Annotated in this window: 52 protein-coding genes (1 of these 52 only partly in view); 20 read left to right on the top strand and 32 right to left on the bottom strand. The window is 65.1% G+C overall.

Features of this window, described 5'->3' with window-relative positions; translation table 11 throughout:
• The 5 genes in view from NE850_RS17570 to NE850_RS17550 are tightly spaced (at most 16 nt apart) and all read left to right on the top strand, a layout consistent with a single transcriptional unit that may run on beyond the window.
• On the top strand, window positions 1-491 hold the 3' portion of the coding sequence (locus NE850_RS17570) for a branched-chain amino acid ABC transporter permease (protein WP_007182226.1). Its footprint begins 382 nt before the window's first position; 491 of the gene's 873 nt are visible here — the last part of the coding sequence; its start codon lies beyond the left edge, outside the window; the stop codon is at window positions 489-491.
• Window positions 492-502: 11 nt separating this feature from the next.
• Window positions 503-1,471: a branched-chain amino acid ABC transporter permease gene (locus tag NE850_RS17565; protein ID WP_310699004.1), complete on the top strand. Its 969-nt coding sequence runs from the start codon at window positions 503-505 to the stop codon at window positions 1,469-1,471.
• On the top strand, window positions 1,468-2,250 hold the full coding sequence (locus NE850_RS17560) for an ABC transporter ATP-binding protein (protein WP_007182228.1): 783 nt from the start codon (window positions 1,468-1,470) through the stop codon (window positions 2,248-2,250). Before NE850_RS17565 ends, NE850_RS17560 begins: the two co-directional genes overlap by 4 nt.
• The gene (locus tag NE850_RS17555; protein WP_007182229.1) at window positions 2,243-2,947 is read left to right on the top strand and encodes an ABC transporter ATP-binding protein; all 705 of its coding nucleotides are present in this window, start codon (window positions 2,243-2,245) and stop codon (window positions 2,945-2,947) included. Before NE850_RS17560 ends, NE850_RS17555 begins: the two co-directional genes overlap by 8 nt.
• A gap of 16 nt (window positions 2,948-2,963) precedes the next feature.
• Window positions 2,964-4,580: an AMP-binding protein gene (locus tag NE850_RS17550; protein ID WP_007182230.1), complete on the top strand. Its 1,617-nt coding sequence runs from the start codon at window positions 2,964-2,966 to the stop codon at window positions 4,578-4,580.
• Window positions 4,581-4,650: 70 nt separating this feature from the next.
• Here the strand turns inward: NE850_RS17550 and NE850_RS17545 are convergent, their stop codons facing one another.
• The 7 genes from NE850_RS17545 to NE850_RS17515 are packed head-to-tail and all read right to left on the bottom strand — an operon-like array spanning window position 4,651 to window position 12,422.
• Window positions 4,651-5,523, bottom strand: a complete 873-nt coding sequence (locus NE850_RS17545) for a CoA ester lyase (RefSeq protein WP_007182231.1) — start codon at window positions 5,521-5,523, stop codon at window positions 4,651-4,653.
• The gene (locus NE850_RS17540; protein ID WP_007182232.1) at window positions 5,520-5,972 is read right to left on the bottom strand and encodes a MaoC family dehydratase; all 453 of its coding nucleotides are present in this window, start codon (window positions 5,970-5,972) and stop codon (window positions 5,520-5,522) included. The genes NE850_RS17545 and NE850_RS17540 overlap by 4 nt, the downstream gene beginning before the upstream one ends.
• 14 nt (window positions 5,973-5,986) lie before the next feature.
• Window positions 5,987-8,032 (bottom strand): biotin carboxylase N-terminal domain-containing protein, encoded by a 2,046-nt coding sequence (locus tag NE850_RS17535; protein WP_310699002.1) that lies wholly within the window; start codon window positions 8,030-8,032, stop codon window positions 5,987-5,989.
• 8 nt (window positions 8,033-8,040) lie between these two features.
• Entirely contained in the window at window positions 8,041-9,639 is a 1,599-nt protein-coding gene (locus NE850_RS17530) for an acyl-CoA carboxylase subunit beta (RefSeq protein ID WP_007182234.1), read from the bottom strand.
• Window positions 9,636-10,112: a Zn-ribbon domain-containing OB-fold protein gene (locus NE850_RS17525; RefSeq protein ID WP_007182235.1), complete on the bottom strand. Its 477-nt coding sequence runs from the start codon at window positions 10,110-10,112 to the stop codon at window positions 9,636-9,638. Before NE850_RS17525 ends, NE850_RS17530 begins: the two co-directional genes overlap by 4 nt.
• Before the next feature lie 13 nt (window positions 10,113-10,125).
• Window positions 10,126-11,328 (bottom strand): thiolase family protein, encoded by a 1,203-nt coding sequence (locus NE850_RS17520; RefSeq protein WP_007182236.1) that lies wholly within the window; start codon window positions 11,326-11,328, stop codon window positions 10,126-10,128.
• Window positions 11,325-12,422 carry a thiolase family protein gene (locus NE850_RS17515; protein WP_007182237.1) on the bottom strand — a complete coding sequence of 366 codons (1,098 nt, stop codon included), beginning with the start codon at window positions 12,420-12,422 and terminating at the stop codon, window positions 11,325-11,327. The genes NE850_RS17520 and NE850_RS17515 overlap by 4 nt, the downstream gene beginning before the upstream one ends.
• A gap of 376 nt (window positions 12,423-12,798) precedes the next feature.
• On the opposite strand from NE850_RS17515, the gene NE850_RS17510 reads away from it, so the two are divergent.
• Window positions 12,799-13,623: an enoyl-CoA hydratase/isomerase family protein gene (locus NE850_RS17510; protein WP_165185695.1), complete on the top strand. Its 825-nt coding sequence runs from the start codon at window positions 12,799-12,801 to the stop codon at window positions 13,621-13,623.
• Between the two features lie 51 nt (window positions 13,624-13,674).
• On the top strand, window positions 13,675-14,556 hold the full coding sequence (locus tag NE850_RS17505) for an alpha/beta hydrolase (protein WP_310698999.1): 882 nt from the start codon (window positions 13,675-13,677) through the stop codon (window positions 14,554-14,556).
• A 40-nt stretch (window positions 14,557-14,596) separates the two neighbouring features.
• Here the strand turns inward: NE850_RS17505 and NE850_RS17500 are convergent, their stop codons facing one another.
• Both NE850_RS17500 and NE850_RS17495 read right to left on the bottom strand, forming a co-directional pair.
• Entirely contained in the window at window positions 14,597-15,280 is a 684-nt protein-coding gene (locus NE850_RS17500) for a TetR/AcrR family transcriptional regulator (protein ID WP_165185692.1), read from the bottom strand.
• Window positions 15,277-16,452 carry a long-chain specific acyl-CoA dehydrogenase gene (locus NE850_RS17495; RefSeq protein WP_007182241.1) on the bottom strand — a complete coding sequence of 392 codons (1,176 nt, stop codon included), beginning with the start codon at window positions 16,450-16,452 and terminating at the stop codon, window positions 15,277-15,279. The genes NE850_RS17500 and NE850_RS17495 overlap by 4 nt, the downstream gene beginning before the upstream one ends.
• A gap of 261 nt (window positions 16,453-16,713) precedes the next feature.
• Between NE850_RS17495 and NE850_RS17490 the strand changes: the two genes are divergently transcribed.
• Window positions 16,714-18,666, top strand: a complete 1,953-nt coding sequence (locus NE850_RS17490; protein WP_310698997.1) for an AMP-binding protein — start codon at window positions 16,714-16,716, stop codon at window positions 18,664-18,666.
• Between the two features lie 78 nt (window positions 18,667-18,744).
• Here NE850_RS17490 and NE850_RS17485 read toward each other — a convergent pair whose 3' ends face one another.
• Window positions 18,745-20,076, bottom strand: coding sequence for a chloride channel protein (locus NE850_RS17485; RefSeq protein WP_310698996.1), 1,332 nt, complete (start codon window positions 20,074-20,076; stop codon window positions 18,745-18,747).
• Window positions 20,077-20,347: 271 nt separating this feature from the next.
• Window positions 20,348-20,722, bottom strand: coding sequence for an MAPEG family protein (locus NE850_RS17480; RefSeq protein ID WP_310698995.1), 375 nt, complete (start codon window positions 20,720-20,722; stop codon window positions 20,348-20,350).
• A gap of 408 nt (window positions 20,723-21,130) precedes the next feature.
• Between NE850_RS17480 and NE850_RS17475 the strand changes: the two genes are divergently transcribed.
• The 8 genes from NE850_RS17475 to NE850_RS17440 all read left to right on the top strand — a co-directional run bounded on the left by NE850_RS17475 (window position 21,131) and on the right by NE850_RS17440 (window position 33,624).
• Entirely contained in the window at window positions 21,131-22,351 is a 1,221-nt protein-coding gene (locus NE850_RS17475; protein WP_007182245.1) for an MFS transporter, read from the top strand.
• A gap of 359 nt (window positions 22,352-22,710) precedes the next feature.
• Entirely contained in the window at window positions 22,711-23,586 is an 876-nt protein-coding gene (locus tag NE850_RS17470) for a TetR/AcrR family transcriptional regulator (RefSeq protein ID WP_165185687.1), read from the top strand.
• 462 nt (window positions 23,587-24,048) lie between these two features.
• Window positions 24,049-26,547, top strand: a complete 2,499-nt coding sequence (locus NE850_RS17465) for an acyl-CoA dehydrogenase (RefSeq protein ID WP_165185684.1) — start codon at window positions 24,049-24,051, stop codon at window positions 26,545-26,547.
• 159 nt (window positions 26,548-26,706) lie between these two features.
• A complete protein-coding gene (locus tag NE850_RS17460; protein WP_007182249.1) occupies window positions 26,707-28,122 on the top strand; it encodes a 3-oxoacyl-ACP reductase in 1,416 nt (471 codons plus the stop codon).
• A 2-nt stretch (window positions 28,123-28,124) separates the two neighbouring features.
• Complete coding sequence (locus NE850_RS17455; protein ID WP_310698993.1) at window positions 28,125-29,060, top strand: MaoC/PaaZ C-terminal domain-containing protein; 936 nt, start codon at window positions 28,125-28,127, stop codon at window positions 29,058-29,060.
• A gap of 151 nt (window positions 29,061-29,211) precedes the next feature.
• Window positions 29,212-30,513 carry an acetyl-CoA C-acetyltransferase gene (locus NE850_RS17450; protein WP_007182251.1) on the top strand — a complete coding sequence of 434 codons (1,302 nt, stop codon included), beginning with the start codon at window positions 29,212-29,214 and terminating at the stop codon, window positions 30,511-30,513.
• 212 nt (window positions 30,514-30,725) lie between these two features.
• On the top strand, window positions 30,726-32,552 hold the full coding sequence (locus tag NE850_RS17445) for an AMP-binding protein (RefSeq protein ID WP_007182252.1): 1,827 nt from the start codon (window positions 30,726-30,728) through the stop codon (window positions 32,550-32,552).
• Between the two features lie 37 nt (window positions 32,553-32,589).
• Window positions 32,590-33,624 (top strand): DUF1571 domain-containing protein, encoded by a 1,035-nt coding sequence (locus NE850_RS17440; protein WP_007182253.1) that lies wholly within the window; start codon window positions 32,590-32,592, stop codon window positions 33,622-33,624.
• Here NE850_RS17440 and NE850_RS17435 read toward each other — a convergent pair.
• From NE850_RS17435 to NE850_RS17410, 6 genes are all read right to left on the bottom strand, one after another.
• Window positions 33,621-34,037 (bottom strand): hypothetical protein, encoded by a 417-nt coding sequence (locus NE850_RS17435; protein ID WP_310698991.1) that lies wholly within the window; start codon window positions 34,035-34,037, stop codon window positions 33,621-33,623. The genes NE850_RS17440 and NE850_RS17435 overlap by 4 nt on opposite strands.
• A 40-nt stretch (window positions 34,038-34,077) precedes the next feature.
• On the bottom strand, window positions 34,078-35,655 hold the full coding sequence (locus tag NE850_RS17430; RefSeq protein ID WP_007182255.1) for an FAD-binding oxidoreductase: 1,578 nt from the start codon (window positions 35,653-35,655) through the stop codon (window positions 34,078-34,080).
• A 39-nt stretch (window positions 35,656-35,694) separates the two neighbouring features.
• Window positions 35,695-36,186, bottom strand: coding sequence for a hypothetical protein (locus NE850_RS17425; protein WP_007182256.1), 492 nt, complete (start codon window positions 36,184-36,186; stop codon window positions 35,695-35,697).
• 250 nt (window positions 36,187-36,436) lie between these two features.
• Window positions 36,437-37,288 (bottom strand): anti-sigma factor, encoded by an 852-nt coding sequence (locus NE850_RS17420; protein ID WP_007182257.1) that lies wholly within the window; start codon window positions 37,286-37,288, stop codon window positions 36,437-36,439.
• Entirely contained in the window at window positions 37,288-37,818 is a 531-nt protein-coding gene (locus NE850_RS17415; RefSeq protein WP_007182258.1) for a sigma-70 family RNA polymerase sigma factor, read from the bottom strand. Before NE850_RS17415 ends, NE850_RS17420 begins: the two co-directional genes overlap by 1 nt.
• 14 nt (window positions 37,819-37,832) lie before the next feature.
• On the bottom strand, window positions 37,833-37,970 hold the full coding sequence (locus NE850_RS17410) for a hypothetical protein (protein WP_007182259.1): 138 nt from the start codon (window positions 37,968-37,970) through the stop codon (window positions 37,833-37,835).
• A 352-nt stretch (window positions 37,971-38,322) separates the two neighbouring features.
• Here NE850_RS17410 and hfq point away from each other — a divergent pair, with 352 nt between their 5' ends.
• A complete protein-coding gene (gene hfq, locus NE850_RS17405) occupies window positions 38,323-38,835 on the top strand; it encodes an RNA chaperone Hfq (RefSeq protein WP_165185674.1) in 513 nt (170 codons plus the stop codon).
• 20 nt (window positions 38,836-38,855) lie between these two features.
• On the opposite strand, the gene NE850_RS17400 is transcribed toward hfq, so the two are convergent.
• A complete protein-coding gene (locus NE850_RS17400) occupies window positions 38,856-39,083 on the bottom strand; it encodes a hypothetical protein (RefSeq protein ID WP_007182261.1) in 228 nt (75 codons plus the stop codon).
• Between the two features lie 328 nt (window positions 39,084-39,411).
• On the opposite strand from NE850_RS17400, the gene NE850_RS17395 reads away from it, so the two are divergent.
• Complete coding sequence (locus tag NE850_RS17395) at window positions 39,412-39,600, top strand: hypothetical protein (protein ID WP_007182262.1); 189 nt, start codon at window positions 39,412-39,414, stop codon at window positions 39,598-39,600.
• Between the two features lie 266 nt (window positions 39,601-39,866).
• Here the strand turns inward: NE850_RS17395 and NE850_RS17390 are convergent, their stop codons facing one another.
• From NE850_RS17390 to NE850_RS17325, 14 genes are all read right to left on the bottom strand, one after another.
• Complete coding sequence (locus NE850_RS17390; protein ID WP_007182263.1) at window positions 39,867-40,595, bottom strand: DUF2968 domain-containing protein; 729 nt, start codon at window positions 40,593-40,595, stop codon at window positions 39,867-39,869.
• Between the two features lie 47 nt (window positions 40,596-40,642).
• Entirely contained in the window at window positions 40,643-42,034 is a 1,392-nt protein-coding gene (locus tag NE850_RS17385; protein ID WP_007182264.1) for a sigma 54-interacting transcriptional regulator, read from the bottom strand.
• Between the two features lie 10 nt (window positions 42,035-42,044).
• On the bottom strand, window positions 42,045-43,838 hold the full coding sequence (locus NE850_RS17380) for a TadG family pilus assembly protein (protein WP_310698989.1): 1,794 nt from the start codon (window positions 43,836-43,838) through the stop codon (window positions 42,045-42,047).
• Between the two features lies 1 nt (window position 43,839).
• Window positions 43,840-44,241 (bottom strand): DUF3613 domain-containing protein, encoded by a 402-nt coding sequence (locus NE850_RS17375; RefSeq protein ID WP_007182266.1) that lies wholly within the window; start codon window positions 44,239-44,241, stop codon window positions 43,840-43,842.
• Between the two features lie 49 nt (window positions 44,242-44,290).
• Window positions 44,291-45,151 (bottom strand): pilus assembly protein, encoded by an 861-nt coding sequence (locus tag NE850_RS17370; protein WP_310698987.1) that lies wholly within the window; start codon window positions 45,149-45,151, stop codon window positions 44,291-44,293.
• Between the two features lie 9 nt (window positions 45,152-45,160).
• A complete protein-coding gene (locus tag NE850_RS17365) occupies window positions 45,161-46,171 on the bottom strand; it encodes a type II secretion system F family protein (protein WP_310698986.1) in 1,011 nt (336 codons plus the stop codon).
• Between the two features lies 1 nt (window position 46,172).
• The gene (locus NE850_RS17360) at window positions 46,173-47,243 is read right to left on the bottom strand and encodes a type II secretion system F family protein (protein ID WP_007182269.1); all 1,071 of its coding nucleotides are present in this window, start codon (window positions 47,241-47,243) and stop codon (window positions 46,173-46,175) included.
• Entirely contained in the window at window positions 47,236-48,645 is a 1,410-nt protein-coding gene (locus NE850_RS17355; RefSeq protein WP_310698985.1) for a CpaF family protein, read from the bottom strand. The genes NE850_RS17360 and NE850_RS17355 overlap by 8 nt, the downstream gene beginning before the upstream one ends.
• A 3-nt stretch (window positions 48,646-48,648) precedes the next feature.
• Window positions 48,649-49,890 (bottom strand): hypothetical protein, encoded by a 1,242-nt coding sequence (locus NE850_RS17350; RefSeq protein WP_007182271.1) that lies wholly within the window; start codon window positions 49,888-49,890, stop codon window positions 48,649-48,651.
• A 132-nt stretch (window positions 49,891-50,022) separates the two neighbouring features.
• Window positions 50,023-51,438 (bottom strand): type II and III secretion system protein family protein, encoded by a 1,416-nt coding sequence (locus tag NE850_RS17345; protein ID WP_310698983.1) that lies wholly within the window; start codon window positions 51,436-51,438, stop codon window positions 50,023-50,025.
• A gap of 42 nt (window positions 51,439-51,480) precedes the next feature.
• Entirely contained in the window at window positions 51,481-52,431 is a 951-nt protein-coding gene (gene cpaB, locus NE850_RS17340; RefSeq protein WP_007182274.1) for a Flp pilus assembly protein CpaB, read from the bottom strand.
• A 91-nt stretch (window positions 52,432-52,522) separates the two neighbouring features.
• Window positions 52,523-53,020: a TadE/TadG family type IV pilus assembly protein gene (locus tag NE850_RS17335; RefSeq protein ID WP_007182275.1), complete on the bottom strand. Its 498-nt coding sequence runs from the start codon at window positions 53,018-53,020 to the stop codon at window positions 52,523-52,525.
• Entirely contained in the window at window positions 53,017-53,517 is a 501-nt protein-coding gene (locus tag NE850_RS17330) for a prepilin peptidase (protein ID WP_310698982.1), read from the bottom strand. Before NE850_RS17330 ends, NE850_RS17335 begins: the two co-directional genes overlap by 4 nt.
• Window positions 53,518-53,662: 145 nt before the next feature.
• A complete protein-coding gene (locus NE850_RS17325; protein ID WP_165185649.1) occupies window positions 53,663-53,836 on the bottom strand; it encodes a Flp family type IVb pilin in 174 nt (57 codons plus the stop codon).
• Between the two features lie 656 nt (window positions 53,837-54,492).
• Here NE850_RS17325 and NE850_RS17320 point away from each other — a divergent pair.
• Window positions 54,493-55,965, top strand: coding sequence for a collagen-like triple helix repeat-containing protein (locus NE850_RS17320; protein ID WP_310698981.1), 1,473 nt, complete (start codon window positions 54,493-54,495; stop codon window positions 55,963-55,965).
• Between the two features lie 192 nt (window positions 55,966-56,157).
• Window positions 56,158-57,543, top strand: coding sequence for a collagen-like triple helix repeat-containing protein (locus tag NE850_RS17315; protein ID WP_007182279.1), 1,386 nt, complete (start codon window positions 56,158-56,160; stop codon window positions 57,541-57,543).
• The last annotated feature ends 128 nt before the right edge of the window (window positions 57,544-57,671 follow it).

Genomic DNA, 57,671 nt, shown 5'->3' with positions numbered 1-57,671 from the left:
TGTTCAGGCTGTTCGGCGTGAACGTATCGCCCGACAGTGCGCTGACCATTCTGGTGTCGGTCGCGATGATCATCGTCTTTACGCTCATTCTGCGTCACACGCGAGCCGGCATCGCATTGCGCGCGGCAAGCCAGGACCAGGCGGTCGCGAAGCTGATGGGCATCTCGGTGAGCCGCTCGTTCGCACTCGCCTGGGCGATGGGCAGCGTCGCGGGTCTGGTGGCGGGCATCCTGGTCGCGCCAATCCTGTTCCTCGACGTCAACCTGATGGCGCCGCTGCTCATCAAAGGCTTTGCGGGCGCGGTGCTCGGCGGCCTGTCGAGCCTGCCGGGCGTGTTTGTCGGCGGCCTGTTGCTGGGCGTGGTCGAAAATCTGCTGGGCGCGTATGTGTCGGGAACCTTCAACGAGGCGCTGTCGTTCATCCTGATCATCGTTGTCCTGATCGTCGCGCCGGCCGGTATTTTCGGCCGCGTCAAATCGACCAAGGTCTGAGCATGCCGACGATGAACCACACCACCACGACCGCGCTGCCGGCGCGCGCGAAAAGCAGCCGCGACCAGTGGTTTCTCGGCGGCTTCGTCGTGCTGTATGCGCTGATCGCGCTCTTCAGCGGCGGCTATTTCGTCTACCTGCTGAACCTGATCGGCATCTTCGCGCTGGTCGCAATCGGCCTGACGATCCTCACCGGCTTCTCCGGCCAGACCAGTCTCGGTCATGCGGGATTCTTCGCGATCGGCGCGTACGCGTCGGCCATTTTCGCGCAGCGCTGGGGCGTGCCGTTCTGGCTCGCCATTCCGCTCGCCGGCGCGTTCGCGACCGTGATCGGCGCGCTGATCGCATTGCCGGCGCTGCGGCTCAAAGACCTGTACCTGGCGATCGCCACCCTCGGTTTCGGCATCGTCACGCAGAAGGTAATTTTCGAGTGGCGCACGGTCACGGGCGGCGGCGGCGGCATGCAGGTGCCGATGCCCTCGCTGTTCGGCCTGTCGGTCGCGGACGGCAGCCGCATGGCATGGGTGATCGCCGCGACACTCGCAGCCGGCACGTGGGCCGCTTTCCGGCTCGCGTCGAGCCGCACCGGCCGCGCCCTCTCGATGCTGCGCGAAAGCGAAACGGCGGCCGCGTGCATCGGCATTCGCGTGGCGCGCTACAAGGTCGTCGCGTTCGCCTTGAGCGCGTTCTACACGGCGGTGGCGGGCGGCCTGTATGCAAACGTGGTGCGCTACGTGAATCCCGAAAGCTTCGACGTCAACATGTCGATCATGTTTCTCGCCATGATCGTGATCGGCGGGATGGGCAGCGTGCGCGGCGCCCTGCTCGGCGCGGCGTTCTACGTCGCGGTGCCCGAAGCGTTTCGCGGTTTCAAGGATGCGCCGGGCCTGATCTTCGGCATCTCGCTGATGCTGGTCGTGATCCTGCTGCCCGGCGGGCTCACCAGTCTGCTGCGCGCCCGGCGCAAGGCGGCATCATGAATCGGTCCGCCACTCTGTCGATCGAATCGATCAGCGTCAGTTTCGGCGGCGTGCACGCGCTGCAGGACGTCTCGCTGACGCTGGAACCCGGCAGCATCGTCGGTCTGATCGGTCCGAACGGCGCCGGCAAGAGCACGCTGCTCAACTGCATCTCGGGCATCTCACGGCCGGGCGCGGGCACCATCCGGCTCGGTGAAACGAACCTGACAGGCCGCCGTCCCGATCAGATCGCGGGCCTAGGACTCGGCCGCGTGTTCCAGCATCCGCAACTGATTCCGGAACTCAGCGTGCTCGACAACCTGATGGTCGCAAACCATCGCACGCTCCGCTATTCGGTGCTCGCCGAAATGATCGGCCTGCCGAGCGTGCGGCGCGCGGAAGCCGAGGCACGCCACGCTGCCATGCAGGTCGCCGCGCGCGTGGGCCTGAGCCCAAGCCTCGGCATGGTGACCGGCAGCCTGCCCTACGGCCATCGCAAGCTGCTCGAACTGGCGCGCGTGATCCTGATGGGCGCGCGCCATCTGCTGCTCGACGAGCCGATCGCCGGACTCAACGACGCCGAGATCGATCATCTCGGACACGTCGTGCTCGATCTGCAGCGCGAACAGGGACTGTCGGTGCTGCTGGTCGAACACAACATGGGGCTCGTGCGCCGGCTGTGCAATCACGTCGTGGTACTCGACGCCGGCCGCGTCATCGCCGAAGGCACGGCGGACGGCGTGCTGAGCGACCCGCGCGTGCTGCTGGCCTATCTCGGCGAGGTGCCGGCCGATGCTTGAAATCAACGACCTGTGTGTCAGTTACGGTGCGATCCGCGCGCTGCAGAACGTGTCGCTGAAAGTGGGCGCAGGGCAGCTCGTGGGGATTCTCGGCGCGAACGGCGCCGGCAAGACGAGCCTGCTGCGCACCATCAGCGGCCTCGTGCGTGCGGGCAGCGGCACGATCCGTTTCGACGGCGGCGACATCGGCCGGACGAAACCCGAACACATCGTGCGACTCGGCATTGCGCACGTGCCGGAAGGCCGCGGCATGTTTCCCGACCTCACGGTGCGCGAAAACCTGCTGGCCGGTGCACACACGCGCCGCTCGCGCAGCGAGATTGCCCACGACTATGCGCGAATGCTCGAGATGTTCCCGTCGCTCGCGCGGCGCGAGAAACAGGACAGCTCGACCCTCAGCGGCGGTGAACAGCAGATGCTCGCGCTCGCGCGCGCGTTGATGTCGCGCCCCAGGCTATTGCTCGCCGACGAAGTCAGTCTCGGCCTCGCACCCGTCATCACGAAACAGGTTTTCGCGCATTTGCAGACGCTGCGCGAGCTTGGCATGACCATTCTCGTGGTCGAGCAGAACGCGCATCTGGTCCTGAAGCTGGCCGACCAGGTGTATGTGCTCAAGCACGGGCGGGTCGAAATGCAGGGCACCGCGCAAGCGATGTCGACCCATCCTGAACTAACCAAAGCCTATCTGGGCGAGTAGAAGGAGCGAGACGGCAATGCAGGATTACGAGCTGGAAGACCGAACGATGGGCCGCATCCTGGCGGACAAGGCGCAGCGCATTCCAGACAGGACTTTCCTGATCTGGCAGGACCGCCGGTACACCTATGCGGAACTGGAGACGATCACCAACCGCTACGCCAACGGCTTTATCGCGCACGGCATCGGCTACGGCGACCACGTTGCGGTGATGCTGCCCAATTGCCCGGAGTTTTTCTGGGTAGTGTGGGGCTTGAGCAAGATCGGCGCGGTGGCGGTGCCGATCAATACCGCCGCGAAAGGCGAGCTGATGCGCTATTTCCTCGATAAATCGGACTCGGTGTGTTTCGTCGTCGATGAGGAATGGAGCGAGCGGGTCGCCGCAATCAGAAGCGAGGTGCCGCAGATCAGGCAGTATTTCATCCACGGCGGCAACGGTGTGCCGAGCCTTCCGGACAACGCGGAAAGCACCGTCCGTGCACTGTCCGAGCTCGAATCGGACGACGCGAGCCAGCCGCCGCTCGACCGTGTCACTTACGATGACACGCAGCTCATCATGTTCACGTCCGGCACGACCGGACCGTCAAAAGGCGTGCAATGCCCGCATTCGCAAGGTCACGCGGTGGGTCGCGCGCTGACGCTCGACTTCGGCTATCGGGAAGACGACGTGCTGTACACGTGCCTGCCGCTCTTTCACGGCAACGCCGCGTATTACTCGTGTTACGCGGCGCTCTGGGCCGATGCGGCAATCGCGCTCGCGCCACGTTTTTCGGCAACGCGCTTCTGGGACGACATCCGCCGAACCGGCGCCACGCAGTTCAATACGCTCGGCGCGATGACCAACATCATCTGGAAGCTGCCGCCCGGTCCGCATGAGCGCGAAACGAAGCTACGCCTGTGCATGGCAGTGCCGGTGCCCAAAGAGATCTACTCCGAGTTTCAGGAACGCTTCGGCGTAGTGCTGACATCCGTGTTCGCAATGACAGAAAACTTTGCGATGACGCGCTTCACGCCCTCGGACCCGGCGGAAAAAGCCGGCTCGGCCGGCAAACCGCGCGGCGAATGCGAACTGCGCATCGTCGCCGACGACGGCACCGACCTGCTCGCCGGCGAGGTCGGCGAAATCTACATGCTGCCGCTCAAACCCGGCAGCATGATGAAGGGCTACTACAAGATGCCGAAGGAAACGGCGCGCGAATTCGACAATGGCTGGTTCAAAACGGGCGATCGCGGCTATCTGGACGAAGACGGCTACCTGTTTTTCATGGACCGCAAGAAGGAAGCGATTCGCCGGCGCGGCGAGAATATTTCCGCGTATGAGGTGGAGTTGATTCTGTGCCGCCATCCGGCGATTCATGAAGTGGCCGCGATTCCAGTCGCCTCCGAACTGAGCGAAGACGACGTGATGGTGTATGTCGTGCTGAAGCCGGGCGAGTCGATGACGCATGCGGACGTCGTGCATTTCAGCGCCGAGCACATGAGCTATTTCATGGTGCCACGCTTTGTCGAGTTCATCGACAGGCTGCCGAAGACCGCCAGCGAAAAGCTCGAAAAATACAAACTGAAACTCGATGCCGACGCGCGCCGCGCGCAGCTTTGGGATCGCGAGCGCGAGGGAATCGAAGTGCGCCGCTAATCGACGGACTACCGCACGCCGCCCGCTCCCGGCCGGCGACGTGCGGCAACCGATCTTTCTCTCCCGATGGCTAGCGCGAAAGAATGCGCTTCGCGAGCCTCAAATGCGGCGCATCGAGCATCTTGCCGTCGAGCACGGCGAGCCCGCCCCGCTGCTGGTCCAACGCCGCGATCACCTGTTGCGCCCACATCCGTTCTTGCGCGGTCGGCGCGAACGTACGATTGATGACGGCAACCTGATCCGGATGTATCGCCGCCTTTGCGCCGAAACCGTCGGCGCGTGCCGCGGCACTTTCGGCGAGCAGCGCGTCCTGCGCATGCAGGTCGGTAAAGACTGCGTCGATCGCAAGGCACTCTGCCGCAGCCGCGGCAAACAGCGTCAGATTGCGCGCAAGCTGGAACGGCGCCCGATAGGCCGCATGAGCGTCGCTGCGGGTCTCGCGATTATTCGCCACGCCGAGATCGGCCGCGAGATCTTCGCCGCCCCACATCACCGCGTGCAGTCTCGATACGGGCGCGCGGAATTCCGATAAAGCGAGTACCGAAGCCGCCGACTCGGTCACGATCGCGACGATCCGCAATACGCCGGCGGCAAGCCCGTTCGCACGTTCAAACTGTTCCAGCGCTGCGCCGAGCTGCTCGATATCGCGCACGCCGCACGCTTTCGGCAGCACGACGCCCGCAATCGCGGCGCCCGGCAGCGCGGCAATGTCGTCGTCGAAAAACGCTGTCGACAAAGCATTGACGCGAATCCAGCAGCGCCCGGCCGGTGCGCCCGCCGCAGCGAGCGCGGCTGCCGTGGTCTGCCGCGCCGCCGCTTTTGCCGCGGGCGCCACCGCATCTTCCCAGTCGAAGATCAGCGCGTGCGCGTCGCCTTGCAGCGCACGTTCGATCTTGCGCGCGCTGTCGCCGGGCACGAACAGCCACGATTGCGCCGCGCTCACGCCGGGGACCGATGCATGAACGCCGCGCGCGTGCAGCGCGCGACTTCGACGTTGTTCTGATTGAACGCCGCGTGCCTGAACTCGACAATGCCGGCGCCGGGCCGCGAAGCGCTCGCGCGCAACGACAGCACTTCGGTTCTAACGTGCAGCGTATCGCCTTGAAAAACCGGCGCGGGAAAGCTCACGTCGGTCATGCCGAGATTGGCGATGGTCGTGCGCAGTGTGGTCTCGCACACGGAGATCCCGATCATTAGTCCTAGCGTGAAGAGGCTGTTCACGAGTGGCTTGCCGAACTCCGTCGACGCCGCGAAATGCGCGTCGACGTGCAGCGGCTGCGGGTTCATCGTCATGTTGGAGAACTGCATGTTGTCCCACTCGGTGACGGTGCGCGTGAGCGCATGATCGAACCGCATCCCGACCGTGAATTCCTCGAAGTAAAGTCCGCGCATATCCGTATCGCCCTTTATTTGTCGATGGATTCGGCTGCTGGCGCCGGTATGTCCGCCGGTGTCGCCAATTGCTCCAGTTGCACGAGCACATGGCCGCGCGGCACGATTTCGTTGAGCGCGCAACGGACCACGGCGATCGTGCCGTCGCGCGGCGCGACCAGCGGAAAGATCAGCTTCATGGCTTCCATCACGACCAGCACGTCGCCGGCGGCCACCTGATCGCCTGGCGCGACATGAATCTCCGTCACGGCGCCCGGCATTTCCGATGCCACTTCGCTACCCTGCACGCCCGCTTGCGCAGCCACGCGCGCCAGCGCTTCCACTTCGCTCACGACCTGCACGCGCCAGCGCGTGCCGACGTGATTGACGAACAGATGCGCGCCGTCGGCGGTGAGCGTGTAGCGGCGCGGCACACCATGCCGCGGCAGCAGCAGCAACTGGTCGTCGGCAAGTGCGCGCACCTGGAGATCGAGCACGGCCTCGTCGCCGGCTTTCACGAGCCAGAGTTCGCCATCGCGTTCGACACTGACCGGCTGTTCGTCGCCGTCCAGTGCGACCCGCATGCGCGCGGCCGCCCGCCGCCCCGCCGCCGCCATGAAGCGGTGCCCGCTTTGCCTCTGCCAGTAATCGGCACCCGGCGCCGCGCGTGCCGCGAGCCGATGCAGCACGGCGGCGCACACCGCGTAGCGGAAGTCCGCGGGATCGTCGTGCCAGCCGCCGGGGAATGCTTCCGCGAGAAAGCCGGTGGTCAACCGCGCCGCGCGGAACAGCGAGTGATCCGCGATCGCGCACAGCAAGCTCTGATTGGTGCCGATGCCGGCGGCCTCGAACGCGCCGAGACCGGCACGCAAACGCTCGACCGCCTGCGCACGGGTCGCGCCGTAACCGATCACCTTCGCGATCATCGAGTCATAGTGCGGCGCGATTTCCGAGCCACTTTCAATGCCGCTGTCGACGCGCACACCAGCCAGCGCAGGCTCGCTATAACGCGCGACCGTGCCGAACTCCGGCCGATGCCCATGCGCCGGGTCTTCGCAATTGATACGCGCCTCGATTGCCCAGCCTGTGACAGCGACCGCGTCCTGCTGCATCGGCAGCGGTTCGCCGGCGGCAATACGAATCTGCAGTTCGACCAGATCGAGACCCGTGACCATTTCGGTCACCGGATGCTCGACCTGCAGGCGCGTGTTCATTTCCAGGAAGTACGGCGTATCGGCGTCCTCGGCGAGCACGAACTCGACCGTGCCGAGCGAGTCGTAGCCGATCGCGTTGCCGAGCTTCGTCGCGGCGTCGAGCAGTTTTTCGCGCACGGCCGGCGCGAGATGCGGCGCCGGCGCTTCTTCGAACACCTTCTGATAGTTGCGCTGGATCGAGCATTCGCGCTCGAACAGATGGACGAGGTTGCCGTGACGGTCGCCCGCAAGCTGCACTTCCAGATGGCGCGGCCGCAGGATCAGCTTTTCGATCAGCACGCGGTCGTCGCCGAATGCGCGCAACGCTTCCTGCTTCGCCATGCTCAATTGCGCGGCGAAATCGTCGAGGTCGTCGACACGCCGCATGCCCTTGCCGCCGCCACCGGCGCTCGCCTTGATCAGAAGCGGCGCGCCGATTGCGCGCGCCTGTTCGAGCAGATGCTCGAGCTTCTGGTTATCGCCGTGGTAACCCGGCACGCACGGCACGCCCGCGTCGACAGCGATACGCTTCGATTCGATCTTCGAGCCCATCCGCTCGATCACGTCACCGCGTGGACCGATCCACGCAATGCCGTGCTCGGCGCAGCGGCTCACAAGCTGCGTGCTCTCCGACAAAAACCCGTAGCCCGGGTGGATCGCGCTCGCACCGGTTTCGAGTGCCGCACGGATGATCGCGTCGGCGTCGAGATAACTGCGCGTTGCGTCCGCCGGGCCGATCCGCACCGCGACATCGGCCTCGCGAACATGACGCGCGCCGCGGTCCGCGTCGGAATAGAGAGCGATGACGCGAATGCCCAGCAGGCGGCTGGTGCGTGCGATCCGGCAGGCGATTTCGCCACGGTTCGCTATAAGAATGGATTCGAACATGTTTGCCTTTACATCCGGAAGACGGGTGAAGGGCCGGTCGCCGGCGCTTCGGCCGCCGCGAGTGCGAGGCACAGACCGATCACTTCGCGCGTTTCCGACGGCTCGATCAGCCCGTCGTCCCACAGGCGCGCAGTGGCGTAATACGGATCGCTTTGCGTGGTGAACTGCTCGCGCGTGACGCGATCGATTTCGGCGATCTCGGCTTCGTCGGCGGCGGCTTTCAGACTGCTGCGCCGCAGGTCGGTCAGCACGGTCGCCGCGACGTCCGCGCTCATGGTCGCGATTCGCGAGTTCGGCCATGCGAACAGGAAGCGCGGATCGAAGCCGCGACCGCACATACCGTAGTTGCCCGCGCCGAACGAGCCGCCGATGATCACCGTGAGGCGCGGCACGCGTGCGGTCGCCATTGCGTAGACGAGCTTCGCGCTATGCCGTGCGATGCCGCCACGCTCGGCCTCGGTACCGACCATGAAGCCGGTGATGTTCTGCAGAAACAGCAGCGGAATATTGCGCTGGTTGCACAGTTCGATGAAATGCGCGCCCTTCGTGGCCGACTCTGAAAACAGCACGCCATTGTTGGCGAGAATTCCAACCGGATAACCGCACCAGTAAGCAGTGCCGCACACGAGCGTGCTGCCGAACTCAGGCTTGAATTCCTGGAACTCGGAATCGTCGACGAGCCGGGCGATCACTTCGCGCACGTCATACGATTCCTTCAGCCCCGGCGGCAGGATGCCGCGCAACTCGCCAATGTCGTAGCGCGGCGGCACGACGTCGCGCACTGCGCCAGAAAGCGGCCGCGGCCGGTTCAGATTGGCGATGATGTCGCGCACGCGCTGGAGTGCCTGCGCTTCGTTTTCCGCCAGATAGTCGGAGACGCCCGACACGCGCGTGTGCATCTCGGCGCCGCCGAGCGTTTCGCCGTCGACGATTTCGTTGATCGCCGCCTTGACGATCTGCGGGCCGCCCAGATGAATGCGTGCCTGGCCGCGTACCATCACGACTTCGTCGGCGAGCGCCGGTATGTATGCGCCGCCCGCCGTGCAGCCGCCGAACACCGCGGCGATCTGCGGAATGCCCGCGGCCGACATCTGGCATTGCCGGTAGAACGTATTGCCGAAGTGGTCCTTGTCGGGGAACACACGATCCTGTTCCGGCAGATACGCACCACCGCAATCGACCAGATAAATGACCGGCAAACGATGATGCCCGGCGATGTCCTGCGCGCGCACATGTTTCTTGACGGTCTCGGCGAAGAACGAGCCGCCCTTCACGGTGGCGTCGTTGGCGATCAGCATGCAGGGCGTGCCCGCGATCAGGCCGACACCGGTAATCACGCCGGCCGACGGCACCGCGTTGCCGTACATGCCCCAGGCCGCGAGCGGCGACAGTTCGAGAAACGGCGATAGCGGGTCGAGCAGCAGGTCGATCCGTTCACGCGCGAGCATCTTGTTGCGCGCATGATGCCGTTCGACCAGCCGCTCGCCGCCACCCGCAAGCACATGCGCGTGGCGCTCGCGCAGTTCGGCGAGCAGCGCGTCGTAGTGCGCTTCGTTGTTCCTGAACGCGTCGGACTGGCGATCGATGCGGGAGAGGATGGTACTCACGCGGCGGCCAGCACGTAGTGGAAATCGGTAATGCGGCCTTGCGGCGCATCGATGAACTCGACACGCACGCGCGTGCCGGGCTGCAGTTTCGCCGCCGCCGCGGGTACGTCCGAGAGATCCATGCCGCGCACGAAGTTGACCATCGCGGTGCTGACGCCGTCGAGCCGTACATAGGCGATCGCATAGGGCGGCGTCGGCAGGTTGTCGAATGCGGCGCTGACGATAGTCGCCGCTTCGATCGTGCCTTCCATGCCGGCATCCACATAGCCGTCGCATTTTTCAAAGCTGCGCTCGCAGTACGCGCGCGGTGGCAGATACGTCATGTCCGACGCACTGCAGCGCGTCGCGACAATGCGTTTCTCCTTCAACGCGTCGAAGAAATGCGCGCCCACGTCTCCTACCGGATAGTTGTAGCGCACATGCCATTCACCCGGAAAAGTGCGCGGTTCGGGTGTTGCTGGACTCTTGCTCATGAATGATCTCCTGTCAGGCCGCCGGGGCACGGCGCGGCTCGTCGCTCAGCATCGTGACCGTGAAAAATTGCGTCGACCCGCCAATCGCGGTGGCGAGCGCGTTGTGAACGTTCTTGACCTGCATCGCGGCGGAGCGGCCCATGACCTGACGCGCCGCTTCCGCCGCACGCACGAGGCCGGTCACGCCGATCGGATTCGTGCACAGCGTGCCGCCGGACGGATTCACGGCGATTGCGCCATCCATGTCGAATGCGCCTTCGTCGCTCAGTTGCTGCGCCGTGCCGGGTTTGCAAAAGCCGAGCGATTCGAGCTGCGGAAACTGGAACGAACTGAACGGGTCGTAGATTTCGACCGTTTGCAACTCGCGCAGCGGATCTGTTATGCCTGCCTGGCGGAAACATTCGCGTGCCGCCTGGCGCAACTCCGCGAAATCAGCGAAATCGGTATCGGCGTGTGGACCCATGCGATCGCCCATGAATATCGTGTTCGACACACCCGCGGTGCCGGTGATGAACGCCGGGCGCGTGCAGCGTTCGCGCGCGAGCGTCTCGGACGTAATCACGACCGCCGCCGCACCCGCCGAACGCGGACAGATATCGAACAGCTTGTACGGCCACGAAATGCGCGGCGACGCGAGCACCGCGTCGATATCGATCGCGCCCTTCAGATGCGCGGACGGATTGTTCAACGCATTGCGGCGGGCGCGCACCACGACATTCGCATATTGCCGCTCGGTCGTGCCGTACTTGTGCATGTAGCGCTGCGTGGCGAGCGCTGTCATCGTCACCGTGTTCAGCGCGAAGTCCTGCTCGTAGAACGCGTCCCAGATCAGGTTCAACACGAACTGCGCGTCCGGCGTTTCGGTGATGCGGTCGGCGCCGACCACCAGCACGGTGCCGTACTGCCCGGACGCGACGTGCGCGTGTGCCGCCTGCAACGCGGAGCCGCCGGTCGCGCCACCGGTGTGCACGCGCATGAACGGCTTGCCGCGCGCCCAGATGTAATCCGCAGCCCATTTGTCGGCGTCCGCGACACCCATGAACGTGGTCGGCGCCATTGAAAACACCACCGCGTCGATTTCCTCGGGCTGCAGATTGGCGTCGACAAGCGCGAGCGCGACGGCCTCCTGCGCGAGTTCGGCGTAAGTCTGATTGTCCGAGCGCGACCGGAATTCCGTCTGGCCAACGCCGATAACCGCTACGTTGTGCGCCTTCATGCCGCTATTCCTTCCATGACGACGAAGCCATGAGTCTGTTGTGCAAAGCCGGATACGCCGTGAGCCAGCGCGCGCCGCGCGCCGTCGACCTGATGGCCGCCCGCCTGGCCGGCAACCTGCAGCGCTGCTTCGGCGGCATTCAGCAAGCCGGTGCAGAAGAACGGGTTTTGCGCCCATGCGCCGCCCGAGGGGCTGACGCTCACACGCGCCGAGGCGCCGAGCGCCTGGCTGAAGGCCACGTCGGCCCATGCGTTTTGCGCTTCGAGTTCGACCACTTCGAGTTCGTCGACGCTCTCTAGGCCCGCGCGCGACAGCGCGTCATCGAGGCCGCGCTGGAAAATATCGAGGCCGGCCAAGCGCTCGGCATCCAGCTGATAACGGTCGACGCCCCACGCCATGCCGGCAATGCGCGCGAGCGGCCGGTGTTGCGGATGCGCGCGCAGCCATTCGCCGGACGCGAGCACCATGGCGACCGCGCCGTCCGTGACCGGCGCGCGATGCCCGGCGCGCAGCGGATAAGCGAGACAGGGTGAGCCCGCGATGTCGTCAAGCCGCGGCAGCGTACGCGCCACGGCGCGGCTGTTGCGGGCCGCCGAGCGCATGCGTTCGAGTACGCGTTCGGCGGCCGTTGCGGCGGAAATGGCGTACCGCGTGGCCACCGCGCCGGCGAACAGGCCATCGGCAATCGCGAAGTTCAAGCCGACCGGCCGCAGAAAAAAGGGCTCGCCGCGCATTCGCGCGATGTCTTCGAGCGGCACGACCGAGCTCTGGTTCGAACTGACCACGAGGCCGAGCTGCAAGTGTCCCGCCGCCGCGCGCATCGCGCCGAGGTGCAGGCCGGCGAGGCCCGAATCGGTGACGCGCATTTCGTCTTTCAGATAACCGCCCGACGGCGCGGCGAGCAGCATGCTGCTGATACCGCGTGCGTCGATTTCGTCGCTGGCGGCAAGCGTCAGATGATCGATCTCGCGGCGTTCGACCCCCGCATTGTCGAGCGCGGCGCGCGCGGTGCGGTAGGCCATTTCTTCCAGCCGCAGATCGCCGATCGCGTCCGCCGCTGGATGAATCGCCACTCCCATCACATAGACATCCATGTTGGACCTTTATTTTCCGTTTCGCGGATGAAGCCAGCGCGACAGGCTGTTCTCCGACCTACGCGCCACGCCGGCCTCCCCGGCTCCCGCCACGCATGGCGAAGGCCACGGACAATGGTGCGTGCTGTCTCCAGGACCCATCATAACGACCTTAATCTTCCTGGTCAATCTTCTAACCCAACGGTTAGTTTTCAACTTTATGCTGCTGGATCGCCCCTATTCCCGACCGCTCCATCACGCCGCATGATCAAAACTAACCCGACGGTCAGTTCATTTTCTTGACAGACTGGCCGTCGTCCCCCTACCCTTTCCAAAGAAATCGGCACGCCCGGCACTGCGCCGCCAGCGTGGCCGTGCGCACCAACCAGGAGACCTTATGAGTGGAACATTTGATGGACCGACGTTCGAAGGCAGCGCGGTACGGCTCGAATGGGCCGAGCGCGCGATTGCGTTGATTACGCTCACACGCCCTGCGCAGATGAATACACTGTCGCTCGAACTGCTCTCCGAGTTCGATCACGCGCTGGATCTCGTCGACATGGAAAGCACCCGTGCGCTGATCATCACGGGGCAGGAGCGCGCGTTTTGCTGCGGCGCGCACTTGCGATATTTCGCGGGGCCCGAAGCATCGATCCATCAGCCGTTCGACGCGCGCGACCACTATCTGGCCGATATCGCCGTGCTGTTCGACCGGCTGGAAGAACTGCACTTTCCGACCATCGCCGCAATCAACGGCTTTGCGCTCGGAGGCGGATGCGAGCTGGCGCTCTCCTGCGATTTCCGTGTGATCGCTTCGCACGCAAAAATCGGTTTGCCCGAGACCAAACTTGGCGCTGTGGCGGGCGCCGGCGGCGTGCAGAAACTGATCCGGCACGTCGGCCGCAGCAAAGCGCTCGACTGGATTCTGCGTGCCACCCATCTCGACGCGGCCACCGCGGACCGTTATGGGCTCGTGTCGGCGGTGGTGCCGGGCGACATGCTGCTGCAAAGCGCGCTTGACATCGCGCTGGAGATCCGCAAACTCGGACCACGCTCGGTCGCGCAATCGAAACGCAGCATCTATGTCAGCGAAGACGCCGATCTGCGCACGGCGCGGCGCTTTGGTATCGAGGCGTTGTCGATGCTGGTCGGTGGCGACGAATGGAAAGAAGGCATGCAGGCATTTTCCGAAAAACGCGCGCCGACTTTCGATTCCTGGTGAACCGTTGGCGGTCATCCCAGTAGGGCCGCATTTCTTTGAAGGAGTCATCGCGTGACAGCAGGCATAAGACTTCCCGGCACGCCCGAGCCGATGTTCACGTGGCGCGGCGCGGGCGGCGTCGCGATTACGGGTGATGCGTGGGGAGACCCTCGCGGCCCGCTGGTCCTGCTGCAGCATGGCGGCGGCCAGACCCGGCACGCGTGGAAAGGTGCGGGCGAAAAGCTCGGCGCGCGCGGTTACTGGGCAGTCGCGTTCGACGCCCGCGGCCACGGCGATTCCGACTGGGCGCCCGACGGCGCGTACGGCGAAGACGTGATGGTCGAGGATTTGCGGTGCGTGATCGCGGCGCTCGGCAGGCCGCGCGCCGCGCTGATCGGCGCATCGCTCGGCGGCGGCACCAGTCTGATCGCGGCGGGTGAAGGCCGCGTCGAGGCCAGCGCGCTGATCCTCGTCGATATTGCGCCGCGGGTGGAGATGGACGGCGCGGACCGGGTGCACAACTTCATGACGCAAAAGCCCGAGGGCTTCGAGTCGCTCGAAGAAGTGGCCGACGCGATCGCCAGTTATCAGCCGCAACGCGCACGGCGGAAAAATCTCGACGGCCTCGCGAAAAACGTGCGGCTTGCCGCTGACGGCAAATATCGATGGCATTGGGATCCGCGCTTCAAGCCTCAGGAGTGGGACTTCGCGTTACGGCAGCAGCGACTCGAAAATTGCGCGCGGCATCTGACGTGTCCGACCCTGCTGGTGCGCGGCGCGTTGTCCGACGTATTAAGTGAAGAAGGCGCGCGGGAATTTCGCGCGCTATGTCCGCAGAGCGAATACGTGAACGTGATGGACGCCGGGCATATGGTGGCCGGCGACCGGAACGACGTGTTCGGCGACGCACTGCTGGCGTTTCTGGATCGGGTCGTGCAACGCGACGGTGGATGACATATCGCTGCTTCTATCCCTGTTCTGCACGACTTCCGCATCAATCCCGGCTTGCGCCCAGCAGGCCCGACAGCGCCAGCGACGCATACCGTTGCGCCACTTCGTCGACTGAAGCGTGGCCCGCATGAAACCAGTCGAGCGTGCCGTTCATCGCGCCGAGCAGGAAGAACCGCACGAAACGCAACTCGTCACTGCGTTTTTTCCGCCGTGGTACAAGTCGCGCAATGATGTCGGCCCACACCGCCTCATATTCGTCGCGCAATGGCAATTGCGCCGCCCGGATCTGCGCAGGCACGTGACCAAAAATGCGGATGTTGGCCGACGTATAGTCGTGCGATTCGAGCAACGCGCGCAAATGCGCGCGAACCGCCGTGCGAAACACCTGCTCGGGCGCGGCGTCTTTGCCTAATGCGTCGATCGACGCGCGCACTTCGGCGAACACACGCTCCACGCCGATCCGCAAGACCTCGGACACGATCTCGTCTTTCGACGCAAAGTGGTAATACAGGCTGCCCGCTTTCATGCCGCAAGCCGCCGAGATGTCGCGCAACGACACGGCGGCGTAACCTTCTTTGCGAAACAGGCGTGCGGCCGTATCGAGGATCGTGCGGCGTGAGTCGCTGGCCGCAGTTGTGGGCGACGCCGACGCGACATCGCCGCTGCCTGCCGATGCGGCTGCCCTCGTCGATATGGCGGGAACGGGCGTGCTGACCATAGACGTCATACCATCCGCTTCGCGACTTCTTCGAGCATCACCTCGGTTGCGCCGCCGCCGATCGACTGCACACGGGCGTCGCGCACCATTCGCTCGATCGGCGCTTCACGCATGTAGCCGAAGCCGCCGTGAAACTGCTGGCAGGCGTACATCACTTCGTTGACGAGTTCTCCGCACAGCGCCTTGATCATCGAGACTTCCGCGACGACCGTTTGCCCTTGCGCATCGCGCCATGCGGTGTTGTAAAGGAGTTGCCGCGCCGCTTCCACCTTCGAGAGCAGCATCGCCATCTTCTGACGGATCGCCTGCTTCTCCCACAGCGTCTGACCGAAAGCGGTGCGCTGGGTGACGTAAGCGAGCGTGATCTCGATTGCTTTGGATGCTTCGCCCAGCGCCTGCGCGCCAAGCGTGATGCGCTCGTTCTGCAGATTCCTGACCAGCGAATAAAAGCCCTTGTTCTCTTCGCCAAGCAGGTTTTGCACGGGCACGCGGCATTCGTCGAACACCAGTTCCGCCGTATCGGACGACAGCCAGCCTTGCTTGTTCAGCGGCCGCGCGACGGAGAATCCCGGCATGCCCTTCTCGACAATGAACATGGAGATGCCGCCGTGACTGCGGCCCGGGCCGCCGGTTTTGGCCGCGACGAAATAGACGTCGCCGTGAACGCCGTTGGTGATGAACATCTTCGCGCCGTTCAGCACGTAGTGGTCGCCGTCGAGACGCGCCGTGGTGCGCATGGACGCCAGATCGGAACCCGCGCCCGCTTCCGTCATTGCGACGGCGGCGATCTTGCGGCCCGCGACGAGATCGGGCATCAGCCGTTCGAGTTGCGCGGGATTGCCCGCATGCTGCAGATGCGGCGACGCCATGTCCGTATGAACCAGCACCGTGATCGCAAAACCGCCGAAGGTGGAGCGGCCCAATTCTTCGGCAAGCACCACTGTGCCGAGCACATTCATTGCCGCACCGCCAAATGCTTCGGACTGCCGGATTCCGAGAAAACCCTGCTCGCCCATCTTGCGCAGCAGCTCGCGCGGCACATAGCCGTCCATCTCCCACTGATCCGCGAATGGCAGTACCTCTTTGGCGATAAAGCGGCGTATCGCATCGCGCAACATGCTGTGCTCTTCGCTGAAATAGGGCGAACGTTGCTGCTGATCAGGGAAATCCTCTGCGCCCACGAGTGCCTCCGGTGCTTGACTATCTAACAAACGTTAGGTAGATTTTCACACGCAAAACGGCAACCGTGCAATCAGAAAAATAAGCAGAACAATTCAAAACCGGCACCGGGACGGTCGGGAGCCAGCGGAACGAACGGACGCAAGCGGGCGCAAACGCATCCGCAGCATGAGCCGGGTCGCCGCTGCGCCCGATCCGCTTGTCGGCCGTGCCGATCGATCCGCGCTGGATCTATCCGTGAAGTCAGACGCAGGAGACACCGCATGAGCTCCACCGATACGCTGAGCACGCTGCTTGCCGAACCGCTTTTACCCTGGCCTGAACAATGGCGGGTCGCCGAACAGGCCGCTTTGCTCGCGCAAGCGCGCGAGATCGAGCGCGTCGGTGGCCCCGACGCCTACTGGGAGTGGGTGGCGAAGAAATTCCGCTGGATGCGCCCGTGGGACAGCGTGCGCGACGGCAACTTCCCCGAGTTCAAATACTTCGCCGGCGGCATGCTCAACGTGTGCGACAACTGCGTCGATCGCTACGCGGAAGATCCGTATTACGCGTCGCGGCCGGCAATCACGTGGGAAGGCGAGCCGGGCGATTGCGCCACGCTCAGCTATGCGCAACTGCGCACCGCCACCGCACGCTTTGCGAACGGGCTACGCTCGCTCGGCGTCGGTCAGGGCGACGTCGTCGCGATCTATCTGCCGAACATGCTGGAGTCTTTTGTTGCGATTCAGGCATGCAACCGGATCGGCGCTATTTATACGGTGCTGTTCGCGGGTTTTTCGGCCGACGCCGCCGCGCTAAGACTGCAAACCTCGCGAGCCAAAGTCCTGGTGACGGCGGACGCCAGCTATCGGCGCGGCAAGCAGGTGCCGTTACTCGAAAACGCCCGCAAAGCGCGACGCTCGGCACCGAAGCTGGAGCACATCGTCGTGATCGATCGCACCGGGGCGGCGCCCGCGTTGCATGACGGCGAGACCGGCTACAAGGAACTGGTCGACGCGCAGTCCGACGATTGCCCGTGCGTGCCGCTCGAAGCCAACGCGCCGGCATTTCTGATTTTCACGAGCGGCACCGAATCGAAGCCCAAGGGTGTGGTGCATAGCGTCGTGGGATTTCTGCTTGGCACGTGGGCCAATGTGCAATGGCAGGTCGGCCCGGCAAAAGACGATGTCTACTGGTGCGCGGCCGATGTCGGCTGGTTGACGTTTCCGATTCAGGCCGTGATCGGCGGACTCGCACACGGCGCGAGTCTGGTGTGCTACGAAGGCGCACTCGATACGCCGGGCAAAGACCGCTTCTACCAGATCGCCAACCGGCATCACGTCACCAAGATCCTGATCGCGCCGACCGCGCTGCGTATGCTGCGCGCGCTCGGCGACGAGGTGGCGAAGGCCAACCGGATCGATGGCTTGCGGATGATTACGACGCAAGGGGAACCGCTCGATCCGGAAACGTATCACTGGACATCGGACACGCTCGGCGATCAGTTGCCGATCGTCAATGCGTACGGACAGACCGAGACCGGTTCGACCTGGACCTATCCCGTCTACGGCGTCGAGCCGCTGAAAGCGGGTTCATGCGGCACGCCGGTGCCGGGACACGCGTACCGCGTGCTGCTCGAAGACGGATCGATTGCACCGGTCGGCACCAAAGGCGCGCTGGTCCTGACGGCGCCCTTCCCCACGCTCGCCCGCACGGTGTGGGACGACCATCAACGCTATCTGAATACGTATTTCGGCCGTTATCCTGGCGTGTACAACACGTCCGACGAGGCCGTGGTCGATAGCACCGGGCAGTTGTGGGTGCTCGGACGCGGCGACGATGTCATCAACGTTGCCGCGCATCGGCTGAGTACGATGGAGATCGAATCGGTCGTGGCGTCGCAGCCGGGGATTGCGGATGCGACCGTGGTCGGCGTGAGCGACGCGGTCAAGGGCACGGTGCCCGTGGCGTTCGTGACACTGGTGGCCGGGGCGCCGGTCGAGGCGACTGTCGGCCAGATTTGCGCGGCGGTGAGCGACGCGATCGGGACTATCGCGCGTCTGGAGCACGTGTTCATCTGCAAGGCGCTGCCCAAGACACGCGCCGGCAAAACCGTGCGGCGGCTATTGAGAGAAATTGTCGAGACCGGCGAGGCCAAAAGCGATCTGACGGGAATCGAGGATCTGGAGGTGGTGGGGAATCTGATCCGCGAGGTGGCGGCGAGAAAAAGGCCGTAGCGTTTGAGCAACGGCGCTTCGGCCGGTTTTGCGTTCGACGGCATGGCATCCACCATGCCGCCACCAAAGGCCACCGCCTTATCGCGCTTTGGCCGCCCCGCTCCAGTTCAAACCAAAGCTCGACTGCAGCGCCGGCACCCACTTCGCGCAGGCGCGAAAACCGAGCAGCGCGCCGCCCACGGCAAACAGAACCGGAATCAGAAAATCCTGGCTCATGCGGGTGAATTCAAACATCAGCACCACGGCCGTAATCGGCATCTGCATCGAGGCAGCGAGAAACGCGGTTGCGCCGACCACCGCGAACGCACCCAGCGACGCCCCCGGCCACACCATGCTCCACAACCCGCCGAGCACGATCGCCAGTAATGCGCCGTTCGCGAGCCCCGGCGTGAGCAGGCCGCCCTCGGCGCCCGCCCGCAGACTGCTCGCGGTAATCACCACCTTCAGCACCAGCAGCATCGCGGCGAGACTCAGGGTCAGGCCACCGTTGAATGCCAGTCCCGCAGGCCCTTTGCCATTGCCGAGCAACTGCGGGAAATGCATCGCCAGTACGCCGATCATCGCGAAGTTCAGCAGCGACAACACCGGCAGGCGCCAGTTTTTCGGGGCAGCCGCGCGCGAGCGCTTCATCAGCTCCGCGAAGCTCCACGCCGCCGCGCCCAGAATCGGGCCGCACACCACGGACCAGACCACGAGCGATGAACTCAGCACCATTGAAGGCACGAGGTATTGATGCTCGTTGCCCAGTCCCAGCTGCGCGACCCGCGCCGCCACCGACGAGGTCACGATGGCCGGCACCAGGGCGGGCCAGCCGAAAGTACCCAGCAGGACTTCGAGCACGAACACCGCGCCGCCGAGCGGCACGTTATAGACCGCGGCCAGACCGGCGCCCGCGCCGCACGCCACCATGATCCGGCTCTGCGCGACCGACAGACCCGCGCGGCGCGACAGCCAGCCGGCGAGCGCCGAGCCGACTTCGCGCGGCGCGACTTCACGGCCGAGCGGCGAGCCCAGCGCGACGGTGACGATCTGCAGCAATGCATGGATCGTCGTGCTCAGCACAGGCATCTGCGGATCGTCGGACTTGACGGCCTGACGAATACTCACGAGCGGCCGGCCAAACCGGTACAGCGCCCACCAGCCGAGCCCCGCCACCAAACCGCAGATCGTCAGCACGACGAGGCGGCGCTCGGGCGCGGCGCCGCTCACGCCTTGCAGAAAACTCTCGGCGCTGATCACGTGCGTCACGCTGTAGCCGTAGGCGAGATGCTGGATGCCGTGCAGCAGCAACGCGAGCAGCATGCCGCCCAAACCGGCGCCAAGGCCCGTAAGCAGCGTGACGGCGGCCACGACGACAAACGAACTCCGCTCGCGGCGTACTGGCACGGAAGTGATTGATTTGACTGACATGGCGCGTCGGCTGCAATGAAATGAACGGGATGCCAAGCATCTTATTCCGCGATGCAGCATGAATCCAATTGATTTTTCAGCTCGACTGATTCATACACTGCATATATAAGCCGAAAGGCAGGTGCCATAGGGCTTCCCGGCCGTGCCCACCGGATCAGGCGCTCACGTTTCGGCCCGCGCCAGCTCGTTCGATCCAACAAGGCATTCAAGCTAAAGCGCCACCAAAGACGGCTCGCGCCCGCGCGAACAGCGCGGACGCCACCACGCTTACCTAGCGAACCGATACAAAGAAGATCGACACTACGCACACGATGCCGACGAACCACACCAGCGACCGCAGCGGCGCCACGTTCGCCACATACAGCACGCCGTGCAGCACCCGGGTAACGACGAAGATGATGGACAGCCAGTTGATCCACGGGCTCGATCCGCCCGCCTGCCCGGCCACGACGATCGCAGCGGTAAACATTGCCAGCGCCTCCCACGCGTTCTGATGCGCCGCATGCGCTCGCGCGCGCCAGCCTTCGAGCCCGGCAAGATAAGCGCGCGGCGTGCGGTTGTCATAGCGCTTGCTGACCTTCGCCAGCATCGTCCACGGAAACGGCAACAGCACCACGATGACCAGGCATAAATGCGGAATTGTCATTGATCAGTCTCCCTTGTATGCGCGGCGCGAATGCCGCGAGCCGCTGTTATACCCGCCGGTCCGCGCCGCCGCCAACCGGAATCCCGCGAGCACCACCTCTATCGCGCGTGAATTACCTTGAAGTCAGACTGACGGATTACCGTGCAATGGCACTTGAAATAGATTACAAATAACAAACTGCATTGCACACACTATTAATACAATAATTACATTTACCAAACATAATGCATGCACCGTCATTTCGCATGAAACTTGCTCCAGGGATTAATACGGATAAACGTGCGTTCATTCATGCAAGCGTTTAACAGTCGGCGTACACTCGCCCCGGAGCCTTTGCCACAGGGGGTGCGGGGCTGCGGAGCCGCCCGTAGTTGAACACGGGTGATTGGAGACTCAGGAGAACAATCAATGAGCTGGACACGGGAACAGAGAAACGTCACGATCGCCGCCTATCTGGGCTGGACACTCGACGCATTCGATTTCTTTCTAATGGTGTTCGTATTGAAAGATATCGCGGCGGAGTTCAATACGAAAATCCCGGAGGTCGCCTTCGGCATTATGCTGACCTTGATGATGCGTCCGGTCGGCGCATTGATTTTCGGCTGGCTCGCCGACAGGTACGGCCGCCGTCCCACGCTGATGGTCAACATCGCGTGTTTCTCGCTGCTGGAATTGCTCTCCGGCTTTTCGCCTAACCTGGCCACCCTGCTCGTGCTGCGCGCGCTGTTCGGCATCGCGATGGGCGGCGAATGGGGCGTGGGCGGCGCACTGACCATGGAAACCGTGCCGCCCAAATCGCGCGGCATCGTCTCGGGTCTGCTGCAAGCCGGCTATCCGAGCGGCTATCTGCTCGCCTCGGTCGTGTTCGGCGTGTTCTATCAGTACATCGGCTGGCGCGGCATGTTCTTTGTCGGCGTACTGCCGGCGCTGCTCGTGCTATACGTGCGGGCGCATGTGCCGGAATCGCCCGCCTTCAAGACGCTCGAAAAGAAAGCGCGCCCGGGTCTCGTGGCCACGCTCCGGCAGAACGTCAAGCTGTCGCTGTACGCGATCATTCTGATGACCGCGTTCAACTTCTTCTCGCACGGCTCACAGGATCTGTATCCGACCTTCCTGCGCGTGCAGCATCAGTTCGACGCGCATACGGTGTCGTGGATCACCATCACGCTGAACGTCGGCGCGATTTGCGGCGGCCTGTTCTTCGGTTCGTTGTCCGAGAAGATCGGCCGCAAGCGCGCGATCTTCATCGCGGCGTTGATCGCGTTGCCGGTGCTGCCCTTGTGGGCCTTCTCGACCACCCCGCTGCTGCTCGCGCTCGGCGCCTTCCTGATGCAGATCTCCGTGCAAGGTGCGTGGGGCGTGATTCCGGTGCACCTGAACGAAATCTCGCCCGATGAAATTCGCGCGACGTTCCCCGGCCTCGTGTACCAGCTCGGCAATCTGATCGCGTCGGTCAACGGCCCACTGCAAGCGAGCGCCGCTGAAGCGCACGGCAACAACTACGCGCTCATCATGGCGGTGGTAATTGGCGTCGTGGCCGTGGTGATCGCCGCGCTGATTCCGTTCAGCCGCGAGCGCCGCGGCATCGACATGACGCAGTCGGCGAAGCAGGTTGCGGCACAGCTTTAAGCGTTTGAACCAAACAGCTATTTTGCCGGCGCGTTATCGGGCACAATAAGCGGCAAAGGCGGCTCGAACCGCCGCGACGCAAAGCACGCGTCAGCAAACAGAAGCTGGGCCAAACAGAGTAGCAAAGCCATACGAGGCCGTTCCGATTTCCATCGGAACGGCCTTTTTTATTTCCGCGCGGTTTGACGCGCCGCGTGCAGGGAAAGCTCGACCTTCGTCAGGTCTTCTAGAGGAGTTAGTCGACACAGACCCTTGATCGCACGCACCATTCCTTCTTATCCTGAAAAAAACGGCCGTTTCAAATCGATATTTGAATCGCTTGTTTGCGGGCCGCATGCCCGGCAACTGGGAGACGCAACATGGCAGTTCGCACAACAGGCCGGCATGCCGGCGATACGAAGTCCCGCATCCTCGACGCCGCCGAAACGCTGTTCATCGAATGCGGCTATGAGGCCATGTCGCTGCGCCAGATTACTTCGCGTGCCGAAGTAAATCTGGCGGCAGTGAACTACCACTTCGGCAGCAAGGAATCGCTGATTCACTCGATGCTGTCGCGCCGCCTCGATCGTCTCAATCAGGAGCGGCTCAAGCTGCTCGATCGCTTCGACGCGATGCTCGGCGAGCGTCTGACCTGCGAGCATGTGCTCGGCGCGATGTTCATTCCGGCGCTGCGCCTGTCGCGCGATCCACGCGTGGGCGGCAAGGCATTCCTGCGGTTGCTGGGGCGCGCTTATACCGACCCGTCGTCGTTCATTCGCGACTTTCTCAACGGGCACTACGCTTCGGTAGCGGTGCGTTTTTTCGATGCGTTCCAGCGCGCGTTGCCGCATTTGCCGCGTGAGGAGCTCGGCTGGCGGCTTCACTTCGCGATCGGCGCGCTCTCAGGCGTGCTGGCCGGTACCGATACGGACAGCCTGATTTCCGAGTTCTCGCAGGGCAAGTCGATGAACGACCTGCAGCTCATAGCACGCCTTGCCTCGCTGATGGTGGCCGCGCTCAAGGCGCCGCTGCCCAACGGCTCGCAACTGGCCGCATTCGCCGCGGTACTGGGCGACGCTACCGAAGGAGGCTCGGAATGCCCGATCGAGGGCAGCGCGCAAGGCGCGGAAAACACGACGCGGGCGTCAGGCGAATCGGCGTCGGCATCGGCATCGGCGGGGGTATCCGAAGGCGAACGCCGTGGCGACAATATGGAGGCAGGCGCGTTTCAGCACGCGTTGCACGGCACGGCTTAGCAAACAGGCGCTGCGGGCGGCGCCGTCATGAGCCGTCCGCACGAGGAACAGGCAGCGCACTGGCGCGCCGGCAATAACATTCCCGCCGCGTCACGCCGGCAAGCCGCACAACGTTAAGCATGCCGCAGCATCGCACGAGGCATCGACCGGCAATCTCTACACCGTCGGCGAGGCATCAGACAGGCAACAAGTACCCGGTACAAACCCAGCAAAAAAGGCAGCCGAACATCATGAACGCCGCATACCTGAGCAGCACGTCTAAGTCCCGCACCTAAGCGACGCCGCGCTGTCGAACTGCAGACACGACGCGCAAAACGAAGCAGGCGCGAGGGGAAGCAAACGCAGGCAACACGCAAACGCGTGGAAAAGCACCACAGCCGCCGGGCAGAAAATCAATAGAACGCGCACCGTCCGCGCCCCGTGGACGCGTTCGCACGCACCATCGAAACAGGAGGAAACGTCATGCCGTGGTTCATCCCAGTGCTCGTCATAGCCGCTCTCGCGCTCGTCTACGTTCAGGCACGCGCCGTATGGTGGCTTGCCTTCATGATCGTCTGGGTGGCAGCCGCGCATGTCAGCGGCGCGACGGGCCCGGTGGCCACCTCGCTGCTCGCTGTCGTATTCGTCCTCCCTGCCCTCGTGCTCGCGCTCAAGCCGCTGCGCCGCGCGTGGCTCGCCAAGCCCGTGCTCGATATCTTCCGCAAGATCCTGCCGGAGATGTCGCCGACCGAGCGCGACGCGATCGAAGCCGGCACGGTCTGGTGGGACGCCGAACTATTCTCGGGCCGCCCGCACTGGGACAAGCTGCTCGGCTACGGCCCCGCCACGCTGACGGCGGAAGAACAGTCGTTCCTCGACGTCGAATGCGAGCAGCTCTGCGATCTCGCGAACGACTGGGAGACCACCATGATCTGGCAGGATCTGTCGCCGCAAACCTGGCAGTACATCAAGGAGCGCGGCTTTCTCGGCATGATCATTCCGAAGCAGTACGGCGGCAAGCAGTTCTCCGCGTATGCGCATTCGCAGGTCATCATGAAGCTCGCCACGCGCTGCTCGGCCGCCGCCGTTTCGGTGATGGTGCCGAACTCCCTCGGCCCCGCCGAACTGCTGATGCACTACGGCACCGACGCGCAGAAAAACCACTATCTGCCGCGCCTCGCACGCGGCGAGGAAATTCCCTGCTTCGCCTTGACGAGCCCGTACGCCGGTTCCGATGCGGCGGCGATTCCGGACGTCGGCATCATATGCAAAGGCACGTTCGAAGGCCGCGAGACGCTGGGTTTTCGCGTCACGTGGGACAAGCGCTACATCACGCTCGGACCGATCGCGACCGTGCTCGGCCTCGCGTTCCGCGCGCTCGATCCCGACCACCTGCTCGGCATGAGCGACGAACCCGGCATTACCTGTGCGCTGATTCCGACCGACCATCCGGGCGTGAACATCGGCCGCCGTCACTGGCCGCTCAACGCGGTGTTCCAGAACGGTCCGAACTCGGGCAAGGACGTGTTCATTCCGCTCGACTGGGTGATCGGCGGCCGCGCGCAGGTCGGCAACGGCTGGCGCATGCTGATGGAATGCCTGGCAGCGGGCCGGGCGATTTCGCTGCCCTCGTCGAATGTGGGGATGGCGAAAATCGCCGTGCGCGGCACCGGCGCTTACGCCGCGATTCGCCGCCAGTTCCGCACCGCCGTCGGCAAGTTCGAAGGCGTGCAGGAAGCGCTCGGCCGCATGGGCGGCAACCTGTATGTGATGGACGCCGCGCGCCGCCTGTCGGCGCACGCGGTGGACCTCGGCGAAAAACCCTCGGTGATTTCGGCGATCGCCAAATATCACATCACGGAGCGTGCCCGCATGGTCATTAACGACGGCATGGATATCGCCGCCGGCAAGGGCATCTGCATGGGACCGTCGAACTTTCTCGCGCGCGCCTATCAGCAGGTGCCGATCGCGATCACTGTGGAAGGCGCGAACATTCTCACGCGCTGCCTGATCATTTTCGGCCAGGGTGCGATCCGCTGTCATCCGTATGTGCTGAAGGAAATGGCCGCCACGCGCGAAACGGATCGCGCGAAGGCGCTGCGCGATTTCGACGCAGCGTTCTTCGGCCATGTCAGCTTCACGCTGTCCAACGTGGTGCGCAGTTTCGTGTACGGCGTGACGGGTGGCGCGTTCATCGCCAAACCGCGCATGGCCTACGCGCCGCTGCATGCGTACTATCGCGCGGCGACCCGCCTTTCCACCGCATTCGCGCTGCTCGCCGATGTCTCGATGTTCGTGCTAGGCGGCGATCTGAAACGCCGCGAGCGCATCTCCGCGCGTCTGGGCGACGTGCTGTCGCAGCTCTACCTGATTTCGGCCACGCTCAAGCGCTTCGAGGACGAAGGCCGCCAGGAAGAAGACCTGCCGCTGGTTCGCTGGGGCGTCGAGGATTCGCTGTACAAGGCGCAACACGCGCTCGACGGTGTGCTTGCCAACTATCCGAACCGCGTCGCCGCCGGCCTCGTGCGCGTGCTCGCGTTTCCGTTCGGCCTGCCCCACCGCGAACCGTCCGACCGACTCGGCAGTGAAATCGCCGAACTGATGCAAACACCGGGTGCCGCGCGCAACCGTCTGGTGTCCGATTCGTACGTGCCGCATCCGGATGTCGACGCGCTCGGCTACGGCGAGCTGGTGTTCGAGCTGAACCCGCGCTTCACGCAGATCGACCAGAAGCTGCGCGACGCGGTCAAACAAGGTTTGCTCGAGCCGATGCCGCAGAGCCTGCCGCAACTGGCCGCATGGACCGACGCGGCGCAGAAAAAAGGCCTGATCGACGCCGACGAACGCCGCGTGCTCGACGATTACGCGCGTTATGGCGCACAAGTCGTGAAGGTGGATGACTTCCCCGCCGACTTCGACATGCTTGCCAACCTGCAAAAACGCAAGGAGACGCTGGAAAAGGCGCTGGAGCTCGCAGCCTGAGCTCGGCGCCGGCTTGTAAAAAAAACATCCGGGAAAGGCGCGCCGTGTGCGCCGAACTCGGTGCACACTGACACACGTTCGACGCCTCCAATCCCGCGAGGGACTTCATTCGGGCCGGGGGCTGCCTTCGAGGCGTGGCCAGCGGGAGCAATCAATAATATGAACGACTCTTATCTGAACTTCGTCAATTCGCCGTTCGGCGCGCGCCTTGCGCGCTCGCTCGGCCTGCCGAAGCCCGAGGTGCTGCGCCGCTATCGCGCCGACCAGCCGGAGTTCGGCGGCCTGATGGCGATCGGTGCGGGCCGCGAACCGCAGTTGCTCGACGCGCTCGCGAATCTCGTGGCCGGCATCGGCGTGACCAGCGTCGCGCATGAAGGCGCCGGGCTGTGGGTGCCGCTCGCCAATCGCCACGGTCTGATGACGGGGCGTTTCGAAGCGGCCGATTCCGGCTCCCAAGGCAAGCTCGCGGCCCTGCTGTTCGACGCGAGCGGGATCGAAGACAGCACCCAGCTCGAACCGCTGCACGGCTTCTTTCACGACACACTGCGCTCGCTCGGCAGGTGCGGGCGCACCATCGTGCTGGGACGGCCGCCGGAAAGCTGTGCGACGCCGCGGCAGTGGACCGCGCAGCGCGCGCTCGAAGGCTTCACGCGTTCGCTCGGCAAGGAAGCGCGGCGCGGCATCACCGCCAATCTGGTCTACGTGGAGCAAGGCGCCGAAGGTCGCGCTGAAGCGACGCTGCGTTTCTTTCTGTCGCCGCGCTCGGCTTATGTGTCGGGTCAGGTCGTGCGCATCGCCGCCGCCAGTGCCGGCGCGGAAACGACACCCACGTTCGACTGGCGGCAGCCGCTCGCGGGCCGGCGCGCGGTCGTGACCGGCGCCGCGCGCGGCATCGGCGCATCGATCGCGAGCGTGCTGGCGGCGGAAGGCGCGCACGTAATCGGCATCGACATCCCAACGGCCCGCGAGGCGCTCGACGCCACCATGCGTCAACTGAACGGCACCGCGCTCGCGTTCGACATCGCCGCGCCCGAAGCACCCGCGCAGATCGCCGCCGCGCTCGACGAACAGGGCGTGGATATCGTCGTGCACAACGCCGGCATCACGAAGGACAAGACCATCGTGAAGATGACCGAGGCCGCCTGGCAAAGCGTGATCGACATCAACCTGTCCGCGCAGGAGCGGATCGACGACGCCCTGCTCGCCGCCGGCATTCTGCGCGACGGCGGCCGGATCGTCGGCGTGTCGTCGATCAGCGGCATTGCCGGCAATCTCGGCCAGACCAATTACGCCACCTCGAAGGCCGGCGTGATCGGTCGCGTGCAAAGCATGGCGCCGCAGTTGCACGCGCGCGGCATCACGATCAACGCCGTCGCGCCCGGCTTCATCGAAACGCAGATGACCGCGAAGATTCCGCTCGCAATCCGCGAAGCCGGCCGCCGCATGAATTCGATGAGCCAGGGCGGCCAGCCGGTCGACGTCGCGCAGACTATTGCGTGGCTCGCGCATCCGGGATCGGCGGGCGTGAGCGGCCAGGTCGTGCGCGTGTGCGGACAAAGCCTGATTGGAGCGTGACCATGAGTGAGCCGGGGGATCCGTTCAGCGGCAGTCAGGCATCGAACACGGCGCGGCCGGACGCCGTGCGGCCCAGGACCGTCGTGATCGACACCTTGCCCGCGCCCGCGAAGCTCTACGCGCGCGCGTTGTCCGGCGTCGTCAAACGCGGGCGCGAGACACATCTGCCGCCGTTGCGTCTCGTGCGCCCCGCCGTTCCCCTTGAGCCAGCGCAGATCTGGCGTTACGCGCGCGTGTGCGGTTTCATTCCCGAGCACGGCGTGCCGCTCACGTATCCGCATCTGCTCGCCTTTCCCTTGCATCTGCTGATGCTGACCGACCCGGCGTTTCCGTGGCCGGCGCTCGGGCTCGTGCATCTGGCCAACCATGTGCGCCTGCGCCGGCCGCTCGCCTACAAGGACATGCTGCGCGTCGAGGTGGAATTCGGCGCGCTGCTGCGCCACGACAAAGGCCAGGCGTTCGTGCTGCATACCCGCATGTACCGGCGCGGCGAAGCAGTGTGGGACGGCGACAGCGTCTATCTGAAGCGCGGCGTGCAGGCGAGCGGTAGCGTGCTCGATCCGCTCGAACTCGGGCCCGAACCACTGCAACGCATCGCGCGCTGGCAACTGCCGTCGCAACTCGGCCGCGACTACGCGGGCGTGTCCGGCGACTACAACCCGATCCATCTGAGCGCGCTGTCCGCGAAGGCCTTCGGTTTTCCGCGCGCGATCGCGCATGGCATGTGGACGCTGGCGCGCGCCGCCTCCGCGCTGCAACCGCCGAAGCCGCTCGCGGAAGCCACGCTCAGCGCCGAATTCAAGCTGCCGATGCTGCTGCCCGGCGAGGCTTCACTGTGGGGTGCATCGCCTTCGCTGATCGAACGCGACATTGAAGTGCGCGACATTGGCGGACAGAAACCGCATTTGCGTGGGCGCATGCAATGGAGACTGCAATGACGCACGCGCATCGGGCGTCGAAGCGTGGAATTCGGGCCCGCTGAAACCGTTGTTGCATCAGGACCGTCGTTATCAGGCATCACCGCAATCGCAGCATGTGCAGCATTCGCACCATTCAATAAAACCAGGGAACGACCCGAAGGAGCCGAGCATGTCCAACCCGCCGCCAGCCGTACGCCGCGTCGCCATAGTCGGAGGCAACCGGATTCCGTTTGCCCGCTCGAACACCGCCTACGCGACCGCGTCGAATCAGGACATGCTGACCTTTACGCTGCAAGGCCTGATCGACCGCTATAACCTGCACGGCGAACGGCTGGGCGAAGTCGCGGCAGGCGCTGTCATCAAACATTCACGCGACTTCAATCTGACGCGCGAATCCGTGCTGTCCACCACGCTTGCCAAAGAGACGCCCGCCTACGACGTCCAGCAGGCCTGCGGCACCGGACTCGAAGCTGCCATCCTCGTCGCCAACAAGATTGCCCTGGGGCAGATCGAAGTGGGCATTGCGGGCGGCGTCGATACGACTTCCGATGCGCCGATCGGCGTCAACGAGCGGATGCGCAAGATCCTGCTCGAAGCGAATCGCGGCAGGAGCACCGGGCAACGCGTCGGCGCGCTGAGCAAACTGCGGCCCGGCATGTTTTTCAAGCCGCTGCTGCCGCGTAACGGCGAGCCGCGCACGGGCCTTTCGATGGGCGAGCATTGCGAGCTGATGGCGAAACGCTGGAACATCTCGCGCGAGGCGCAGGACGTACTCGCCTACGACAGCCACCGCAAGTTGACGGCGGCGTACGCGCGCGGCTTCGTCAACGATCTGATGACACCGTACCGGGGTCTTGCGCAAGACAACAATCTGCGCGCCGACCTCACGCTGGAAAAACTCGCGAGCCTGAAGCCGGTGTTCGATCGCGACGCCGGCACGCTGACCGCCGGCAATTCGACGCCGCTCACCGACGGCGCCTCCGCCGTGCTGCTCGCGAGCGAGGACTGGGCCGCGCGGCATGGACTGCCGGTGCTCGCGTATCTGAGCTGGTCCGAAACCGCCGCCGTCGATTTCTTCGACAGGAAAGAAGGCCTGCTGATGGCGCCCGCATACGCTGTGCCGCGCATGCTGGCGCGCGCCGGACTCACCTTGCAGGACTTCGATCTGTACGAAATTCACGAAGCGTTCGCCGCCCAGGTGTTGTGCACGCTCGCGGCGTGGCAGGATGACGAATATTGCCGCACGCAACTCGGTTTGCCGGGCGCGCTCGGGGCGATCGATCGGGCGAAACTGAACGTGAATGGCAGCTCGCTTGCCACGGGTCATCCATTCGCGGCGACGGGTGGACGCATCGTCGCCGGTCTCGCGAAAATGCTCGCGCAACTCGACAAACCGGCCGGCACCGCGCGCGGACTGATTTCGATCTGCGCGGCGGGCGGCCAGGGTGTGGTCGCGATTCTGGAGCGCTGAGCGGCGTGATGTTTTTCGCACTCGCTTCGCGGCGTGTTTTTGCTTCGCGCGCTGCCGCACTCGCGCGGAGTGCCTGGATGACTGACCGACCGCAGGATCAACACACAAACAGGTGAAGCTGCAGCTTCAGCCACTATCTTGCATGGGACCGGGACAAGCGCCAAAGCACCATAGCGCCAGCTCCGGTCGACCGCTTTGCATGGGAGACGATCATGACGCAGTCCACTCAAACCCCGCTTCCGCTAGCCGCCGATTCCGCACCGCAGTACGCCGCGAACCCCGCGCCTGCTTCCACGCAGACTCAGGCGCCGGCTCAGGCGCCCGTTCACGCGCCCAACACCGACGCCATCTGGTACGCGTCCTATCCGGCAGACGTGCCGCACGACATCGACGTCGCGCAGTACGAATCGGTCGTGCAGTTCTTCGACGAATGTATCGCCCGGTTCCGCGAGCGTGTGGCCTATGTGAGCGTGGGCGCGAACATGACCTACGGCGAGCTCGGCCGCAAGGCCAGCGCATTCGCCGCGTATCTGCAAAGCCTCGGCGTGAAGCCGGGCGAGCGCGTGGCGATCATGCTGCCGAACACGTTCCAGTATCCGGTGTCGCTGTTCGGCATACTGAAGGCCGGCGGCGTGGTGGTCAACGTGAATCCGCTCTATACGGTGCGCGAACTCGCGCATCAATTGAAGGACAGCGGCGCGCAAACCATCATCGTGTTCGAGAACTTCGCGAAGACGGTCGAAGACGCGCTGCCGGGGACCAAAGTGCAGAACGTTATCGTGACGGGTCTCGGCGATCTGCTTGCCGACGGCCTGAATCTGAAGGGACGTCTGCTCAATTTCATGCTACGGCACGTGAAAAAGATGGTGCCCGCGTACAACCTGCCCAACGCCGTGCCGCTGCTCGAAGCGCTTTCAATCGGCTACTCGCGGCCGTTGACACCCGTGCGCCCCACGCATGCGGACATAGCGTTCCTCCAGTACACGGGCGGCACGACCGGCGTCGCCAAGGGCGCGATGCTCACGCACAAGAACATCATTGCCAATCTGCTGCAGGCGAAAGCGTGGTCCGAAGGGCAACTGACCGGCGACGTCGAAACGGTGCTCACGCCGCTGCCGCTCTACCACATCTATTCGTTGACCGTGAACGCGCTGATCTTCATGGGGCTCGGCGGCCGCAACATTCTGATCGCCAATCCGCGCGACATGAAGCGCGTGATGATGATCATCCGTCACGAAAAATTCACCGGCATGACCGCCGTGAATACGCTCTACAACGCGTTCCTCGAAAACGAGGAGTTCTGCAAGCGCGACTTCTCGGATCTCAAGCTCGCGATGGCCGGCGGCATGGCCACGCAGAAGTCGGTGGCCGAGCGTTTCAAGGCGGTGACCGGCAAACCGATCATCGAAGGATATGGGCTGACCGAATGCTCGCCGATCGTCTCGATGAATCCGGTCGATCTGAACAACATGCGCGACTTCGAAGGGTCGATCGGTTTGCCCGCGCCGTCCACTCACGTGCGCTTCCGGAAAGACGACGGCAGTTGGGCGAACATCGGCGAGGCGGGCGAATTGTGCGTGAAGGGGCCGCAGGTGATGAAGGGCTACTGGAATCGCCCGGAGGAAACCGCCAAGGTGATCGACGACGACGGCTGGCTCGCCACCGGCGACATCGGCGTGATGGATTCGCGCGGCTTTATCCGCCTGATCGACCGTAAGAAGGACATGATCCTGGTGTCGGGCTTCAACGTCTATCCGAACGAAGTCGAAGACGTGATCGCAACGCATCCGGACGTGCGGGAAGTGGCGGCCATCGGCGTGCCTGATGCCGCGCAGGGCGAACGGGTGAAGGTGTTCATCGTCCGGCGCAATCCTTCGCTGACGGCGGAACAGGTGATCGCCCATTGCCGCAAGAACCTGACAGGTTACAAGGTGCCGAAGCTCGTCGAGTTCCGCGACGAGCTGCCGCAAACCAACGTAGGTAAAATTCTGCGCCGCGCACTGCGAGACGAGGAACTCGCGAAGCAAAAGCCTGCCTGACAGAGGTTGCGCCTCGCATCACCTTACGGAGAGATTCATGAAGCACCGCATGTCCGCACGCTCATGCCGCACGCCGGCCTTCATGCACCTCATCCGTGATTCGACGCAAGCCGCCCGCTTGTGGGCGTCGCGCCATGCACCGTTGCAAAGCGTGCCGTCGCGCGGACTCCTGCTCGCCGCGCTCATGAGCGGCGCGGCCGCACTGGCCGCACTGGCCACTCCCGCCGCGTTCGCGCAAAACGACGACACGCCGCCCGCGCTCGATACCGTCAACGCCGTCAAGGCGCCGGCCACGCCGTCCTCGCAGGTCGGCAAGCTCACGCTGGATCAACAGGTCAAATGGCTGCGCGCCGCGCAACAGAGCGGCGCCCTGGAAAAGCTCGGCGACGCCCAACTGGTCGCGCTATTCCAGTCGCTCGACCCGCTCGCGTTGCCGCGCTATATCAAGGAAGGGCCGAACGGTTATCCGTCGTACGAGTTCACCATGTCGCGTTCGGAACGCATTCACGGCAGTTGGCCCGACAAGCCCGATCACATGCTGGTGCGCCTCACGCACGACCCGCTGCGAATCTACGCTACGTGGCTGCCCGACGGCGGCCACGCGGGTCAGGAAGTCATCTACGACGAGTCCAAACGGACCGACGAATTGTATGGACACCTGGGCGGCATCCTGAACGTGATGCCGTTGTGGACCTCGCTGAATGGCGCCCTCGCCCACTCGCAATCGAACCATGACGTGCGCGATCTCGGCACCGAATACATTGCGAACCAGTACCTCGACGAAGGCAAAAAATACGCTGCCGCCGGTCTGCCGCGCTCGTCCACGGTGGAAGTCAAAACGATCGACGGCGTACGTGTGGTGGCTTTCACCTTCGAAACGCCGATGGGCCAGCCGCAGTTCTACGCGAAGAAGGAAACGCTCGGCCTCGATCTGCGGCATCCGTATTTCCGCAGCGTCGAGTCTTACGACAACGACGGTAATATCTTCGAGAGAATCGTGTTCGAAACCATCACGCCGAAAACATTCGACGACTCGACGTTCGATCCGAAGAACAAGGCGTACAGGTTCTAGCGCGGCACGCGCGGCGCGAACACGAACGCAACATGGGCCGGTTGCGCGTTAGCGCTCGCGCCTTGTTCGCGAGTGTGTTCGATCAGGTGTCCCGCACGAGTCGCGAGTTCGCTCAGGACGAAATAATCGGAGACGCGAGTGATGCCGATCAGCGAGACCGACGCATGCGTGGACGTCGCGCGAAGAAGCGGTGCGAGTGTCGTGTGCCACAGCATGCCGATATCGTCGCCGGTTTCGAAAACCGGCCACTGCCTGTGCGCGGCATAGCCGGCGAGCGCGGCGCCCTGGGCCAGCGTGGAATCGGCAAGCGCCACCGTATTGCCATGAGCCGCGCCGTGCGCGAGCCACAGCCACGCGCCGCCTGCCACGGTCGGCAGGCAGGCGCCGGTCATCATGAAAGTGCGGCGGTCCATTGATCGCTCCTGTCGTCATTGAGCGCGTGCAGCGCACGCCTCAGGTGTAGCCTCGCCGGTCGCGCCATGCCGCCGGCCAGATGCCTTGCTTGCCCGGCGCGAGAATGCCGTTCGGGTCGAGCGCGTCCTTGATCGTCTCCGAGAGCCGCAGCAGAGCGCCGTCGTTGAAGCTGTATTGGGCCGCGGCAAAATCCATATACGCGAGATGCGTGCGATATTCGCCGTAGCCCGCCGCGCGCGCATCGCTGATCAGCGAACGCACCAGCGCGCCGGCCTGCTCGACCTGGTTCGCGTCGTCGCGGTCGAAGATCGCCGCGAAAATGTGATGCAGATGCCGCGCGCCCGCCGTAAAACCGCCGTAGTAATCGAAGCCGTATTCCGCGGCGCGCGCTTTGACCATCGTGTATTGACGCAGCGCGTCGCGCCCCCTCGCCGGGCACACCGGCGCGAAGTCGACGTGCGCGCCCGCGCCGCCACGCCAGTCGAGCATGCGAAACGCGGTCATCGCCGGAATGCCGGCGAGATTGCGATCGCCGCCCCCGGTGGGCTGCGCATCGCCCGCGTAACGCGTGGCGGAGAGCCGCGCCTGCGGCACGCGGGCGAACGCGCGCTGCACGATCGCATAGCGCGCGTCGATCAATTCAGGCGTACCGTATAGCGCAAAATGCAGATTCCAGCGGCCCACATCCAGCTTGTCGAGCATCGCGGCCACCGCGCTCTCGGGCATCGCGCCAGGGCCGTCATACCATTGCGCACGCGCCGACAGACCGGCCGCGCGGCGCAGGCCGCCTTCGATCACCGCGTGATTGCGGATCGTTTCATCGAGTCGCAACGGACGCAAAATCTCCACGATCGTTTCGAGATCCGCTTCATGCCGGAACTGGATTTCGCCGAGCAGATACGCGGGCGGCGCGGGCATCAGCCAAACGCCCAGCTTGGTGACGATGCCGTAGTTCGACTGCATGAACATCGCATCGAACGAGGGTCCGTAGCCCGGCTGATACAGCTGCCACGCGGTGCCGATTTCGATTCCGCCCATGCCCGTGCGCAACACGTCGCCGTTGGCCAGCACCACTTCCATGCCGCACTGCGCCGCCGCGTGATCGCCGTAGTCCGTATAGCCGAAGCCGCGCTCGAGCGTATTGCCGACCACGCTGCCCCAGCCGGCCGCGGGTGGATCGACCCACAGCCTGTAGCCCTTCTCGCGCAGATACGCGTACAGATCGAAGTAGCTGACGCCCGGTTCGACCAGCGCGTAGCCCATTGTCTCGTTCACTTCGAGGATGCGGTTCATCCTGTGCAGATCGAGCACGACCGAACCGGCCAGGCGCGGCGCCGCACCACCGTAGGCGAAGTTGCGTCCGGTCGAAACGGTCCACAACGGAATGCGAAATTGATTGGCAATCCGCAATATCGCGCGGATCTCGTCGACGGATCCGGGCATGAGCGCGGCACTGGCCGAAAACGCTTCGCGCTCGCCGGGCGCGAACGGATCGCGATACGCCGCGAGCCCATCCGCCGAGCTCACCACCTGCGGCTCGCCGACAATCGAGCGCCAGGCGGCGAGTGCGCGATCGAACTGCGCGGCGGATACCTTCGGCGGCAAGCTGCGAATCAAAGCATCTCCTTGGCCGCCGCGCGTGCGAGCGGCAGCGGGTTAGCGGCGCATTCCACCGCCGCCGTGCGACATGCCGCCCCATGCGTGCATGGGCGGCGCGCCGTGCCAACCGCCGTGGCCGCCCACCACATACGGTCCGCGCACGCCACGCACATAGCGCACATGATCCATGGGATGAAAATGATGAAAGCGGTCGATGAACACGAACGACACGCCGACACCGAACACGACCGCCGGGCCCCAGTACCACGGATCGTAGTAGTAAGCCGCGCCATCCGCCAGCGCTTGAGCGGCGGCATCGTCATCGACGATCTGCCACGTGCCGTCCGGTTGCAGGCACGCACGGCCGGTGATCTGCTGCATGACGCCGTCGATTTCCGCCTGCCCCGCCACGAACCGGCACGTTGACCCATCGCCTGACAGCGCGTCGTCATCCGCGTGCGCCGCGAGCGGCGCCGCACACGCGGCGCCCAGACACAACCAGACTATGCCGCGATACAGCCGGCTGCCGAACTGATGAAATGTGAGCATGATTTTGCTGCCTCGACGCGCCGGCGTTGCGACCCGCAAGAAACGTGTCGGCACCGTGAAGACACCGTCGGTTTGCCTTGCTCGAAACCGCGCCGTGAACACGCACAAGTGCGCGGCGACAACACGATCCAGCAAGCAGTAAACGAAGCCCTTCGCGACGCTATTCCGCATGCGCTGCGGCAGCGCGAACGGTTTCTGTTACCGCGTGTTGCAGACCCGGCGCGGCAGAGGACCGGGCCCGCGACCGCCGCTATTGCCACGACTCCGGTTTGCCGCCGAGCGCGCTGCATACGTCGATGGCGATGGTGCGCAGCTTGCCTTCCGCGATCGGCCCGGACAGCGCGTAGCCCATGCCGTCGTTGATCCAGTAGAAGGTGCGCCGGTTGCCCTCGCGGAACAGGCGGAACGCGGTTTCGTCGCGCGACGTGCCGGTGACGTAGAGCGTGAGGCGCGCGCCGCTGCCGTTCTCGTACATGAATTGCGCCGCCGGTCCCGCTTCGCCGGGCAAGAGCCGCCCGCCCACCAGCGAGTAACCGTATTCCTGCAATGAAGGAACCGAGAGCGGCCGGTTCAGCCGTTTGGAGAGCCAGTTGATCAGATGCTCTTCTTCGCTCGCGGCCACTTCCACCGGATGACGCCGCTCCGGCGTGTACACCGCGTAGGCAATGTCCGCGCGCTCGGCGAAGCTCGGCGGCTGGCCGCCCAGACCGCCCCACGCGCCGCCGGTCAGGCGCGGCGCGAGCGGCCCCAACGCGAGCGCGAGCCCCGCGCCTGCCGCCAGCCAGCAGGCCGCGACACCCGCGCGCTGCCACCACGGCGTCTTGCGGCGCAACACGATGAAGGCCGGTTCGTCGGCGGCATCGTCCTCACGGCGTTCGTTGCGCGTGTCACGCTCGCTGCGCTGCGGCGCCCCGCACAGCGCCCGCAATGCAGCCTTCTGCGCGCGCCATGCGGCCACGCGCGCGGCGGCCTGCGGATGCTGTTTCAACTGCCCCTCGATCGCGGCGCGCTCCACGCCTGGCAATTCGCCGTCGACAAACGCCGACAGCGCTCGCAGATCGAGCCCTTCGGGCAAGCTGGAATCGTAGTCGTCGCTATTCATCACGGATTTCTCACTACTTTTAACGGCGTAGTTTTACGCGCCGGCCCCTGAGCCGGTCCCTCCGTCAGCAACGCGCGCATGTGTTCGCGCGCGCGCGACAGCCGCGACATGACCGTGCCGATCGGCACGCCGAGTGCGCTCGACGCTTCCTGATAAGACAGTTCCTCCACGCAGACCAGCAACAGCACTTCGCGCTGTTCGACCGGCAGACAATACAGCGCGCGCTGCAGATCGCGCAGCACGAGACCGTCGACTTCACCCTGAGGCGCTTCGAGGTTGCGCCACGGCGCGCTCTCGTCGTCGACGGCAATCTCGCGGCGGCCGCGCAACTGGTCGATGTAGAGATGCCGCAGGATCGTCAGCAGCCACGCGCGCAGATTGCTGTCCGGCCGGAACGCCGCCCAGCGCGCGAACGCTCGCTCCGCCGTATCCTGCACGAGGTCGTCGGCCCAGGCGCGGTCGCCCGTCAGTGCGCGCGCGTAGCGGCGCAACTGCGGGAGCCACGAAATCACTTCGGCTTCGAAATTCACCCGGCGTGTGGCGCTCAGTAGCCGCCGCCACTGCTGTTGCCGCCGCTCGTGCCGGAGGCGCTGCCATCGGTCGTGCAGGCACTCGTCGCAAGCGTACCGGCCGCGAGCGCGAGCACAACGAAAACGGCGGAAAGAATGCGGGATACTTTCATGGTGAATCTCCTGATGAGCGCCCGGACGCCTTGTGCGGGCCGAGAAGCCGGTCGGCCACGCGCACGATGCAGCGCCGCCATGCCTGATATAACGCGGGCAGGCGCTGGTTTATTCCGCCGAAGACACGGCCGGGCGCTATCTTTTTCCGCCATCCGCGCCGCGAAGGCCCGTGAGTGGCGGAAGAATGCGGCATTCGTCCGCAGATTCGTAACGCAACGTTACAGTCAATAGTTATCAGATGCTTATGCGCCCACAAGCCGTTATAGTGGACGCAGTTCGCCCGCCGACGCGTTCCGCCCCCACACAGGGTAGAATCGCGGCGAACAACCGTTTTTCTAACCTGAATTGTCCATGGCTTCCGCAGAATCGCATCCGCAAAACGACTTCATGAACGCTGCGCGCAAAGAACGAAAGCGCGTTGAGATCTATCTTGTCAACGGCATCCGCCTGACGGGGTGCATCGAGTCGTTCGATCAGTATCTGGTGATGCTGCGCACGCCTGTCGGCCTGCAAGGCATCTACAAGCGCGCCATCTCGACGATCCAGCTCGACACCGGCACGCGTCCGGCTCCGCGCGCGGGGCGTCCTTCGCATGGCGAGCACACCACGCGTGGGCCGCACGGTTCGCGTGAACCCCGCGATCATCGTGAGCCGCGTGAACCGCGTGAGTCGTATGGCGCGCCGTCTTCGGACCGGCCTGCGTCAGATCGTAGCAGCGGCACGTCGGACGGCCCGGTGGTCGTGACGCGCCGCCGGCGTCTGTTCGGCACGGGCGGCGACGGTGGCAATCATGGCAGTGGCAACCACGGTGGCGGCAATCACGGTGGTAATGGTGGTAACGGCGGCAGCGGCAGCACCGAGTAAGCCACTGCGGCAGCGCTCGGCTACTCCGCTGAATGGCCGAGCCGCTGCAGGATTTTTTCCAGGCGCATCACCTGCAGTTCCGTCAATTCGAATCTACATTTAACCGCCAGCACGCGGCGGCGCCAATATACGGCGTCGAGCATGCGCTGCGCCGGCTGCTTCGTTGCCCAATCCAGATGATCCAGTTCTGTTTCTACGACGTGTGACGCGTTGAGACGCTGCGCGCACGCGGTTTTTTTCCGGTTCATGTTGTTCGCTGCCTTTGTTCACAGGTTCTGGTTGCGCCCCTCCCGAGCTTGACACTGCCGGCCTGCGGCATGCGTTGCTGTCCGCCGGCCTACGCGGTCGGCGAATGATTTGTTTTTCCGCGCCGCTTTCCATCGACACACGGAAAACGAGTCGATGCGCATCGGTTTTAAGTTTTGGCTGATGAAGTTGCTTCGGCTCCAGCCCCGTTCGGCTCGCCGTTCTGACGCCCACGCGGATGGCGCGCAGTCTTAAACCGTTCGGCCGATGTTCGCCGATGCCTGCTTTGCGCTATGCTGGATTGCCGACTCTCTTCTTACGGAGCACGTCATGACCAGCAAGAAGCACCCCGAGACTCATCCCGCCGAAACCCAAACGCCCGCGGAATCGGAAGACAGCCGGCTCGATGAGGCGCTAGAGGAAAGTTTTCCTGCCAGCGACCCGATCGCTGTGGATACGGGTGATCCGCATCATGCAGAGGAAAAGGGAGCGCCTTCGGAGGGAAAGAAGCGGCATTAGAACTTGCCGCAGTGCTCTCGCGCGGACATGGCGAAGCGATGCCGCGAAGATTAGCCCTACCACCGTACATGCGGTGAGTCAGGCGCGAACGCTCGTGCGCGCGCAAACAGCTGAGGGAATAGCGAGGCCGTGTGCCATGCGTGACACGCGTGACACGCGTGACACGCGTTTTCTGAGCAGGCGCAGCCGGCGCAGGTGACGGGCGGCGGCCGGTACTGTTGATCCGCGCCGCCCTGGCCCACCCGATATTTTTCAGACCGTCACCCTCAGTGCGAGGGCAAGCCGCTTTCCAGTTGGCGCTGCAGTTCACGCACCTGACGCTGCGCGGCACGCAACTGATCTTGCGCGGAAGCCTTCTGCTGAGCGAGCGCCGTAGCTTCGGCGCGGGTCTGCTGCTGCTGGCTCGCCACAATGGTCTGCTGCTGGCGCGCCACATCCAGATCGGCTTGCAGACGGTTCGCGCGGTCTTGCGACAACGCGATCATCCGCTCCGTAAACGCTTTCTGCGCCTCGAGTTGCGTGCGGCGAATCTCGACGTCCGACAGTTGCATCGTCTGACGCACGAAATCCTTGTAGATCATGTCGGCACGCGCGGCGTCCTGGGTCTTGATGACACGCCAGAAATTCTTCTGCTGGAACAGCGCCACGTAGTACGTCATTTCCTTGCCGTAAAACAGCAAGCTCGCGCCGTAGCTACCGTTATAGGTGGTGCGCAATTCGCTCAGATCCGAGCCGTGGATCATCTGCTGCAATTCCGCCACATTGCCCGCGGCGGACTGCTTCGCTTCGTCGGGCGTAAGCGCCGACGTCTGAGCCTGTCCCGCCTGCGAGGTTGCCGGCAACGCCGCCGTCGTGCCTGGCTGGGAAACAACGCCGCCCCCGGCGCCAGCCCCCGCGCTGCTGTCCGGCAGAGACTGCGCATTGACGCCTTGCGCTGCCCCGATCGCGATGACTGCGGCGAAGGCAATCTGTCGTAGTTTCGACTTTCGGTCCATGTAAATCCTGCTTGAACAGTTTTTGTTTTAGTACAACCGTCTCATTATTACTCACTTTCGCGTGTTTCGGGCTCTTCGTCGAAAATTTGGTATTTGCGCATCTTCTCCCACAGAACCTTGCGGCTGATGCCCAGGTAGAGCGCGGTATCCTGGCGACGCCAACCGTTTGCGTCGAGCGCGGCCAGCACGCGGTTGCGTTCGGCCATGTCCCACTTGCTGCGGTCCACCAGCACCTCGGCGACGCTTTCGGCCGGCACCGGCTGACTGGTGCGCGCCAGCGCGAGCAGACGTTGCAGGCGCGCCGCGTCCCACGCACCGATCTGGCGCACGGTCACGCCGATGCGTTCGGCCAGGTTGCGCAGCTCGCGCACGTTGCCGGGGAAGTAGGTGTCCGCGACGGCGTCGGCGAGCCAGTACGGCAGGTCGGGCAGCGCGGCAAGACGCTCGGTGCCGACGATCTGCGCAATGAACGCCTTGAAGATGGCAATCTTGTCGACGGCGCCCCGCTCTTCCAGCGACGGAATCTTCAACTCGATCACGGCGAGCCGGTAGTACAGGTCGGCGCGAAACGTGCCGTCCTTCACCAGTTGCGGCAGCAGTTTGTTGGTCGCCGCCACCAGCCGGAAGTCGAGCTTCACTGGTGTAGCCGAACCGATGCGCGTAACCGCGCTGTCTTCGAGCACGCGCAGCAGCTTGACCTGCTGATAGAGCGGCAGATCGCCGATTTCGTCGAGGAACAGCGTGCCGCCGTCGGCCTGCTCGAAGTAGCCTTTGTGCGCGACCACCGCGCCGGTGAACGAGCCTTTCGAATGACCGAAGAACAGCGATTCGAACAGGCCGTCCGGAATCGCGCCGCAGTTCACCGCGACGAACGGGCCTTGCCCGTAGCGGCTATGTTTTTCGTGCAGCAGTTGCGCAATGCGCTCCTTGCCGACGCCGGTTTCGCCATGCACCAGCACGCTCGTGTCGCAGTCGGCGAAGGTGTCGACTTCGTGCAGCAGCGCCTGCATGCACTCCGAGTTGGCGATCATCGCGTCGGACTCGTGCGTCTTGGCGCTGTGCGCGCGCATTTGCAGCACGAGCTTCATGACCATGCCGCGCAATTCGGCGCAGGTGAAGTCGAGCGGCAGGATATGCGAGTACTCGGACGGGTACGTGGCCGGATCGTGTTCGCGCGGCGCGGCGCCGACCCACACCACGGGGATGCCGTGGGCCGCCTGCCAGTCGCGCAGGATCAGCGCGCCGCTGTCGATCACCGACACGCTGATGATCGCCAGCGACGGCCGCAGCGCGGTGCGCTCGGGCGAGATCGCGATATCGTCCGCACGGATCACTTCGACGTCGAAGCTCGCCATGCAGCGCGCGACCCGGTCGACGATGTCGGCCTTGCCCTCCCAGACGTAGATATCGAGTTCCTCGATTTTGGTGGTGGTTCTCATCTTGGATAGGCTAGTTGACCAGTTGCGGGACGCCGCACGTCAGCGACATGTTGTGGACCGTGGCGGTGCCGACCTGCACGCCCAACAGGGACAGTGTGGGGAGGATCAGGGCGTTCAGCAGGTCGAACACCGGCTGCAGCAACCCCGATACAGCGATGCCAATTGCGCTAAGAATCGGCTGCAGAAGCGCACCCAGGTCGGCAGTACCCAGCAGTTTGATGGACACCGCACCGGGGGCTCCCAGGTTCGCCAGCAGTCCAGTCGTCAACGAGGACAGGTCGCTGCCGACGGCGTTGGAGTTTGTGCTTTGGGTGACGTCGAAGCTACCCGACGAACCGTCAAAGACCAGTGACGTTGGTCCGGGCGTAGCTTGCGCCTTGAGGCCGGCTAACTGCACGTCCGCGACGTGTCCCAGAAGCGCCAGGGAAATAGATGCCACCTTCATGCGAGCCGGCTTCGTGGTCTGGCTGCAGTTCGAGTCCGCTCCGAGACAAAGCAACGCAATACCCGGCGTCACCTGCATCGCGGCGCGGGTGGCTGCTTTGGAGCTTTCGCAATCGATCGTGCTCAACGTCGCAGTGGCCGGTGCGATCGCGAGGGTCAACACGATTGGCGTACTGAGCGCCGAGATCGTCGCAATGCCGAGGTTCAGCGGCTGCGGCAGCAATGGCGGCAGTGTCACGCCGAGATTGATCGACGCCGCCTGTGCGCCGGTGCGCGGTTGGCCACTGGCATCCGTGCCGCCCTCGCCCACTGCGAGCACCGGAGGATTGACGACCTGCAGCGAAAGGGCCGCCACACCGGGTAAGGCTGCGGCGACGTTGATCGCCGGAGGCTGCGTGGTCGAGCCGTCCGGGTTGACATGCGGGCTCTGCGCGATCTGCGCGGCCACCAGCAATGCATCGAGGGCGTTGATGCTCGCGCTTGCCGCGGACTCCGGATTGGCCAGTTCAAGCGCAAGCAGCCCCGGCGCGGACGAAACGCCGTTGCCCAACGCGATGTTCTGGCCGCCGGGCACGGCGAGCGCCAGCGTATTCAAAATGCCGGCGCTGACTGTGTCGCCGCCCGCAGTCAAGGCGGTGGCCATTGCGACCATCAGGTCGTGAACGCTCAACGAGGCGCCGAGCAATTGCTTCATCGACGCCGCGCCCAGCGCCACACGCAGATCGTCGAGTTTGATATGCGCGCTCGCGAGGCTCTGCGTGTCGCCCACGCTCAGCGACACGCTGGTGTTCAGCAAGCCGCCGAGAATCGCGTTCAACAGCGCCGACTGCTGCGTATTGATCGACGCGATGCCGGTGCCGAGCGAAAACGTGTCGATGTTGGACGCGAACGCGGTAGCCGTCGCCGAGACGTTACGGCTCGGCCCCACGAAGAAATACGGCACGACCTGGGTCGTCTTCACCTGCACCGCATTCAGCGGATTGCCGCTGGTCCCGAAGTACGTGCTCGAACTCGTGTCCCAACGGCCGCACGTGGTGCTGATGGTCGTGGTGCTGCCGGCCGTGAAACCGTTGGCCGCGGCGTTCTGCTGCGCGGCCGTGGTCGCGGTCGCGCAGCCGCCGGTGGAGCCGATCATCTGGACCGCCGCCATTGCCGCCAGATCGGCCGTGCGCTGCAACTGCCTGCGCGCGAAATACACGTTGCCGACGTCGAGCGCGCCGAGCGCCGCGATCGCCACGCTCAGCCAGATCGCCGCGAGCATCGCGATGGCGCCATGCTGACGGCGCGCAGGCGTACGCCCCGTCCACCGGGGACGGGCGTTGCGCGCGGCAAGCGTCATGGCGGAAGGCAATTTGCGCATGTCAGTTCGATCCGCCGCCGCTTCCGCCAAGCTCGCTGTTGACGGCCATCGCGCCGCTGCCGCCGTTGCCGGCGTTCAATGCGGAACCGTACAGATCGGGAATCTTGCTCTTGAACGATTCCATGTAGCGACGATAGGCCAGCCCGGCTTCGGCGCCGAGCGTCGGCAGCGCCGGCGCGGCTTGCGCATTGCTGCTCTGCAGGTCGAGCCATGTGCGGGTCGCATGACCCACTTCACTGGCGCGTACCGCCGGCTGCGCGGCCTGAACCGGCTGCGCCGATTCGTCCGTCTGCGCCATCGTGGAGACGGACACGCCGAGCAGCACGCCGGCCGTCGTGGCCTTCGCCAGCCACCGGCCCGGCATCGACGCCCGCCAACCCCGCTTCATCATTCTGTTTTTCATTGTTGCTCCATGATTGCCTGATGCATCAGCCCGAAGTCGCAGCGCCCGCTCATTGCGAGAAACGCTGCAACAGGCGCGGCGCGGGCTCGATGCCCTGCGCGCTCGCGACCGTGCGCGTGCCCGTGCCCGTGCTCGCCGCGCCCGATTGCTGTTGCGCCGGCGCGCCGCGTGCTTGCGCGCGTCCTGCCGCAACCACCTTCGCCGCATCGCTGCGAATCGCGGCGCGCACTTCCGGTGCGAGCTTCTGCTGGTTCATCACGGCCAGCGCCTGCGCCTGGTCGCCGCTCGCGAACAGATAGAGCGCGAGATTGCTGACGATCTTCGGATTGCTCTGGTCGAGTTCGGCCGCTTTCATGAGCGGCACGCGCGCGCCGTCCACGTCACCGTCGCGCAGCCTTGCATAGCCGAGGTCCGACAGGGTTGCCGCGTCGGTCGGCGCGAGCTGGGCGGCCTGCTGCAACGCCTGCGCGGCACGCGCGAAGTCGCCGGCCGCGCCGGCGATCAGACCGAGGCCGCGATAGCCGCGCGTGGCGAGCGGCGTCTTCAATAGTTCTCCGTACGCGGCCGCGGCGGCGGCCGGCTGATCGGTCATGCGCAGCGCGTCGGCGCGTAGCAGGATCGAATCGGGGCTCGCGCCGTACTGCTTGTCGTACGCATCGATATGCGCGAGCGAAGCGAAGTACAGCCCCTGCGACTGCATCTGATCGATCAGCCCGAGGTACATGCCGGGCGTGTCCGGCGCGGGATCCTTGTTGGCCTGCTGGGCCAGCACGGCGCGCTCGGCCTGCGGGCCGACGCCGTAGCCCGTCAGGTCTCTGGACGCGCACGCGCCGAGCAGCGACAGCACGGTCAGCGCCGCGGCGCAGCGCGCGACATGTTTGACGGAATCGAACGAGAAACTGTGAGTCATGGCAAATCCTCAGTGCTTCGCCGCGCCCAGCGAATGCTGGACAGCCAGCACGCCGGGTCCGGCCGTGACGATCATCAGCGCGGGCAGCAGCGTGACGATCATCACGCCGGTCATTTTCACGGCGAGCCGGCCAATGCGTTCGCGCAGCATTGCGCGGCGCGTCTCGCGCAGACGGTCGCCGAACTGCTTGAGCGGTTCCTGCACGGCGCCGCCGTGCCGGTCCACCTGCACCAGCAAACGCATTACCGCGCGCAGATCTTCGTTGTCGTAACTCGTTGCGAGCCGGTTCAGCGACTGCTCACGCGTGCGGCCGGCAGCGAACTGACGCTGCGCGATTTCCAGCTCGCCGGCGAGCACCGGCAACATGCCACGAAAGTCGTTGACCACCACCTGCAAGCTCTGATCGAGAGACAAGCCCACGCCTTGCAGAAGCCTCAGCAGATCGACCAGCAACGGCAATTCGTCAACCACACCGTTGCGGCGCTTGCCGGCACGCCGCCGCAGCGCGAACTTCGGCAGCATGAAGCCCGCCATCGCTGCGATGATCACCAGCGCCACATATCGCGGGCCCTCCAGTTGACCGCGCGTCAGCGTGCCGGCCAGCACGGGCAGCACCAGCGCACCTACGAGCCGCGCCACCAGAAAGAGGCCGCGCGTGCGCGTATCCACGAAACCGCATTGTTCGAGCAGCCGGCGATCTTCTTCGGCGACGATCTGGCGGCCGAACGGCGTGTCGAGCCAGCGAATTCCGGTATGCGCAAAACGCTCGAGCAAGCCTTTGAGACCCGTGGGCTGCACACTGCGCGCCGCGGCCCTGGCGCCACTCTGCGAGCCTTCTCCGCTCCTCGCCGCCGCGGCGGCGAGCGCCGCGCTTTGCAGCGCGCGCTCGTCGAGCGCGTGGCGCAGCGTGCGTTCGCTGCGTCGCGCGGCGGCCATGCGCGCCAGCACGAGCCCGGCGATCAGCAGCAAACCGAGCGCGGCCAGAGCGAGTGCGAGCGCGGCGAGTTGTTGGGTCTGCATGTCAATTCCTCAGGTTCGCGAGGCGATAGAGCAGATATGCGCCACCCAGCTGCAGTGCAAACGCCAGATAGACGAGTTGCCGGCCGGTCGGATCGAACCACATCGAAGCGAAATACTTAGGATTGGAGAGGATCAGAAAGCCGCCGATGCCCACCGGCAGCATGGCCAGCACCCAGGACGACAGCCGCGTTTCCGCCGACATCGCCACCAGCTCGCGCTCGGCGTGTTCGAGGTCGCGCATGAACGAGGCCATCCGTTCGAGCATCACGTCGGCGCGGCCGCCGTATTTGACCGACAGACGCAGCACGGCGCCGACCAGTTCGAGTTCGCGCACGCCATAGATCAGCGCAACCTGGGAAAGCGCACGATCGATTTCGACGCCGGTGCGCAGCATCCGCGACACGTAGTCGAGGCATTCGCGCAACGGCGCCTCGGTCGTTTGCAACGCGGCCTGAAAAGCCGCGGGCACGCTGTTGCCGAGCGTGATCAGACGCACGATGCCGTCGAGAAACAACGGCAACTGCCGTACGATCTGCTGGCGGCGTTTGTTCACTCGCAGCGTCAGCAGAAAATAGAAGAACATCACGCAGGCGCACAACGCAACGCCGGCTGCGAGCGCGCCGCCGACCAGCGCGGCCCAGCCGCACAGCAGCAATACCAGCGTGCCCGCCAGCGCGGCCGGCCCTTTCGCATTGGCAATGCCCGCACGCGCCAACGCATGCCGCACCATGAAGCGCACGCGCGCCTGCAGATAACGCCAATAGGCGAGCCAGCCTGCATCGGCGGGCGGCGCCTGCGGCGCAATCACGGCCTGCGTCGCGGCAGCTCGCGTGGGCGTGGCGCGCGCACCGCTTGCCGGGCCGCTGCCCATGCCGCCAGCACCGCCGCCAGCGCCAGCCGGCATGGCGGAGGCGACTCCAAAGGAGCCGCCATTAGAAGACGCCACGCGGCTGTCGATATAGCGTTGCGCGCTCACCTGGCCTTTACGTTGCGCGCCGCGCTGCCAGAGCAGCAATGCGAGCGCCGCGCAGAGCAGCGCAAGCGCCGCGAAGACCAGGACCGCGCTAGACATTGAAGCCTCCGCCAAACCCGCCGCCACCGCCACCGCCGCCGAAGCCGCCACCACCCGAACCGCCGAAACCGCCGCCGAAGCCCGCATTGCCGAACGCATTGCCAGCGTCGCCGCCGCCCAGCGCCTGGCGGAAGCGCGCCAGCTTCGGCGAGTGCGGATGAATGCCGAGCGAAACCCAGTTGTCGAGTTCGTCGCCTTCGGCATTCAGGATCGGCTCGTAGCGATACAACTCCTGAGTGGCGATGATGTTGTCCGACAGCCCCGTCACTTCCGTGATCGACAGAATGCGCCGGCGCCCGTTGGAGAGCCGCCCGATCTGCACGATGAAGTCGATCGCATTGGCGATCTGGCGGCGCAGGCTCGACTCGGTGCCCTGGAAGCCCGCGAAGCCCGCCAGCATTTCGAGCCGGTACAGACATTCGCGCGGCGAGCTGGCGTGTACGGTGCCCATCGAACCGTCGTGGCCGGTGTTCATCGCCTGCAGCATTTCGAGCACCTCGCCGCCGCGCACTTCGCCGACGATGATGCGGTCCGGCCGCATCCGCAAGGTATTGCGCAGCAGGTCGCGAATCGTCACGACGCCCGCGCCGTCGAAGCCGCCCGGCCGGCTTTCCAGCCGCACCACGTGCGGATGGTTCAGCGACAGTTCCGCGGTGTCCTCGATGGTCACGACGCGCTCCGCCTCGGGAATGTGAAAAGCGAGCGCATTGAGTAGCGACGTCTTGCCCGAACTCGTGCCGCCTGACACCAGCACGTTGCAGCGCGCCGCCACCGCGGCTTCGAGCAACGCGCCGATTTCCGGGCTATAGGTGCCGTTGCCGAGCAGATCGTCGGGCCGCATCGGATCTTTGCGGAATTTGCGGATCGAGACGATCGGCCCGTCGATCGAGAGCGGCTCGATCACCACGTTCACGCGGCCGCCGTTCGGCAGACGCGCATCGACCATCGGATTCGATTCGTCCAGACGCCGGCCGATCGGCGCGAGAATGCGCCGCACGATCCGCAGCAGATGCGCGTTGTCGGCAAAGCGCACCTGAATGCGCGTCAGAATGCCGTGGCGCGACACGTACACGTCGTTGTAGCCGTTGATCAGAATATCTTCGACGGCCGGGTCGGCAAGCAGATCCTCGATCGGACCGAACCCCGCGAGCTCCTTGGTCAGCGCCTCGGCGATCAGGCGCACCTCGCTCTCGTTGATCGGTATCCGGCGCAACCTGACGAAGCTGTCCATTTCCAGATCGACGAACTGGTTGATCGCGTTACGCGACCAGCGGCCGAACTCGGAGCCGAGTTCCTCGATGCGCGTGAGCAGATGTTCGTGCGCCGCGTTCTTGATGTCCTGGAACTGCTGGCTATGCGCGAACGAAGGCGCGTCGTCGGCAAATTCGATGTCTTTTGCCATCGTCTATGACCGCTTGTGAGTGGTTGGAATGAGGCGCCTGAGCGCGCCGAGCGCCGCCTTGCCGCGTGCCTGCGCCACGGCGCGCTGCGCGCCGCCGAGCCGCTCGATCAACGGCTCGAGTGCGCGCACATACGGATCGCGTGCGGCGACATCGACCAGCAGATGCCCCTGGTTGGCCGCCTGGCCGAGCGCGATACGCCGCTCAGGCAACGTGCCGAGCAACGCAATATCCAGACGCTGCGCGATCTGCGCGGGAGCGAGGCCAAGATCGGCGTCGAACTTGTTGACGATCAGCCGCACGTTCGCGGTATCCACGCCCTCTTCGCGCAGCGCGTCGAGCACGCCGACTGCCGACACGATCGAGGCCACGCCCTGATCGCACAGCAGCCAGGTTTCATCCGCGGCCTGCACGACATGGGCGATGAACTCGCTATTCGCGAAGCCGCCGAGATCGACGATCTGCTGGTCGAAGAACGCGCGCAGACGGGTCAGCAAACCGATCGACGACGAATACGAGACCTCGCGCATATCGGCCAGATTCGGCGGCAGCGTGGTGAGCGCGAGGCCGCTCGCGTGATGCGACAGCGCCGTATGCACGAAGGTCTGGTCGAAGCGGCGCAGATTGCGCACCGCTTCGACGAAATTGAATTCGCTGCGCGTATTCAGAAGCAGCGAGGCGTCGGCGGCCGGCAGGCCGAGATCGAGCAAGGCGGCTTGCCGGCCCTGCGCGACGTCGCGCCGCTGCAGCATCACCGAGAGGTTCGCGGCCAGCGTGCTCACCCCCATGCCGACGCGCGCGCCCAGCAGCGCCGTGACGTGGCCGTGCCGGCTGACCGGCTCGACGAGATTGTCGAGCACCTGGCGCGTGATCCGCAGAGCGTCCTCGCGGGGCGCCGACAGATCGATGAAATCGCGCACGCCGGCACGCAACGCGGCCAGCGCGCTTTCGGGCTCGGCGAGCGAGCCCAGCGCGACGATCTGCATGCCGGGATAGGCGGCGCGCACCGCGCTCGCGGCAGCGCTCGCCGCAGCGGCACGGCCGCAGGAAAAATCGACGAACACCAGCGACGGATTGAGCGTCGCGATGCGCTGCGTCAGCATCGAAGGATCGAGCGTGGCCGTTTCGACTACACCGGCCGCCACCAGCGTATCGGCGAGCCAATGCACGTGTTCGCCGGTCAGCGACGCGAACACGAAATAGTCGGTGACCGCCCGTTCAGTCAATGAATGCGTTCTCGCGTTCATGTTGGACTTCCTTATGCGGCATAGGCGGCAAAGCCCCCGCGTCGTAGTGCCTGCCGGCGGGCACGCGCGGTTCGCACGCACGCCGGCTCACCCCTGTATTCACCCGGCGCGCCGCGACAGCGCCTGCCGGCTTCATTTCGAAAATCCCGGCGACGAATCGCGCGCCGCCACGCCGCCGATCAGCGAACGCCACACCGGCCCGTTGCGCTGCTCGGACTGCTCGCCCGGCGTCGACGGCAAGCTCGCGCCTTTGGCAAGCGGCGAGACCAGATGCGGCGTCACGATGATCACCAGCTCTTTCTCGTTCTGCTGATAGTTCAGCTGTTTGAAGAACGTGCCGATCACGGGGAGATCGCCGAGCAACGGCACCTTCGAGACGTTCGAAGCCGTCTCGCGGTCGATCAGGCCGCCGATCACGAAGCTCTCGCCATCGCCGAGTTCGACGGTGGTGTCCGCCCGCCGCGTGATGAACGCGGGCACCGACACGCCGCTGATCGTCACCGCGTTGGCGAAGTCCAGCTGGCTCGCCTCCGGCGCCACTTTCAGCGCAATACGCTGCGGGCTCAGGACGGTCGGCGTGAGCGTGAGCCCGATGCCGTACGGCTTGAATTCGATCGAAGTCGAACCGAGCGCCTGCGGCACCGGAATCGGCACCTCGCCGCCGGCGAGGAAACTCGCGCTCTGACCGGACAACGCCACCAGTGTCGGCTCGGCCAGCACGCGCGCGAGGTTGTTGCTCTCGAGCAGGCTCAGGTTCGCAAACAGCCCATGCGTGGCGGAGTTGAAAATCAGGTTGAACGCCGAGGAAATCGGCGTCACGCCCGTCATGCTCGGCGCCTGTCCCGCCGTCGCCGATACCGAACTCAACGCCGACGGCGCGAACGAACCGAACGTGAAGCCGTTGTTCTGCTTAAAGAAGTTGAAGCCGACTTCCTTGAGCACCGAACGGCTGAACTCGACCACTCTCACGTCTACCTGGACTACCGCGCGGCTCGCCACCGTCGAGGTGTCGAATACCGCCCCGTCCTTGCCGAGCGAGCCCTCGGCCGCAACCACGGCGCGCTGGTGAGCCTCCATCGTCGCGGACGTGCCGGACACCACGGCGGTGCCGCCGAGCACCTTGACCGCCGGCGTATCCGGTCCCAACAGCGACGCGGCGGCCGGCGTGGTCACGTCGACGGTGTATTGCAGCGGCGCGTCACGGTCACGCGCCCACAGCATCAGATTGGTAGTGCCCGCAGCCTTGCCGACCAGCAGCACGCCACCGCGCTTGTCGCCCTTGATGATCAGCACGTCGGCCACCGAAGGATCGCCGATCGCGACACGCTGCAGCGTGTGGCCGACCGCGAGTTGCTGCTGCGCGCCGACCGTCAGGGCGATGCGCTGCGCGGGCGCGGCGAGCGCAGGCTGGGCCGCTTGAGCCGCTTGAGCCGCCTGCGCGGCTTGCCCCCGCGGCGCCGGCCCGGCTGCATCAGTCGCCGCCGATACGGCCAGCAAAGCCACCCCGAGCCACGCCGCCTTGCGGAAAACAAAAATCCGTTCTGTCATGTAGTTATGGACGCGACCGGCCGCCCGCTCCCTGAAACTGCTTTACCAGGCGACCGTCTCGGCGCGCCCACCCCGTATCACTTCGATACCGCTCTTTGTACTGTTGATATTGCCCGCCACGCGCGTCGGCGGCATGCGCGGCAGCGGCGGCAGCCTCGCGGCAGTGCCGGCACTGCCCGCGTTGGCGCTGCCCGACAAGGTGTCGAGCGCGACGCCGGCCGCGGCGCGCGTGGAGTCCTGGAGCGGCTCCGCCGTGCCCGCATGAGCCGCTGTCTTCAGCACGCCCGGATAGGCCGGCAACACGCTTTGATCGACTACTTCGGTATCCTTCGGATTGCGCAGCGCGAAGATCAGACGGCCGGCGCTCTCGGCCAGCGTCAGACGATCGACATCGGCAACCGGCACCGCGAGCACCGCCGTGCGAACCATGCCGTTCGGGTCGCCCGCGCTGTCGCCGCTCGCGGTGGCGTTGCCGAACGCGAGCACGCGTACTTTCGACATCAGCAAGCGCGCCTGGGTCCGGTCGATTTCGCCGCCATTACCCATGCTGCCGCCATCGCGCTTGAGCGTGAAAAATACGTCGACGAAATTGCCCGGCCGCAGCCGGTTGCCGACCGCGTTGCCCTCGTCCACCCGCACGGCGAGCGCGCGCTCGCCAGCTTCGACGCGCTCCGCGAGCCCCGACGACAACTGGCTTTCCAGCACCGGCGAATCCGCGCCGATCTCCGCATTCGGCACGCGGCCGGCCAGTTGCGCCGGCTCCGTGAAGGCGCCGTTCGGATTGATCGGCAGCGACTGGATGCGCAAATCGTCGACGGTAATGGGTTTGCCCGGCGCCAGCGCGCGGGTCGCCACCACCACCGGAAAGCTCGCGTGCGTGGCGGGCGTGACGGCCACCGGCGCCGGGCGGCGCGACAGCGTCCACGCAAACAGGCCGAGCACGAGCGCCACTGCGATCAACACGCCGGCGAAAATCCTGGTCAGATTCGGCATGGCGAATGGCTGCCTCTGTTAAACGATGCAAGGCCGTGCACGCGCGCAATCACGCGTTCACGGACGACGAGGCCTGGAGCCGGCGCGCGCATCACTGGATGTTCTCCGGGTTGAGTTGTACGGTGGCGGTACTCGACAGCGACTTCGGCACCACGATTCCCAGCAGCGGCAAGATCGGCACGATCGGATTGGCCTGATAGTTATAAATGAGCAGCACGTTCACGCATTGCATGGTGCCGCCCGGTCCGCACGTCGTGGAGGAAGGCGTGCATTGCGCGGACTGCACCAGTTTCGCGGTCACCAGTTTCGCCGCCGCGCAGGCCGCATTGCCGCGATTGGTCAACGCGGTTTGCAGCGACGTGTTGCTCTGCCAGTTCAAGGCGGCGCGTGCGCCTTCTTCCGCGGCCATCGTCAAATTCTGCTGCGCCACGAGGATCAGGCTGAAGGTGATGATCGCGTACAGGATCATGAAAAAGAGCGGGAATACCAGGGCGAATTCGACGGCCGTGGCACCCCGCTGCGCGCCCGCACGGCGCGCGTGGATACGTTGGCGTTGCGGGCACGCGCGCTGTGTCGCGGCGGGTGTCATCGCAGCCCTCCGGCCATGCCATGCAACACGAGCCAGCCGCTCGCAGCCGCGGTCAGACACGCGGCATACGGCGTGGATGCCTTGCCAGCCAGTTCGAAGGTCGAGCCGGATTGGCGGACGAGACCCGCGAGCCACGTGCGGGTCGTGATCAGCAGCCACAGCGCGTGCACGCCGGCCGCGAGACTCGCGGCCATCCACAGGCCGGGCAAAGCGTGCATGCCGCACCATGCGCCCAAGACGGCGAAGATTTTGACGTCGGCGGCGCCCATCACACCGAGCGCAAAAAACGGCAACAACGCGGCCAGACCAATCAATGCGCCAATACCCGCGCGAGCCGGCGAAATCCCGAAAGGCCCGCATTGAAATAACGCGCAGCCGAATGCCGCCGCTAAACCCGCCACGACAATTGAATTGGATATACGCCGCCAACGACAATCGCTGATCGCGACTACCGCGGCCCAGGCGACAAATAACAAAATACCGACGAAAACATTCATTTCGCACTCGACAGGCGAAGCTACGCCATGCGAATTGCAATGCAATTCACATTAACCATTCAGCGATGCGTTAATACGCCGGCGAAACGGATGGACGCCGGAACGCCAACCGCTTCGCGCAACGTTTACGGTTTGCCTTTTACGATCAGGACGGCGCGACGATCAGGTTCGCGACTTTCGTCATCACAGTCGAGATGTTCGCGCCGACCGACGTCACCGCCCCGGCAATGACGAGTACGACGAGCCCCGCGATCAGCCCATATTCAATGGCTGTCACGCCTTTGTTTTCTTTCAGGAAGCGTTGTGTGAATTTTTTCATTTGAACCCTCGGACTTCATTATTTCATTCGTATACGTGCTGCATCGGTCAGTGGAGTACGTTAAGTGCACGAACCGTTGGTCTCTCATTCCCGGCCCTGTTTGTTGCACCGCAGTAGCTTCACATTGCAGCCGTCGTCAATAAAACGGATGCGCATGAGCTGTCTGTTCGATAACCCACCTCCCTCGTCGATCTCCGATGCTTCCGGGTTTTATAGCCGAACAATCATATTTAAGCAATTGTTCGCTGCCCTGACGCTCGTGGCGTATGCGTTTTAACCGCTCGCTCAGATTAACGGCAGTCCGTGCGTTGCAGCACATAGGTATAACCATGAGTTAGATTCGCTCCACTAATTATTTGTTTGAACAGAACGTTTCAAGCGCGCGGACCCGTTTCGCGCAACTGCGTTACGCCGTACATCGTAACGGCGTGCCGGGCTCGTTACGTTACGCCGCTCGTGTAACCGCCCCGCGCAGCGCGTTTCGCGAGCGCATTCTGATTCGGCGCGCGTTCCATCAACTTCCCCCAAAGCCTTATGGGACAAGGCGCGAGCCGAAGCGCCGAAAAAATCTTCCACCTTGCCCAGTCGAAATGGCACGGCTCGTGCAGAGACAGGCACGCAGCAATATCCAACAACACATGCGATGCGAGGGCGACATGAACATTCAAACAACTCACACCACGATACGGGCAACCCTGATTGCAGCCAGCGTAGCTGCGATGCTTTCTCTCGGTGCGTGCGGAGGCTCAGGCAGCCTGAGTTCCGGCACCGGCAGCAACGGCAGCGGCTCTGCGGGAGGCACACTTTCCACCTCGGGTGGCGGCAGCGGTTCGATGGGTTCGGGCGGCTCGGGCTCGGGCACCACCACCGGCAGCAACGGCTCGGGAACGTCCGGCACGGGAACGGGCAGCGGAACCGGCACGGGCTCCGGCACCACCGCGGTCGCCAACGCGCTCGGCACGGTGGCAGGCAACGGGGGCGGCGTGGTCAGCGACGTCGGCTCGACGGTCAGCGGCATCGGCGCCGTGATCGGCTCGCAGACCGTGCCCGGCGTCAGTTCGCAAACCACGCAGGCCGCCGGCGGCATCGTGCAGCAGGTCGGCGCGGCCGTGTCCACGCTCGGCGGCGGCGTCTCGCAAGGGCTCGGCCAGCTTGGCACGGGCGGCAATGCGGTTGGCACGACGGTCTCGAGTCTCGGCGGTGCGGTGGGTCATGTCGGCGGCGCAGTGACGGACGCGGGCAACCTCGTGACGAGCCTCGGCAGCGGCCCGCTCGCTCCGCTCTCGGCGATCACCTCGCCGCTCGGCGGCGTCGTCAACACGCTCGGCGGCGCGGTCACCAACGGCGGCAGCACGCTCACCACCGCCCTCTCGACAGGTCCGGTCCAGCAAGTCACGCAAACCCTCAGCACGGCCATCACGCCGATTACGTCGATGGTCGCGGCGACCACCCAGACGGTCGGCAACACCACGGGTCTCGGCGCACCGCTGAACGGCCTGCTCTCGACGCTCGGCGGCGGCCTCGGCAAGGCCGGCACCCTGTTGAGCGCGACCGGCGGCAACCCGGTCACGGCCGCGCTCGGCCATACGGTGACCGACACCGGCGCGACGGTCGCTTCGGTAGGCGGCCTGCTCACGGGCGGCAGCGGCGGTAATCCGCTGGCGCCGCTCACCGCGGCACTCGGCGGCCTGACCGGCAGCACTGCGGGTGGTCCGCTCGCTCCGCTCACCAGCGCGCTCGGTGGCCTGACCGGCGGCACCGCTGGCGGTCCGCTCGCTCCGCTCACCGGCGCACTCGGCAGCGTGACCGGCGCCGTCGGCGGCGCATCGGGCAGCGGCAACCCGCTCGCGCCCGTCACCGGCCTGCTATCGAGCGTGACGGGCGGTCTCTCCGGCGCGGCCGGCGGCAGCAGCGGCCCGCTCGCCCCGGTTATCGGCTTGCTGTCGAGCGTGACAGGCGCGCTCGGCAGCGTCGCCACCACGCCGACCACGACGACAACCGCCGCCTCCACCACCTCGGGCGCCGGTCTGTCGCTGTCGACCAGCACGGGCAAAGGCACGACGGGCAACCCGCTCGCGCCGGTGACTTCGCTCGTCGGCGGTCTGCTCGGCGGGTTGGGCAAGAAGTAAGCAGGACGCTCGGGAACGGCAATAAAACGTAGTGGGATCCCAGACCGAAGCCCAAGCCGGGGCGCGGCCCGCCAGCCGCGCCCCGGCACTGCGCCGATGCCTGGCCGAACTGGGCCGCGCCGCTCAGACACCTGTTGCACCGGCGCACTGGAAGCACCGCACACGACATCCAGAAGACACGGAGGAGCACACATGTCCACCCAACGGTTTTTTTCTCTCCACGCGACGTGCGCGACTGTGTCGTCGTTGCGCACGCCATTGATCGCCGTGGCGGTCGCCGCCCTGCTCGCGGCGTGCGGCGGCAGCACCGTCAGCGCGCCGCCGACCACGTCGAGCACCGGTAGCGGCAGCGGCTCCGGTTCGACCAGCACCGGCGGCGGCACCACCAAGACCGGCACCACCGGCCTCGCCACCGCGGCCGCGCAGACCACGAACGACCTCGGCACGGCGATCGCCTCGCAGACCATTCCGGGTCTGAGTCCGCAAGTCACGCAAGGTCTCGGCAACGCCGTATCGAGCACGAGCGGCACGCTGAACGCGCTCGCCAATGCCGTGAGCAGCGGCGTCGGCCAGACCGGCACGACGGCCAATCCGGTCGGCACCACGGTCGCCGGACTCGGCTCGGTAGTCAGTTCGACGAGCGGTGTCGTGCAAGGGTTGAGCACCGCGGTCGGCGGACTCGGCAGCGGCAATCTCGCGCCGCTGTCGCCGCTCACGACACCGTTGGCCAGCACGCTCTCCACCGCCGCGAGCGCGCTGAACGCCGGAGGCGCGACGCTCGGCAATTCGCTCGGCTCGGTGCCCGTGCAGCAGATCACCCAGCCGATCAGCACCGCCATCACGCCGATCGTGACGACGGCCGGACTCGTCACGCAAGCGGTCGGCACGCAGACCGGTCTTGGCGCACCGCTCGGCGGCGTGCTCGCGCAAGTGGGCGGCGCGTTGAGCTCCGCCGGCTCGCAAGTGGGCGGCGCCACGAAGAATCCGCTCGGCGCCGATCTCGGCACGCTGGTCGGCTCGCTGGGCAACACGGTGACGAACGCTGGCGGTCTCGTCAATCCGAACGGGCCGAATGGCGCGATGCCGATTCCCGGGCTGATCACGAGCCTCGTCGGCAGCACCAGCGTGAACGTCGCCAATGGGCCGCCCGCCAGCAGCAACCCGCTCGGCCCGCTGCAAAGTTCGCTGGCGAGTCTCGGGCTCGGCAGCAATCCGCTCGGCTCACTGTCGACACTGCTCGGCGGCACTCCGCTGGCCGGTCTGACCTCGGCGCTAAACGGCACGCCGCTGGGTTCGCTGACTTCCGGCCTGAACGGCTCACCCTTGAGCTCGCTGACTTCTGCGCTGGGCGGCTCGGGTAGCGCATCGAATCCGCTGTCGACGCTGACCGGCGCGCTTTCCGGCGTCACGAGCGGCGCCTCGGGCGGCGGTGGTCAGGCGCTCGCGCCGGTGACGGCGCTGGTCGGCCAGTTGACCGGCACGCTCAGTTCCGCGGCCGGTTCGACGAGCGCGTCAGGCTCGCCGGCGAGCGGCTTGACGACCCTGCTCGGCGGCGTGTTGCCGGCCAGCCATAAGTAGTAAGCCTAAGTGTTTCATGGCTGTCGCGCACGTCAGCCATTCGATGAGACCGGCTTGAAAGCAGTCATCGGATGGCGCATGAAACATGCGAGTAGGCAATGCGCATAAACAGTCCGACTCATCACGTG

The sequence above is a fragment of the Paraburkholderia sp. USG1 genome, from assembly GCF_031570135.1.
Lineage (GTDB): Bacteria > Pseudomonadota > Gammaproteobacteria > Burkholderiales > Burkholderiaceae > Paraburkholderia > Paraburkholderia dioscoreae.
The sequence above is the reverse complement of the archived record's forward strand: the minus strand, read 5'-3'. Positions and strand labels throughout refer to the sequence as shown.

Excerpts from the sequence above, each read along its gene's own strand:
- NE850_RS17455 (WP_310698993.1), top strand. The coding sequence starts at position 28,125 with ATGAGTGAGCCGGGGGATCCGTTCAGCGGCAGTCAGGCATCGAACACG.
- NE850_RS17535 (WP_310699002.1), bottom strand. The coding sequence starts at position 8,032 with ATGTTCGAATCCATTCTTATAGCGAACCGTGGCGAAATCGCCTGCCGG.
- NE850_RS17510 (WP_165185695.1), top strand. The coding sequence starts at position 12,799 with ATGAGTGGAACATTTGATGGACCGACGTTCGAAGGCAGCGCGGTACGG.
- NE850_RS17555 (WP_007182229.1), top strand. The coding sequence starts at position 2,243 with ATGCTTGAAATCAACGACCTGTGTGTCAGTTACGGTGCGATCCGCGCG.
- NE850_RS17475 (WP_007182245.1), top strand. The coding sequence starts at position 21,131 with ATGAGCTGGACACGGGAACAGAGAAACGTCACGATCGCCGCCTATCTG.
- NE850_RS17345 (WP_310698983.1), bottom strand. The coding sequence starts at position 51,438 with ATGACAGAACGGATTTTTGTTTTCCGCAAGGCGGCGTGGCTCGGGGTG.
- NE850_RS17365 (WP_310698986.1), bottom strand. The coding sequence starts at position 46,171 with ATGCAGACCCAACAACTCGCCGCGCTCGCACTCGCTCTGGCCGCGCTC.
- NE850_RS17350 (WP_007182271.1), bottom strand. The coding sequence starts at position 49,890 with ATGAACGCGAGAACGCATTCATTGACTGAACGGGCGGTCACCGACTAT.
- NE850_RS17490 (WP_310698997.1), top strand. The coding sequence starts at position 16,714 with ATGAGCTCCACCGATACGCTGAGCACGCTGCTTGCCGAACCGCTTTTA.
- NE850_RS17425 (WP_007182256.1), bottom strand. The coding sequence starts at position 36,186 with ATGCTCACATTTCATCAGTTCGGCAGCCGGCTGTATCGCGGCATAGTC.
- NE850_RS17400 (WP_007182261.1), bottom strand. The coding sequence starts at position 39,083 with ATGAACCGGAAAAAAACCGCGTGCGCGCAGCGTCTCAACGCGTCACAC.
- NE850_RS17515 (WP_007182237.1), bottom strand. The coding sequence starts at position 12,422 with ATGGATGTCTATGTGATGGGAGTGGCGATTCATCCAGCGGCGGACGCG.
- NE850_RS17540 (WP_007182232.1), bottom strand. The coding sequence starts at position 5,972 with ATGCGCGGACTTTACTTCGAGGAATTCACGGTCGGGATGCGGTTCGAT.
- NE850_RS17320 (WP_310698981.1), top strand. The coding sequence starts at position 54,493 with ATGAACATTCAAACAACTCACACCACGATACGGGCAACCCTGATTGCA.
- NE850_RS17520 (WP_007182236.1), bottom strand. The coding sequence starts at position 11,328 with ATGAAGGCGCACAACGTAGCGGTTATCGGCGTTGGCCAGACGGAATTC.
- NE850_RS17435 (WP_310698991.1), bottom strand. The coding sequence starts at position 34,037 with ATGGACCGCCGCACTTTCATGATGACCGGCGCCTGCCTGCCGACCGTG.
- NE850_RS17315 (WP_007182279.1), top strand. The coding sequence starts at position 56,158 with ATGTCCACCCAACGGTTTTTTTCTCTCCACGCGACGTGCGCGACTGTG.
- NE850_RS17330 (WP_310698982.1), bottom strand. The coding sequence starts at position 53,517 with ATGAATGTTTTCGTCGGTATTTTGTTATTTGTCGCCTGGGCCGCGGTA.
- NE850_RS17420 (WP_007182257.1), bottom strand. The coding sequence starts at position 37,288 with ATGAATAGCGACGACTACGATTCCAGCTTGCCCGAAGGGCTCGATCTG.
- NE850_RS17360 (WP_007182269.1), bottom strand. The coding sequence starts at position 47,243 with ATGTCTAGCGCGGTCCTGGTCTTCGCGGCGCTTGCGCTGCTCTGCGCG.
- NE850_RS17355 (WP_310698985.1), bottom strand. The coding sequence starts at position 48,645 with ATGGCAAAAGACATCGAATTTGCCGACGACGCGCCTTCGTTCGCGCAT.
- NE850_RS17460 (WP_007182249.1), top strand. The coding sequence starts at position 26,707 with ATGAACGACTCTTATCTGAACTTCGTCAATTCGCCGTTCGGCGCGCGC.
- cpaB (WP_007182274.1), bottom strand. The coding sequence starts at position 52,431 with ATGCCGAATCTGACCAGGATTTTCGCCGGCGTGTTGATCGCAGTGGCG.
- NE850_RS17380 (WP_310698989.1), bottom strand. The coding sequence starts at position 43,838 with ATGCGCAAATTGCCTTCCGCCATGACGCTTGCCGCGCGCAACGCCCGT.
- NE850_RS17525 (WP_007182235.1), bottom strand. The coding sequence starts at position 10,112 with ATGAGCAAGAGTCCAGCAACACCCGAACCGCGCACTTTTCCGGGTGAA.
- NE850_RS17565 (WP_310699004.1), top strand. The coding sequence starts at position 503 with ATGAACCACACCACCACGACCGCGCTGCCGGCGCGCGCGAAAAGCAGC.
- NE850_RS17410 (WP_007182259.1), bottom strand. The coding sequence starts at position 37,970 with ATGAAAGTATCCCGCATTCTTTCCGCCGTTTTCGTTGTGCTCGCGCTC.
- NE850_RS17560 (WP_007182228.1), top strand. The coding sequence starts at position 1,468 with ATGAATCGGTCCGCCACTCTGTCGATCGAATCGATCAGCGTCAGTTTC.
- NE850_RS17465 (WP_165185684.1), top strand. The coding sequence starts at position 24,049 with ATGCCGTGGTTCATCCCAGTGCTCGTCATAGCCGCTCTCGCGCTCGTC.
- NE850_RS17325 (WP_165185649.1), bottom strand. The coding sequence starts at position 53,836 with ATGAAAAAATTCACACAACGCTTCCTGAAAGAAAACAAAGGCGTGACA.
- hfq (WP_165185674.1), top strand. The coding sequence starts at position 38,323 with ATGGCTTCCGCAGAATCGCATCCGCAAAACGACTTCATGAACGCTGCG.
- NE850_RS17385 (WP_007182264.1), bottom strand. The coding sequence starts at position 42,034 with ATGAGAACCACCACCAAAATCGAGGAACTCGATATCTACGTCTGGGAG.
- NE850_RS17335 (WP_007182275.1), bottom strand. The coding sequence starts at position 53,020 with ATGACACCCGCCGCGACACAGCGCGCGTGCCCGCAACGCCAACGTATC.
- NE850_RS17395 (WP_007182262.1), top strand. The coding sequence starts at position 39,412 with ATGACCAGCAAGAAGCACCCCGAGACTCATCCCGCCGAAACCCAAACG.
- NE850_RS17375 (WP_007182266.1), bottom strand. The coding sequence starts at position 44,241 with ATGAAAAACAGAATGATGAAGCGGGGTTGGCGGGCGTCGATGCCGGGC.
- NE850_RS17500 (WP_165185692.1), bottom strand. The coding sequence starts at position 15,280 with ATGACGTCTATGGTCAGCACGCCCGTTCCCGCCATATCGACGAGGGCA.
- NE850_RS17370 (WP_310698987.1), bottom strand. The coding sequence starts at position 45,151 with ATGACTCACAGTTTCTCGTTCGATTCCGTCAAACATGTCGCGCGCTGC.
- NE850_RS17480 (WP_310698995.1), bottom strand. The coding sequence starts at position 20,722 with ATGACAATTCCGCATTTATGCCTGGTCATCGTGGTGCTGTTGCCGTTT.
- NE850_RS17445 (WP_007182252.1), top strand. The coding sequence starts at position 30,726 with ATGACGCAGTCCACTCAAACCCCGCTTCCGCTAGCCGCCGATTCCGCA.
- NE850_RS17450 (WP_007182251.1), top strand. The coding sequence starts at position 29,212 with ATGTCCAACCCGCCGCCAGCCGTACGCCGCGTCGCCATAGTCGGAGGC.
- NE850_RS17390 (WP_007182263.1), bottom strand. The coding sequence starts at position 40,595 with ATGGACCGAAAGTCGAAACTACGACAGATTGCCTTCGCCGCAGTCATC.
- NE850_RS17470 (WP_165185687.1), top strand. The coding sequence starts at position 22,711 with ATGGCAGTTCGCACAACAGGCCGGCATGCCGGCGATACGAAGTCCCGC.
- NE850_RS17550 (WP_007182230.1), top strand. The coding sequence starts at position 2,964 with ATGCAGGATTACGAGCTGGAAGACCGAACGATGGGCCGCATCCTGGCG.
- NE850_RS17440 (WP_007182253.1), top strand. The coding sequence starts at position 32,590 with ATGAAGCACCGCATGTCCGCACGCTCATGCCGCACGCCGGCCTTCATG.
- NE850_RS17485 (WP_310698996.1), bottom strand. The coding sequence starts at position 20,076 with ATGTCAGTCAAATCAATCACTTCCGTGCCAGTACGCCGCGAGCGGAGT.